This window comes from Serratia sp. 201, assembly GCF_037027545.1.
In the GTDB taxonomy this organism is placed as follows: domain Bacteria; phylum Pseudomonadota; class Gammaproteobacteria; order Enterobacterales; family Enterobacteriaceae; genus Serratia; species Serratia bockelmannii.
In genome coordinates this window covers 284961-342631 of sequence record NZ_JAXCHC010000003.1, presented here as the reverse complement: position 1 = coordinate 342631, position 57671 = coordinate 284961, and the positions used below count along the sequence as shown (strand labels likewise).

Annotated in this window: 47 protein-coding genes (2 of these 47 cut by a window edge); 32 read left to right on the top strand and 15 right to left on the bottom strand. The window is 59.4% G+C overall.

Annotation, left to right across the window (positions count from 1 at the left end; genetic code table 11):
• From WA302_RS17225 to WA302_RS17165, 13 genes are all read left to right on the top strand, one after another.
• On the top strand, positions 1-735 hold the 3' portion of the coding sequence (locus tag WA302_RS17225) for a hypothetical protein (protein WP_238476092.1). It extends 126 nt beyond the left edge of the window; 735 of the gene's 861 nt are visible here — the last part of the coding sequence; the start codon falls outside the window, past its left edge; the stop codon is at positions 733-735.
• Positions 736-1664: 929 nt separating this feature from the next.
• Positions 1665-2960: a lysine N(6)-hydroxylase/L-ornithine N(5)-oxygenase family protein gene (locus tag WA302_RS17220; protein WP_025304263.1), complete on the top strand. Its 1296-nt coding sequence runs from the start codon at positions 1665-1667 to the stop codon at positions 2958-2960.
• 50 nt (positions 2961-3010) lie between these two features.
• Entirely contained in the window at positions 3011-3895 is an 885-nt protein-coding gene (locus WA302_RS17215; RefSeq protein ID WP_043142145.1) for an ATP-grasp fold amidoligase family protein, read from the top strand.
• A 617-nt stretch (positions 3896-4512) separates the two neighbouring features.
• The gene (locus tag WA302_RS17210) at positions 4513-5427 is read left to right on the top strand and encodes an alpha/beta hydrolase (RefSeq protein WP_025304265.1); all 915 of its coding nucleotides are present in this window, start codon (positions 4513-4515) and stop codon (positions 5425-5427) included.
• Between the two features lie 427 nt (positions 5428-5854).
• Positions 5855-6265 carry a GNAT family N-acetyltransferase gene (locus tag WA302_RS17205; protein WP_019453029.1) on the top strand — a complete coding sequence of 137 codons (411 nt, stop codon included), beginning with the start codon at positions 5855-5857 and terminating at the stop codon, positions 6263-6265.
• A gap of 27 nt (positions 6266-6292) precedes the next feature.
• A complete protein-coding gene (locus WA302_RS17200; protein ID WP_025304266.1) occupies positions 6293-6982 on the top strand; it encodes a helix-turn-helix transcriptional regulator in 690 nt (229 codons plus the stop codon).
• 20 nt (positions 6983-7002) lie between these two features.
• Positions 7003-8304 (top strand): cytosine permease, encoded by a 1302-nt coding sequence (locus WA302_RS17195; RefSeq protein ID WP_060434746.1) that lies wholly within the window; start codon positions 7003-7005, stop codon positions 8302-8304.
• Positions 8305-8832: 528 nt separating this feature from the next.
• Entirely contained in the window at positions 8833-9447 is a 615-nt protein-coding gene (locus WA302_RS17190; protein WP_336064637.1) for a helix-turn-helix domain-containing protein, read from the top strand.
• Complete coding sequence (locus WA302_RS17185) at positions 9448-10344, top strand: queuosine precursor transporter (protein ID WP_004937338.1); 897 nt, start codon at positions 9448-9450, stop codon at positions 10342-10344. It begins immediately after the preceding gene.
• On the top strand, positions 10322-11161 hold the full coding sequence (gene queF / locus WA302_RS17180) for an NADPH-dependent 7-cyano-7-deazaguanine reductase QueF (protein ID WP_049204446.1): 840 nt from the start codon (positions 10322-10324) through the stop codon (positions 11159-11161). The genes WA302_RS17185 and queF overlap by 23 nt, the downstream gene beginning before the upstream one ends.
• A 122-nt stretch (positions 11162-11283) precedes the next feature.
• Complete coding sequence (locus WA302_RS17175; RefSeq protein ID WP_261456619.1) at positions 11284-13428, top strand: phosphocholine-specific phospholipase C; 2145 nt, start codon at positions 11284-11286, stop codon at positions 13426-13428.
• An 86-nt stretch (positions 13429-13514) separates the two neighbouring features.
• The gene (locus WA302_RS17170; protein WP_025304271.1) at positions 13515-14651 is read left to right on the top strand and encodes an ABC transporter substrate-binding protein; all 1137 of its coding nucleotides are present in this window, start codon (positions 13515-13517) and stop codon (positions 14649-14651) included.
• A gap of 160 nt (positions 14652-14811) precedes the next feature.
• Entirely contained in the window at positions 14812-16935 is a 2124-nt protein-coding gene (locus WA302_RS17165) for a TonB-dependent receptor family protein (protein ID WP_197765035.1), read from the top strand.
• A gap of 28 nt (positions 16936-16963) precedes the next feature.
• Here WA302_RS17165 and WA302_RS17160 read toward each other — a convergent pair whose 3' ends face one another.
• Positions 16964-17860 carry a LysR family transcriptional regulator gene (locus WA302_RS17160; RefSeq protein ID WP_025304273.1) on the bottom strand — a complete coding sequence of 299 codons (897 nt, stop codon included), beginning with the start codon at positions 17858-17860 and terminating at the stop codon, positions 16964-16966.
• A gap of 272 nt (positions 17861-18132) precedes the next feature.
• Here WA302_RS17160 and WA302_RS17155 point away from each other — a divergent pair, with 272 nt between their 5' ends.
• From WA302_RS17155 to WA302_RS17120, 8 genes are all read left to right on the top strand, one after another.
• Entirely contained in the window at positions 18133-19449 is a 1317-nt protein-coding gene (locus WA302_RS17155) for a M20 family metallo-hydrolase (protein WP_197836178.1), read from the top strand.
• Positions 19446-20897, top strand: a complete 1452-nt coding sequence (locus WA302_RS17150; RefSeq protein WP_336064636.1) for a M20 family metallopeptidase — start codon at positions 19446-19448, stop codon at positions 20895-20897. Before WA302_RS17155 ends, WA302_RS17150 begins: the two co-directional genes overlap by 4 nt.
• A 100-nt stretch (positions 20898-20997) precedes the next feature.
• Complete coding sequence (gene abgT / locus WA302_RS17145; RefSeq protein WP_025304276.1) at positions 20998-22524, top strand: p-aminobenzoyl-glutamate transporter; 1527 nt, start codon at positions 20998-21000, stop codon at positions 22522-22524.
• Positions 22525-22701: 177 nt separating this feature from the next.
• The gene (locus tag WA302_RS17140) at positions 22702-23628 is read left to right on the top strand and encodes an aminoimidazole riboside kinase (RefSeq protein WP_025304277.1); all 927 of its coding nucleotides are present in this window, start codon (positions 22702-22704) and stop codon (positions 23626-23628) included.
• A 197-nt stretch (positions 23629-23825) separates the two neighbouring features.
• Positions 23826-25235: a carbohydrate porin gene (locus tag WA302_RS17135; RefSeq protein ID WP_025304278.1), complete on the top strand. Its 1410-nt coding sequence runs from the start codon at positions 23826-23828 to the stop codon at positions 25233-25235.
• 63 nt (positions 25236-25298) lie between these two features.
• Positions 25299-26669 (top strand): sucrose-specific PTS transporter subunit IIBC, encoded by a 1371-nt coding sequence (locus WA302_RS17130; protein WP_043142125.1) that lies wholly within the window; start codon positions 25299-25301, stop codon positions 26667-26669.
• Positions 26669-28078: a glycoside hydrolase family 32 protein gene (locus WA302_RS17125; protein ID WP_197824329.1), complete on the top strand. Its 1410-nt coding sequence runs from the start codon at positions 26669-26671 to the stop codon at positions 28076-28078. Before WA302_RS17130 ends, WA302_RS17125 begins: the two co-directional genes overlap by 1 nt.
• A 21-nt stretch (positions 28079-28099) precedes the next feature.
• Positions 28100-29143: a substrate-binding domain-containing protein gene (locus WA302_RS17120; RefSeq protein WP_025304281.1), complete on the top strand. Its 1044-nt coding sequence runs from the start codon at positions 28100-28102 to the stop codon at positions 29141-29143.
• 55 nt (positions 29144-29198) lie between these two features.
• On the opposite strand, the gene exbD is transcribed toward WA302_RS17120, so the two are convergent.
• Positions 29199-29621, bottom strand: coding sequence for a TonB system transport protein ExbD (exbD, locus tag WA302_RS17115; RefSeq protein ID WP_004937307.1), 423 nt, complete (start codon positions 29619-29621; stop codon positions 29199-29201).
• 3 nt (positions 29622-29624) lie between these two features.
• Positions 29625-30602, bottom strand: coding sequence for a tol-pal system-associated acyl-CoA thioesterase (gene exbB / locus WA302_RS17110; protein WP_072269874.1), 978 nt, complete (start codon positions 30600-30602; stop codon positions 29625-29627).
• A gap of 431 nt (positions 30603-31033) precedes the next feature.
• Between exbB and metC the strand changes: the two genes are divergently transcribed.
• Positions 31034-32230: a cystathionine beta-lyase gene (metC, locus tag WA302_RS17105; protein WP_336064635.1), complete on the top strand. Its 1197-nt coding sequence runs from the start codon at positions 31034-31036 to the stop codon at positions 32228-32230.
• 145 nt (positions 32231-32375) lie between these two features.
• Positions 32376-33038, top strand: coding sequence for a DedA family protein (locus WA302_RS17100; protein ID WP_025304285.1), 663 nt, complete (start codon positions 32376-32378; stop codon positions 33036-33038).
• Positions 33039-33048: 10 nt separating this feature from the next.
• Here WA302_RS17100 and WA302_RS17095 read toward each other — a convergent pair whose 3' ends face one another.
• Positions 33049-33969 (bottom strand): LysR family transcriptional regulator, encoded by a 921-nt coding sequence (locus tag WA302_RS17095; protein WP_261438995.1) that lies wholly within the window; start codon positions 33967-33969, stop codon positions 33049-33051.
• Positions 33970-34076: 107 nt separating this feature from the next.
• On the opposite strand from WA302_RS17095, the gene WA302_RS17090 reads away from it, so the two are divergent.
• A complete protein-coding gene (locus tag WA302_RS17090) occupies positions 34077-35105 on the top strand; it encodes a zinc-dependent alcohol dehydrogenase family protein (RefSeq protein WP_060448055.1) in 1029 nt (342 codons plus the stop codon).
• Between the two features lie 7 nt (positions 35106-35112).
• Here WA302_RS17090 and WA302_RS17085 read toward each other — a convergent pair whose 3' ends face one another.
• Positions 35113-36000: an AraC family transcriptional regulator gene (locus WA302_RS17085; RefSeq protein ID WP_227255625.1), complete on the bottom strand. Its 888-nt coding sequence runs from the start codon at positions 35998-36000 to the stop codon at positions 35113-35115.
• A 226-nt stretch (positions 36001-36226) separates the two neighbouring features.
• Here WA302_RS17085 and yqhD point away from each other — a divergent pair, with 226 nt between their 5' ends.
• The 3 genes from yqhD (at position 36227) to WA302_RS17070 (ending at position 39251) form a co-directional block, all read left to right on the top strand.
• Complete coding sequence (yqhD, locus tag WA302_RS17080; protein WP_049208377.1) at positions 36227-37390, top strand: alcohol dehydrogenase; 1164 nt, start codon at positions 36227-36229, stop codon at positions 37388-37390.
• A 287-nt stretch (positions 37391-37677) separates the two neighbouring features.
• Complete coding sequence (gene dkgA / locus WA302_RS17075) at positions 37678-38502, top strand: 2,5-didehydrogluconate reductase DkgA (RefSeq protein WP_261456615.1); 825 nt, start codon at positions 37678-37680, stop codon at positions 38500-38502.
• A 143-nt stretch (positions 38503-38645) separates the two neighbouring features.
• Positions 38646-39251, top strand: coding sequence for a transglycosylase SLT domain-containing protein (locus WA302_RS17070; protein WP_025304291.1), 606 nt, complete (start codon positions 38646-38648; stop codon positions 39249-39251).
• Between the two features lie 63 nt (positions 39252-39314).
• Here the strand turns inward: WA302_RS17070 and WA302_RS17065 are convergent, their stop codons facing one another.
• Positions 39315-41483 carry a YgiQ family radical SAM protein gene (locus WA302_RS17065; protein ID WP_025304292.1) on the bottom strand — a complete coding sequence of 723 codons (2169 nt, stop codon included), beginning with the start codon at positions 41481-41483 and terminating at the stop codon, positions 39315-39317.
• A gap of 80 nt (positions 41484-41563) precedes the next feature.
• Positions 41564-42298, bottom strand: coding sequence for a GntR family transcriptional regulator (locus WA302_RS17060; protein WP_043142111.1), 735 nt, complete (start codon positions 42296-42298; stop codon positions 41564-41566).
• 657 nt (positions 42299-42955) lie between these two features.
• Here WA302_RS17060 and WA302_RS17055 point away from each other — a divergent pair.
• Together WA302_RS17055 and WA302_RS17050 are read left to right on the top strand one after the other, a co-directional pair.
• Complete coding sequence (locus WA302_RS17055; protein ID WP_049204426.1) at positions 42956-44353, top strand: purine-cytosine permease family protein; 1398 nt, start codon at positions 42956-42958, stop codon at positions 44351-44353.
• A complete protein-coding gene (locus WA302_RS17050) occupies positions 44350-45282 on the top strand; it encodes a PfkB family carbohydrate kinase (protein ID WP_151428210.1) in 933 nt (310 codons plus the stop codon). Before WA302_RS17055 ends, WA302_RS17050 begins: the two co-directional genes overlap by 4 nt.
• Positions 45283-45310: 28 nt before the next feature.
• On the opposite strand, the gene WA302_RS17045 is transcribed toward WA302_RS17050, so the two are convergent.
• On the bottom strand, positions 45311-46576 hold the full coding sequence (locus WA302_RS17045; RefSeq protein WP_151428209.1) for a nucleoside permease: 1266 nt from the start codon (positions 46574-46576) through the stop codon (positions 45311-45313).
• Positions 46577-46657: 81 nt separating this feature from the next.
• Complete coding sequence (gene xapA, locus WA302_RS17040) at positions 46658-47479, bottom strand: xanthosine phosphorylase (protein ID WP_142591165.1); 822 nt, start codon at positions 47477-47479, stop codon at positions 46658-46660.
• A gap of 136 nt (positions 47480-47615) precedes the next feature.
• Between xapA and WA302_RS17035 the strand changes: the two genes are divergently transcribed.
• On the top strand, positions 47616-48527 hold the full coding sequence (locus tag WA302_RS17035) for a LysR family transcriptional regulator (protein ID WP_043142098.1): 912 nt from the start codon (positions 47616-47618) through the stop codon (positions 48525-48527).
• 17 nt (positions 48528-48544) lie between these two features.
• Here the strand turns inward: WA302_RS17035 and ftsP are convergent, their stop codons facing one another.
• From ftsP to parC, 3 genes are all read right to left on the bottom strand, one after another.
• Positions 48545-49960 (bottom strand): cell division protein FtsP, encoded by a 1416-nt coding sequence (gene ftsP / locus WA302_RS17030; RefSeq protein WP_025304299.1) that lies wholly within the window; start codon positions 49958-49960, stop codon positions 48545-48547.
• Between the two features lie 132 nt (positions 49961-50092).
• Positions 50093-50827: a 1-acylglycerol-3-phosphate O-acyltransferase gene (locus WA302_RS17025; protein WP_025304300.1), complete on the bottom strand. Its 735-nt coding sequence runs from the start codon at positions 50825-50827 to the stop codon at positions 50093-50095.
• Positions 50828-51073: 246 nt separating this feature from the next.
• Positions 51074-53347 (bottom strand): DNA topoisomerase IV subunit A, encoded by a 2274-nt coding sequence (gene parC / locus WA302_RS17020; protein ID WP_025304301.1) that lies wholly within the window; start codon positions 53345-53347, stop codon positions 51074-51076.
• A gap of 325 nt (positions 53348-53672) precedes the next feature.
• Here parC and WA302_RS17015 point away from each other — a divergent pair, with 325 nt between their 5' ends.
• Complete coding sequence (locus tag WA302_RS17015; protein ID WP_049204421.1) at positions 53673-54254, top strand: NAD(P)H-dependent oxidoreductase; 582 nt, start codon at positions 53673-53675, stop codon at positions 54252-54254.
• Positions 54255-54287: 33 nt separating this feature from the next.
• A complete protein-coding gene (locus WA302_RS17010; RefSeq protein ID WP_025304303.1) occupies positions 54288-54596 on the top strand; it encodes a putative quinol monooxygenase in 309 nt (102 codons plus the stop codon).
• Positions 54597-54604: 8 nt separating this feature from the next.
• Here the strand turns inward: WA302_RS17010 and WA302_RS17005 are convergent, their stop codons facing one another.
• The 3 genes from WA302_RS17005 to yqiA all read right to left on the bottom strand — a co-directional run.
• On the bottom strand, positions 54605-55501 hold the full coding sequence (locus WA302_RS17005; protein ID WP_025304304.1) for a LysR substrate-binding domain-containing protein: 897 nt from the start codon (positions 55499-55501) through the stop codon (positions 54605-54607).
• A gap of 81 nt (positions 55502-55582) precedes the next feature.
• Complete coding sequence (parE, locus tag WA302_RS17000) at positions 55583-57478, bottom strand: DNA topoisomerase IV subunit B (protein WP_025304305.1); 1896 nt, start codon at positions 57476-57478, stop codon at positions 55583-55585.
• A gap of 46 nt (positions 57479-57524) precedes the next feature.
• Positions 57525-57671: the 3' end of an esterase YqiA gene (gene yqiA / locus WA302_RS16995; protein WP_025304306.1), read on the bottom strand. The gene runs 438 nt beyond the window's last position; the window shows 147 of its 585 coding nt (coding positions 439-585); its start codon lies beyond the right edge, outside the window — the gene reads right to left on this strand; it ends in the stop codon at positions 57525-57527.

The window sequence follows — 57671 nt, the reverse complement described above, 5'->3', positions numbered from 1 at the left end:
TCACCAGAAGAAGTCTTTCGATTAACAAAAACGGAGACCGGCCAGATCGCGTTTACGCTGGGTGAACTCAAAGATGAAAACAACCGCCGGTTGACAGCCAATACTATTGAGTCAGGACAACGACCAGGCGGAAGAATTAATCACCTGGATAACCGAATTAATGTCTCTTTTCCCGGAACCTCATGGCAAATGGGAGCCCGTGTTCAGCATTTTGAGAATATCGCATCGAGTACCGTAGGTGGGGCCGGTCTGGTTTTGATCGCGGGATTATGGACGGGAGCCGGTTCTGGCGTTGGCAGCATTTTAGGCCGAAATGCCGCCCAGCTCGCTGTAGTGACAGGCACTTATTTGGGTAAACGCTTCGTGACCAATAAAACCATGGTCGTGAATCAGATGGCGGCGCATATCAAAAACCTTGCCGATATGTTTAACTCTACCCACAATGCCTTTAATGATTTCAAGTTTGAAAGCACAGCCAAACGCGCACAATACAGCCCCGATCCTCAAGCAGAGTACCCTATTACATTTGAACAAAAAGTCACGGATAATAATGCAGTTCCTGCTAACTATGCCGAGACCATTCAGGCCATCGTGCGCCGTTTTGTAACGGGAACCTACGAGCGTGTAGATATCGTCGGCCAGGGCGATATGTTTATAAAAGTTTTTTTCAGCGATGGGGAACTGGACATTTCGAAAGCCCAGTATGACTATCTCAGCAATTTGAAGCTCCCGTGATTGATCAACCTGGCAGGTCTTCACGCTTGTGGCGCAACGGTAGCCATTCAGTCCAGGGGGCAAAAATGCCTCGAGCTGACCAAAAGATTTTTATTGTCGGTAAGAATGGTCAATGATGATGACAAGGCAGATTGCCGGATCGGATTCAACCGTTGCGCCAGCGTGGCCAGGTTTTTCACACTCGCCTCGAGCAAGCGTCCTCTCCGGCCAGCCTTTGCCCGGCATTAATTAAACGAACCCTAACACCGGTAGTTAACGCGAACCATCCGCGCCCATAGGGTGATGCAACTCGGGGTAAAATATTGCCATTCGGGGGGCAACAAGAAGAGATAAAGGTACAGAAGTGTGCGTATCACCTTAGTGAAAGAGTGTGATACCCTGCCGCAAAAAATAAAATAACACATTGAATTTAATGATAAAAACTAAATCACAACGCGCAGATTTCATAATTTCACTTCCGATTTCATCTTTGCAAAAAGCATCCTGCCTCTAATATCACGTTATTTCACCTTCCCCGTGCCTATTTTAAGGCTATTCTAAGCAACGAATACACCGATCCCGGCAATGCAATGGCATAGACACCAGAAAAGCAGATAAGAACTCATACGGTGGGCATCCTCCCTGGTGGCCGTTTTTATGGCTTGATGAATCAGGGAGAGATCGGATTTTTACTTAGGAATATTCATTAAATACACGCGCAAAACCTTCATAGGAATTTTCATGGAAAGAAATACACCCGTAGCCTTTACCTAATGCGCTACCGAATTCTAAACGGGCATTTAAAAGTGCGGTATTTTTGGCCTGCACACCGTTTAATTACATTTAATTCGTGAAGCTTACTTATAAGAAAAAGGCAGCCTGGTTGCTATAAGCCACCCTATCTGCGGCCGTATTTCTGGGTATTATTCTCATTATACTGGAGCTTATTAATGAATCAGCATTTGGATATCATCGGTATTGGCCTTGGCCCGTCGAATCTTAGCCTGGCAGCCTTAGGAAGTGAAATAGAGGGATTTACGGGACAATTCCTTGAACGCAAACCTCATTTCTCCTGGCACCCAGGGATGATCCTGGCGGACTGCAGTATGCAGACCAACTTTTTAAAAGATTTAGTGAGCGCGGTTGCCCCAACCAATCGCTACAGCTTTCTCAACTATCTGGTAAAAAACAGAAAATTTTATCGTTTCCTGACGACGGAGCAGCGCACCGCATCGCGCGAAGAGTTCGCCGATTACCTCACCTGGGCCGCCGCCGGGATGGGATCATTGGCATTCAATCAAGACGTTCAGCGGGTCGAATTTGACGATCGGCAGCGCCAGTTCGTGGTGACCACCTCGAATAAGGTCTTCCACGCCAGGCACGTAAGTATCGGTATTGGCAAGAAAATAAAGCTGCCTGATTGCGTGACGACGCAAAGCGATCGCTGTTTCCACGCCAGCGAAATGATGCTGCGCAACCCCGATCTGACCGGCAAACGCGTGGCGATCGTCGGTGGCGGCCAGAGCGGCGCAGACCTGTTCCTCAATATTTTTAAAGGGGAATGGGGGCAACCGGAGCAGCTCGACTGGATATCGCGCCGCAACAACTATAATGCGCTCGATGAAGCGGCCTTTGCCAACGAATACTTCACGCCCGATTACGTCGAGAGCTTTTACTCACTGGATAGCGCGGCCAAACGGCATATGCTGGCCGAACAGAAAATGACCTCAGACGGCATCACCAGTGAGTCGCTGCTAGCGATTTATCGCGCCATGTACCACCGCTTCGACGTCCTGCGCGAGAAATTATGGGTGCGCCTGCTGCCCAGCCGTTCGCTGACGGCCGTGAAACACACGCTGGATAACGCCTACCAACTCGAAACGCGTCATCATCTCGATCACGGCGAAGAAGCCTTCAAGGCGGACGTGGTGATCTTTGCCACCGGTTATCAATCGGCCACGCCAGAGTTCCTTGAACCTTTGGCCCACCGCTTACTAACCACTGCGGAGGGCGAATACCGCATCGCCCCAGACTTTACCTTTGAGTGGGAAGGCCCGGCGGAGAACTGCTTATTCGCCATGAACGCCAGTATGCACAATCACGGCATTGCCGATCCGCAGTTGAGCCTGATGGCGTGGCGGTCGGCTCGCATTCTTAATCGGGCGTTAGACCACAAGCCATTTGATCTGGGAACAACGCCGACAGCCATTCAATGGCGCAGTGAAAGCGCACCACCCGCGTTTTAAATACAAGAACGACTTAATCATTGTCACTACGCTTTGATGGAATTACGTATATGAAAAGACAAGTCATTAAATTTATTACGAAGCAGCTGGCCGTATTGGCCCCCGAATTCAAGGCCAGATTGCTCTACAAAAAAGCATTTGGCAAACCGTTAAACTTGCAGGCGCCGTCCACCTGGAATGAAAAGATCAATCACCTGAAATTGAATGGCTATAGTCACAATGCGTTGGTGAAGCAGTGTGCAGATAAATATGCGGTAAGACAGTACATCAAAGATCAAGGGTGCGAAGAGATCCTTAATGAATTGTACTTTGCCTGTGATTCAGTAAACGATATTCCGTGGGACGCATTGCCGGATAAGTTTGTGATCAAAGGGAATCACGGTTCCGGGTATAACCTGATTTGCCAGAATAAAAAATTGCTGAATATCAAGAGCGCAAAAAAATTGATCGACGGTTGGATGAAAGACGATTATTGGAAAACTTATGTAGAGCTCAACTACAAAGGGATACAAAAAAAGATCATTGGGGAGAAATATATCGAATCGGCCAATGGTCACGGACCTGAAGACTATAAAATCTATTGTTTCCGCGGTGTACCTTACTGCACGTTGCTGTGTGTCGGCAGAGAAACCGGGTCGCCGAAGTATTACTTCTTTGACAAAGATTTCAAGTTTCTGTGCTACAGCGATGACTGCCTGGCCTTGAGCCAGGAAGAAATAGACGCCTTCGTGAAGCCAGAAGGCTACGATGAGCTGTTTGAGTACGCCTCACGCTTGTCCGCGCCCTTCGAGTTTGTTCGCGTTGATTTCTACATCTCCAAAGGCCAAATCATTTTCGGCGAATTGACCTTTACCCCATCCGCCGGGCTGGATACGGATATTCTGCCGCCAACCGATGTTTTGCTTGGCGAGATGTTGACGTTGCAACAGCACTGATTTTCACCTGGTCCCACATCCCACAGTGAAGATCGGCTGCGCCTGAGGATAAATACCGGCCGGCCTTTTTGCAGCCCGCGGGCCGGTATTGCCCTGAGGGATATCGGGCCGATGACCTCGCCTGTTCATGCCACCGTTACAGCAAAATCTCTGCTGCCTATCCCTGGCAGCCCACACCCGACCCAAGTGCAATACGCCAGTCAGATCACATAACCATTTGAAAAAAAATGGTATTAAGTGATTAATAAGAATCACTTACATATTTATAATAAAATGTTCTATATGTATAGGAAGCTATAATATAAGATCCAGGAAAGTTTCCCTGGTGTTGTTGTGTGTCTTTGCCCTATTTTATAGGGCTTTTTTCGCTAAAAATCGTTGATAACCGTGTGTTTTTACCTACCTTCACCATTTCCCCCTCCATAAAAACCATAACTATTTCTAATTAATTGTAATCCCTCTTATTCCTGACTTACCAATAATAACAATGAGTTGCTATTAACCTGGCAAAGCAACGGCTGGCAGCGCTTCGCGACCGGAATGTCCGCCCTAAAGGTAGGTTTTTACCGGGCGCGAACGGATGCTACTATCGGCCTTTTTCGAGGATGTTGATCCGCATGTTATTGTCCAACCGGCATTTTATCTCCGCGCTTCTGGCGCTCGCCATCGGCCTTTGGCTGCCGGGCTCCGTGATGGCCAGGCCCGATTTAGAACGCAAGATCGGCACTACCGTAGCCGATAGCGATACTGCGGATTACCGCTTCAGCGATCTGCGATTCACCTCCGCCGATGGCCAACGGCATTATCGTGTTCGCATCGCCCAACCGCGTCAGGCGCCTGTGCCAGACGGCTATCCAACGGTTTATTTCCTCGACGGCAATGCGGTGCTGATGGAGTTGAACGCCGCCTTACTGGCCAAATTGGCAGCAACGAAGCGGCCACCGGTGCTGGTGATGATCGGCTATGACAACGATCTGCGCATCGATGCCGCCGGCCGCACCTACGACTATACGCTCCCTCTGCCGGCAGGCATGAAGAAACCGCCGCGGGCCGTCGGGGGCGCGGATGCGTTCCTGCAATTGATTGAGACCCAGATCAAACCGGCGATCGCCGCCAAACTGGCGGTCGATCCTCAGCGGCAAACGCTGTGGGGGCACTCCTACGGCGGGCTCTTCGTTCTGCATACGTTGTTCACCCATCCCACCGCCTTTCAGCGCTACATCGCCGTGGAACCCTCGCTGTGGTGGGGCGACGGCATGATCCTGCAAGAAGCACAGCAGATGACAGAACGGCGCGCGGCGCCGGCGGCCAGGTTGCAACTGTGGGTTGGCCTGGCAGAACGCGATCGGGCTGCCCCGCCCGGCGTGAAGAGCCCCGCTCTGCCGGCGGACGCAACGCGTTTATTGGCCGAACACCTGGCACAGCTCGACGGTCTCACCGTCGGCTATCGCGAATGGCCTGCCCTGGGACACGGCGCCATGCTGGGTGCGGCCATCGAGCCGGCGCTGGGCAGCGTCATTGCAGAGGACTAAATCAGCGGATCAGAAGCTATCGGCCATATTTTCATCTGCGGCGCATATCTTCTGATAAGAAGAGTGTTTACTATCTGAGACAGAGAATGGCGGGCGCGGGTGGGGGCGTCAAAAAACAAAGTGGCTCCCCCGTCGGCAAGTGAGCTTGCTCTATCCGGTGGAGCCATACAGTACTGCAGTTTTCCCGGTGGGGCCCTGGTGAGGCGCAAGTAGGAAAAGATGGTGTTAGCAGGGCATTTCAGCGTTTTAATACCGCCTGTTTCACTATTTTCTTCTCCCTGTGGCACCTACTATAAGCGGCCTCTCACCTGGCGGAAAAGGGTGAAAACCACCCTTGAAATACATTAATGAAAGTGATATTAGAAGCGGTTAGGGCGAAAGCGCCTAGTTCAGTTTTGAATAATTAAATCAGGGAATTATATTAAAAATGAATATTAATATCACCGACAAACCCAACCCGCAGGATGAAGAGTTCGTTATCGACAGCCTCTGGGCTCACAACCATAAAACCCAGCCCGTAGACATTCACCCACTGTTCCTGACCGTCACTGACGACAACCAGCAGATCGTCGGTGGCCTGGTCGCACGCACCTGGTGGGGCGGCCTGGAAGTGCAGTATCTGTGGGTCGGCGATCAATGTCGCAAAAGCGGTTACGGCCGCCAGCTGATGCAACTGGCCGAAGAAGAAGCCCGCAAGCGCGGTTGCCATATGGCCTATGTCGATACTTTCGATTTCCAGGCCCGAGGCTTCTACGAAAAACTGGGCTACCGGGTCTACGGCGAGCTGGGCGACTACGCGCATCGCCACACCCGCCATTACCTGGCTAAAAGCCTGTAACGCGGCCTGAGCGGCGCAGAGGTAGGTATGGATTCATCGCATAAAAATAATGAATCTTATTTTAAGGGCCTCATCACCATGATGGAGCACCTGAGCGAGCCCTGGGGCATCAAAGACCAGCTGTCCCGCCACCTCTATATGAACCGTGCCGCTTATCTCTATACCAATACGCCGCTGAATTTCGACGTCGCCGGCAAATATGACCACGAATTCCCCGCCGACTGGGCCGACTCCGCCGCCGACTTTATCGAGCATGACAAGATGACCGAAGCAGCGCGCGATCGGGTCACGGTCATAGAAACCCACTACTGGTACGGCAAAGACAGCCTGACGCCGTTTATCAGCGAAAAGCTACCGGTGTACAACGATGACAAACAGGTGATTGGCGTGATCTGGAACGCCAAGCCGATGAACAGCCTGTCACCGCTGAAATACATCAATCAGCAAAAACCCAGCGTGTTGACCACCGAAGTCAATAACGAGCTGTTCACCCGTGCCGAACTCGATGTCATTTTTCTTATGCTGCAACGATTTACGGTAAAAGAGATCGCAAAAATCTATAACGTCAGCAATAAGACCATCGAAAACCGCATTTATAACATTTACCAGAAGGCCAACGTGCATACTCAGCAACAATTTGAGGAATACTGCAAATACGCCAATCTGGATAACTACATTCCCGATCGCCTGATAACCAAAGGCATTCAGTTTATTTGAACCGCAAGGAAGATCTCACCGTGATAAAGATCGAAGATTATCCGCTCACCCGGGTGCCGCAGGATAAAAGAGTCTCGTTTTTAAGCGTGGCCATCGTGCATATGGGCATGTTGACCGCGCTGGACCAGTTCATGCTCGGCGCCGTACTCGGCAACTCCATGACGCTGATTGACGCTTTCACCGCCATTTTCGTCGGCAGCCTGATCTTCGGCGTGGTGACCTACGGCCTGGGGCTGGCGGGCATGCGTGAAGGCATTTCCGGCAGCCTGCTGGCGCGCTGGTGCGGCTTCGGCCGTCTGGGCTCGGTGCTGATCGGCGTGGTGGTGGCCGTCAGCCTGCTGGGATGGTTCGGCATTCAGAACGCCATTTTCGCCAAGTCGCTCGACTTCGCGCTCGGCAATAAGCTGGGCTTTGGCTTGGCCGCCGGGCTCTCGGGCACGCTGTTGACTATCCTGGTGGCATTCGGTTTCAAGGCGCTGCGCATCGCCGCACGTATCGCGGTGCCGATGTTCATCATGCTGGTGGCCTTTATTTCAGTGACCGCGCTTTCCGGGCATAACCTGCAGGAGATCATCCAGCTGGCGCCGCCGGGTGAACCGCTGACCATCAGCGCCGGCATCACCATCGTCGTCGGCGGCGCCATCGTGGCCAGCCTGATGACCCCCGATCTGACCCGTTACTCCAAAAACGGCAAGCACGTGCTCGGCGTCACGCTCTTCACCATCATCGCCGGCGAGTTCGTGGTAAACGGCCTGGCGATCCTGATCGCCAAAACCCTGGGCACCGCGGATGTAGTCACCATCATGTCACAAGCGGCCGGCGGCGCCGGTTTGCTGGTAGTGGTGTTCTCCACCCTGCGCGTCAACGATCTCAACCTGTATTCCTCTTCGCTGGGCATCGTCAACGCGGTGGAAGGCATCACCGGCAAAAAGCTGAAGTACACCTACACCACGTTGGTGATCGGGATTCTGGGCACTACGCTGTCGGTGCTGGGCATTCTCGACCGCTTCGTCGACTTCCTGACGGTGCTTGGCGTGGTCTTCCCGCCGATTATCGGCATCATGTTGGTGGACTATTACCTGCTGCGCAGCCACCGCAAGATCCTGGACGAGAGCCGCCGCATGGGCCAGTTGCCGAACGAAACGCCAACCATCGGCTGGGCGGCGATCGTCGCCAGCATCGCCGGCGGCGCCGTTGGCCTGGCGACCGAATGGGGCGTACCGACCATCAATTCCCTGGTAGCGGCCAGCCTGCTGTATTGGGTGCTTAAACTGGCCTTCAGTCGGGCGCAAAAACCGCTGGCCTCGCAGAAGTCTCTCTGATTTTCGCGCACGCGGTAATGCACTCCTCCGGTATCGGGGGAGTGTTTGACGCTCGAAAAGGGGATTCAATGCAAAAGATGGGGCCGATCGCGCAGACAAACGGCCGTGGTGTTTAGGGTCCCTGGTGTCGGTCAAGCTATCCATTTATGCTCAGAGTGTGGCAATGCCCCCTCTGAGCTTTTTATTATAAAAACTGTCGGCTTCCGTATTTTGATCGTAAAGAAAAACTTCAGCTTGCATGAACAGTAGCCCATGAAATCGGCTTTGGTCAACATAAAAGTAAACATAAAACCGGCTTTTGTGTTCACTTTTCTATAAGTAAAACCTAATCAATTGATTTGCACGGCTTTATCTTTCTCGCAGAGGAAGCAGGCTACCCCCGCTGACATCACTGCGCTAAACGGCTGACGGTAAACAATAATTACCGCTAATAATCAGTTCGTTACCCGCTCGTCTGCGCCTTTTTATCTGGACAACGCCAATGCGTAAGATATAGTGAAGCCTGCGTAATGTTTGTAAGGACAGCCAATGAAAACCACCAACGCACAGCGCAAAATCAACATCATTAAAAATATTGAATATCTGATGCGTACCCGCGGTGAAACCAAGGCTTCCTTTTCCAATCGCAGCGGCCTGACGCGCACTACCCTCTACAAAATTCTTGACGGAAGAGTGAACAACGTTCAGCAATCCACCGTGAATCGGATCTCCGACTTCTTCGGTGTCTCCTGTGAAGAGATCGAAGACTACGATCTGGAAAAACTGGAGCTGCTCAACGAAACGCTGTCCACCGAAAGCAACAAGAACCCTTCCGCCATTCCGGTGATCCCCCAGTCGCGCTATCTGGCCGTCTCGCAGCGCAAGATCGGGCAGCTGGTCACCGAGTTTCCTCTGACTTATTTCTTCGGCGATGAGTCGAACATGTTGGCAATGAAAATAGAGACCGAAATTAAAGGGTCATTTATTCCCGGCGAGGTCATCATCATCAAAAGGCCGCCGGTACTGATTTGCGATTCACCTTTGCTGTATCACTCGGGAAAACGCGGCTTCTTTGTGGTTGACGACAAAGACAGCGAAAGCATGGACAAACGCCCTCAGGACACCGTGCAATTCCTGGGTTACATCGTTGGAGAAAGGTTATAAATGGAACCGAATCAGAAGTTCAAGCTGTTGGGCTTCACCCGGCATGGCACCATCGCGGCCAATGTCATGGTATTGGCCACCGGCAAAACCATTACCATGGGGCTGAATGAGCTGGCCGACAGCGAAATATCAGAAGATCTGAGCCGGCACGAGCTGCAGGCGCTGTACCGCAAACTCTATGGCGATAACCAACAAAAAACCGCCTACGAGCTCAGCGATCGCCACGAACGCTCCTGGTACGCCTACCTGATTATTACCGTGGCGCTCAGCGTGATTTATATTTTCTCAACGCTGTGCGGCGTCAAGCCGATCCAAATCCCGGTGCTGAATCTCATCACGCCGCCGGCGATCTTCATCTACCCGCTCACGTTCATTCTGGTGGATATCCTCAACGAATTCTACGGGTTGCGGCTGGCACGGCGCACGATTATCATCTCGTTTATCGCCAACCTGACCTTCGTCCTGGGGGTCTGGGTAACAACGCTGGTGCCGAGTATTCCGCAGTGGGAGTACAGCGAGACCTACAACGGTATCGTGCACAGCATCATGGCGGTGCTGGTGGCCTCGTCGGCGGCCTATCTGATCTCCGAGAACGTCAACTCCTACCTGCTCTGCAAAATCAAAGAGTTGACCAACTCCCGCTACCTGTTTGTGCGCGTGATCACCAGTACCGTAGTGGCGTCGGCCATCGACAGCGTGGTGTTCTGTACGCTGGCGTTCTACAACGTGCTGAGCTGGGACATCATCAAAACCATGATCCTGTCGCAGTTCCTGATCAAGGTGGTTTACGCCCTGCTGGGCGTCGGGCCGATCTACGCCACCCGCAGTCTGTTTAACCGCTACATCAATACCGAACAAGCAAAGGGCAATGAATATGCATATCCAAAAGCAAGATAAGATCACCCATCTTGGCGCGAACTCCGATTATCCGGATCAATATGCACCCGCATTGCTCGAAGCCCTGCCGCGCGCGCGCGGCCGCGATCTGATCGGCGTGGACGAGCAGCAGCTGCCATTCAGCGGCTTCGATCTGTGGACCGCCTTCGAGTTGTCGTGGCTCAACGGCAAGGGCAAACCGGTGGTGGGCATCGGCGAATTTACCTTCCCACACTCTTCTTCCAACCTGATCGAATCCAAATCGTTCAAGCTGTATCTCAACAGCTTCAACCAAACGCGCTTCGACAGCGTGGAACAGGTGAGCGCCGCCATGCAGAAGGATCTGTCGCAGGCGGCCAATGGCCAGGTCACCGTCAAGCTCTATCCGGGTTTGGAAGGTTACCCCGCGCAGATCGATCGTCTGCCGGGCATCAACATCGACGATCTGGATATCGCGGTCGACGACTTCGCCTTCAAACCGGAATACCTGAGCGGCGCGGCCGATCAAGGGGAGCACGTAGCGGAGACGCTGTCTTCCAATCTGCTGAAATCCAACTGCCTGGTCACCAACCAGCCGGACTGGGGCAGCGTGGTGATCCACTATGAAGGCCGCAAAATCGATCGCGAAAGCCTGCTGCGCTACCTGATCTCCTTCCGCCAGCACAACGAATTCCACGAGCAGTGCGTCGAGCGCATTTTCAACGACATCAAGCAGAGCTGCCGCCCGGAAAAACTCAGCGTGTTCGCGCGTTACACCCGCCGCGGCGGCCTGGACATCAACCCCTTCCGCAGCGATTTCGAAACGGCGCCAGCGCTCGGCCGCCTGATCAGGCAGTAAGCGTTACTCCCCAATGCTCCCGCCAGGGAGCATTGTTTCCTCGCTTTCATCTCCCTGTTATTTTTCGCCATTATCGTCGTCAGCGGCTATCTTCAAAGCACACTGACGGAGATTAACGACGCATGCCTGACCTTTCTCGCAGAGACCTACTGCGGGCCGCCGCCATTGGATCGGCTTTCACGCTGTTGCCCGCCTCGATTCGCAAAGCGCTGGCCATTCCCGCCAATAACCGCACCAGCACCCTGCGCGACGTCGAACACGTGGTGATCCTGATGCAGGAGAATCGCTCTTTCGACCACTACTTCGGCACCCTGCCGGGTGTACGCGGCTTCAGCGATCGCTTTACCATCCCATTGCCCGGCGATCGCCTCGTCTGGCAGCAGCAGGGCGCCGAGCGGCTGGTGCTGCCCTACCATCTGGACAGCAAACGCGGCAACGCCCAGCGCGTCACCGGCACGCCGCACTCGTGGGTGGATGAGCAAGCCGCCTGGGATCACGGCCGCATGAGCGCCTGGCCCACCTACAAAACGCCGGCCTCGATGGGCTACTACCGCCAGCAGGAGCTGCCGTTCCAGTTCGCACTGGCCAACGCCTTTACCCTGTGCGACGCCTATCACTGCGCTATCCACGCCGGCACCAACACCAACCGGCTGTTCCACTGGACCGGCACCAACGGCCCGTCCGCCGCCGACGTGGCGGTGGTGGTCAACGAGTGGGACAGCCCCGGCCCGGCGGAGATCGGCTACCAGTGGACAACCTATCCGGAACGGCTGGAGGCGAGCGGCGTCAGCTGGAAGGTGTACCAATTCCTGCCGGACAACTTTACCGACAACCCGCTGGCGGGCTTCCGCCAATACCGCGCCGCCAGCATTCAGGTGGGCAACCCGGCGCGGCCGCCAAAAGGCTTCAACGCCTTCGTGCCTTATCGCGACGAGCTCAACGCGACCGCGCCGCTGTACAAGGGCAACGGCAACACCCTGCCGGCCGCCGACGGCAACGATCTGGACGCCATGCTGGCCGGATTCCGTGCCGACGTGCAGCAGGGCAAACTGCCGCAGGTCAGCTGGATCATCGCGCCGGCGGCCTATTCGGAACATCCCGATCCCTCCAGCCCGGTGCAGGGCGGCTGGTTCACGCAAGAGATCCTCAACGCGCTGACCGATAACCCGGAGGTGTGGAGCAAAACCGTTCTGCTGGTCAACTACGACGAAAACGACGGCTTTTTCGATCATATGCCTTCGCCTTCTGCACCGTCGCTGCGTGAAGACGGCAGCTTCGCCGGTAAATCGACCGTGCCGTTCGACACCGAGATCTTCCAGCACGTGGCGCCGCCCGGCTCGCAGGATCAACCGCCGCCGGACGGCCGCATCTACGGCCCCGGCCCGCGGGTGCCGATGCTGGTGCTATCGCCCTGGAGCCGCGGCGGCTGGGTCAATTCGCAGGTCTTCGATCACACCTCGGTGCTGCAATTCCTGGAAAAGCGCTTTCAGGTGCATGAACCCAACATCAGCGCCTGGCGCCGCGCGGTGTGTGGCGATCTCACCTCAGCGTTCAACTTTGTCGACCCTAACGGCGAAGCGCTGCCAAGCCTGCCCGCCACCAGCCGCCACGCCGCCGATGGCCTGCGCCAGCGCCAGGAACAGCTGCCGCAGGTGCCGCTGCCATCGCCCGCCCACCAGCGTTTGCCGCACCAACGCCGCCTGGCGCGCCCTTCCCGCGCACTGCCCTACCAGCTGCACGTCGAGGCCACCGTCGCGACCGAGCAGCGCCGCGTGACGTTGAACCTGTTCAATACCGGCGAGCAGGGAGCGGTATTTCACGTCTACGACCGGCGAGACCTGACGCAAATCCCGCGCCGCTATACCGTCGAGGCCGGCAAGGCGGTCAGCGACGACTGGCAGGCGGACAATGAGTACCATCTATGGCTGCTCGGCCCCAACGGCTTTCATCGCGAGCTGCGCGGCGTCCTGAGTCGGCCGCAGCCGGAAGTGCGTTTGCGCCCAACGGGCCGCAGCCTGCAGCTGCAGTTGAATAATCCGGGCACCGAAGCGATAGCGGTCACCCTCGAACTCTGCCCTTACACTCAGCAAGGCCCGTGGCCTATTACGCTGCCTGCGGGCGGCAGCCACCAGCAAACGTTTGACGCCCGCACCAGCGGCGGCTGGTATGATCTTACGCTGCGAGGCCCCGGCTGGCTGCGACGCCTGGCGGGGCGGCTGGAGGACGGTGAGCACAGCGTCAGCGACCCGCTGATGGGCCAGGGATGATCTATCGGCATCAAGGGAGTTAAAAAAGCGAAAGGATATCGCTTATCATTGCGTTCTCGTTCTTCGCCGATTACCCAAGGATCTTCATGCCCGCTGTTCTTATCGCTAAAGCCGGCCGCTGGTTGGCCGCCTGTGTGTTGCTGTTGGCCGGCACCGCTCAAGCCGCGCCGATCGTCGTCACCGATGTCGCCGGCCGCCAGGTCACCCTGCCGCAACCGGCCAAACGCGTTATCCTGGCCGATGCCCGTGCGCTGCTGGCGCTGAATATTCTGCATCCGCAGGAGCCGCTGAAAAACATCATCGCCTGGGACAACTCGCTGAAGGTCAAAGCGCCGGATCTGGTGGAGGCCTACGCGAAAAAATTCCCGCAGGTCATGCAGATCCCCACCTTCGACAACCCCTACACCAGTGATTTCAGCGTGGAAAGCGCGGTGGTGCGCCAACCGGATCTGATCATTTTCGACATCGGCCTGCTGAGCAAATTGAAAGACAGCGGCGTGCTGACCCAGCTGGAAAAAGTCGGCATCCCGGTGCTGATCATCGATTTTCGCCAGCAGCCGCTGACCAACACCGTCGCCAGCATGGCGCTGTTGGGAAAAGTGTTTGACGAGCAGCCCAACGCCGATGCTTTTATCCGCCTCTATCAGCAACGCCTCGAACTGGTGCGCCAGCGGGTCGCCACGCTGAAACCGGAGCAGCGCCCCAGCGTCTTCATCGAGCGCAGCGCCGGCATCAAAGGCGAACAGTGCTGCAACACCTTCGGCAAAGGCAGCTTCGGCCAGTTCATCGATACCGCCGGCGGCAACAATATCGGCAGCAAGCTGTTTTCAGACATGGGTGGAGAAGTGAACGTCGAGCAGGTGATCAGCAGCAACCCGGATTTCTATCTGCTGACCGGTGCCGACTGGAGCCGTGGCCATCGCGGCACGCTGGCGGTACCGCTGGGTTACACCACCGATATGGCCACCAGCCAAAAGAAACTGGCGCATCTGCTGGATCGTACCGGTATTAACGTGCTGAAAGCGGTGAAAGAAAAACGCGTGATGGCGATTTATCATCAATTTTACGACACACCGCTCAACTTTATCGCGGTTGAAGCGATCGCCAAATTCCTGCACCCGGCGCTGTTTAAAGATATTGATCCGCAAGCGGATATCGAAATGGTGCACCAGAAATTCACCGCGCTGGATTACAGCGGCGTCTTCTGGCTTACGCCACAATAACCTCCCGCAGGGCCCGCCAGTCGGGTCCTGTTTCCCGCATTCATTATTTAGTTACCCACTTAACTATCCCGTAACAATTCTATTTACTTGCCAATAATTATCATTAAGATTGTCTTTTCTAAAAAAACACATCCGGGTCTGAAACTCTTAAGGCATTATTATGTCACCTCTTTTTCGGCTTTCCCTGCTGACGGCTTCCATCGCCATCGCATTCCCTGTCCTTGCTACTGATAACTCATCTCAGAACGATACCGACACCGTGACCGTCGTCGGCAACTGGCTGGACAACCCTGATACCAGTTCAGTGCTGCTCAACCATCCGGGCGCGCGTTCCATCGTCACCCAGCAGCAGATGCATGAGCAAGGCGACCAAACCATCGCCGACAGCCTGCGCGGTGTGCCCGGCGTGCAGGTGCGCGACAGCAACGGCACCGGCGGCAGCGATATTTCGCTCAACGTCGGCGTGCGCGGCCTGACATCGCGTCTTTCTCCGCGCTCCACCATTCTGATGGATGGCGTCCCGCTGGCGGTTGCGCCTTACGGCCAGCCGCAGCTGTCGATGGCGCCGCTATCGATCGGTAACCTGCAATCGGTGGACGTGGTGCGCGGCGGCGGTGCGGTGCGCTACGGGCCGCAAAACGTCGGCGGCGTGATCAACTTCGTTACCCGCGACATTCCCAAAACGTTTGGCGGCACCGCCAGCGTACAAACCCAGGGCGCCAGCCACGGCGGCCTGAAGACCCTGACCAGCGCCTCCGTGGGCGGCACCGCAGACAACGGCCTCGGCGCCGAGCTGCTCTATTCCGGCCTGCACGGCCAGGGCTACCGCGACAACAACGACAACACCGACATCGACGATTTCATGCTGAAAACGCGTTATGCGTTCACCGATCGCGACGAACTGCTGGCCAATTTCCATTACTACGACGCCAAAGCCGGCATGCCGGGCGGGCTGAGCAGCGCGCAATACGCGCAGAACCCGTTCCAGTCCACGCGGCCGTGGGATCAGTTCGAAGGCCGCCGCAAGGATATGTCGTTCAAATACAAACATCAGGAAGACGACAAGCAGTTCGAAGTGTTGACCTACTTCACCGACAGCTACCGCGGCAGCAACATCGAATCGGAAGGCACCGGCAAAAACGCGGGCCAGCGGCGCATGGTCTCCTATCCGCGCCACTATTCAACCTGGGCGATCGAACCAAGCTATTCGCAGCTGTTTCGCTTCTGGAATATGGCGCACGAGATCACCCTCGGTTACCGCTACCTGAATGAAACCATGGACGAAAAAGCATCGCGTTCCGCCTGGTATAATCCGGCGAATATCGGCTCGACGCCGGATACCCCGGACTATTACCAGCATACCTCCGGCGGTACCGCAGCCAACGCGTTCTATATCGACGACACCATTAACGTCGGCAACTGGACGGTCACGCCGGGCCTGCGTTATGAAAGCATTCGCACCCACGTGGACGATTCGTTCAACAACATCAGCCGCGAGAAAAGCTACAGCGAGCCGCTGCCGTCATTGAACGTGATGTACCACCTGTCCGACGCCTGGAAACTGTTCGCCAACGCCAACACCTCGTTCGGCAGCATGCAGTATTTCCAACTGACCAAAGGCGGCAACGGCAACCAGCCGGCGCCGGGGCTGACGGCGGAAAAAGCGCGCACCTATGAGTTCGGCACCCGCTACGACGACACCGTGGTCAAGGCCGAGGCCACGCTGTTCTACATCGACTTCGATAACCAGCTGCAGTACATCAGCAACGACGTGGGCTGGACCAACATGGGCGCCACCAAGCACAAAGGCATCGAGCTGGCGCTCAGCTACGATCTCAGCGAGCTGAATCGGGCGCTCGACGGCGCCAGCGTCTACACCAACTATACCTACACCAAAGCCAGCACCGACAAGGGCGACTTCGCCGGTAAAGATCTGCCGTTCTACTCGCGCCAGGTCTATACCGTCGGCACGCGTTACGCCACCGGCAGCTGGGTATGGAATCTGGACGGTTATGCGCAGTCGAAACAGCATTCGCCGGGCACCGGGCCGGAGTACATCACGCAGGAAAGCGCCGATGGCCAGTTCGGCAACATCGCCGGTTACATGGTGTGGAATATGCGCGGGGAATATAACTTCGGGCCGCAGCTGTCGAACCTGACGCTGGGCGCCGGGGTAAAAAACCTGTTCGATCAGCGCTACTTTACCCGCTCCAACGACAATAACTTCGGCAAGTACGTCGGCGAACCACGCACCTTCTTCGTGCAGGGGTCGATCGCCTTCTGATACCCAGGCCCCCGATGGGGCCTCGGTATCACCGACAATAAAGACGAAACAGGCGCGCCAAGTGCGCGCCCATCGGCGTCAGGGTGGTGTCCTTGCGTTGGATAAGATAAAACGTCGCTTTCGGCAGACTCTCTTCCAGCTCAAGCGGCACCAAATGCTTGCCCAGAATCGGATCCGAAATCACGTCCACCGACAGAATGCTGACAAAATCGCTCTGCGCCACCAGGCTGGTACAGGCCATAAAGGTCTCACAGGTTACGCTGATCGACGGCGCCATGCCCAAGTCCCCGAACAGATCGTGCAATAGCCGGTAATAACTGCCTTTCGGCGTCGGCATGGTCCAGTCGCAGTGCTGTAGCTGTTTCAGCGAGGTTGCCCCCTCCATCGGATGCCCTTTGCGCACCACCACCCGATACTCTTTTTCCATCAGCCGTTCGTACTGCAACTCGTTGTCGAGGCTGCTGGGGTAATAGGTATTGACGGTAAAATCCAGCTCGCCCTGACGCAGTTCAGGGATCATCGACACCAGCTGCCCCTCGACGATGCGCACCTTCACGTTGGGATACTCACGATGAAACTGAGTGACCACCTGCGGCATCACAGTACGCGCAATGCTGCCACCAACGCCGATATTCACCGTGCCGCCCGCCAACCCCAGCCGCTGCTGGATATCTTCCTGCGCCACCCGCAGCTCCTCAAGGATCAGGCTGGCATGCTGGAAAAAGTTATCGCCACAGTCGGTCAATACCACACCCTGGCTACGGCGAATAAACAACTTGGCGCCCAGCACCTCTTCCAGCTCCTGAATGGCTTTGGTCAGTGCAGGCTGGGAAAGGCGTGAGGTACGGCTAGCGGCGCGGATGCTGCCCTGGCGGCTAACGTCCACAAATGCACGTAATTGGTGCAATTTTATCGAGGCTGGCATAGGCGAAAGGCGATAACCGTTATTTATCAATAGCAAGATATTGGCATCTTATTTAGCCAGATTCCATTGTGTACATTCGGAAAAAACATAATAAATAACCAAATTCTTATTTCGCTTAATTAAGCGCATTTTCTGCGCCAATAAGCGCCATTCACGGCAGTTAGTAACCAAATACACCTTTTTATTTGCAAGAGCATCACCGTCTGATTTCAGTTCAGAGCATAACTGCTGCCTGGAGCGATCCAGCGCGCGATAACTTATGAGATATCACTATGACTAATTCGCTTTCGATGTTGGTGGCCGATCTGTACCCGCAATTGCAGGCCTGGCGCCGCGACTTCCACCGCTATGCCGAATCCGGCTGGTTTGAGTTCCGCACCGCCACCCTGGTGGCGGAAGAACTCGATCGGCTGGGTTACCGCCTGCAGCTAGGCCGCGAGGTCATCAAGGCCGAGGCGCGCATGGGACTACCCTCGTCCGATGAGCTGGAGGCGCAGGAACTGCGCGCCCGCAATCAGGGCGCGTTGGAAAAATGGTTGCCGCATTTTTCCGGCGGCTTCGCCGGCATCGTCGCAACGCTCGATACCGGCCGCCCCGGCCCGACTATCGCCTACCGCGTGGATATGGACGCCCTCGATCTCAACGAATTGCTGGAACCCGAACACCTGCCGTTCCGTGAAGGCTTCGCCTCTTGCAACAGCGGCATGATGCATGCATGCGGTCATGACGGCCATACCACCATCGGCCTGGGGCTGGCGCACGTGTTCAAAAGCCTGGAGTCCCTGCTTAGCGGCACCGTCAAATTGATCTTCCAGCCGGCGGAGGAAGGCACACGCGGCGCAAAATCGATGGTGGAGGCCGGCGTGGTGGACGACGTCGATTTCTTCACCGCGGTGCATATCGGCACCGGCGTGCCGGCCGGTGAGCTGGTATGTGGCAGCGACAGCTTTATGGCCACCAGCAAGCTGGACGTTACCTTCCGCGGCGTCGCCTCCCACGCCGGCGCCAAGCCGGAAGACGGTCGCAACGCACTGCTGGCGGCGGCGCAGGCTGCGCTAGGGCTTTACGCCATCCCGCGCCACAGCGAAGGCAGCTCGCGCATCAATGTCGGCGTGCTGCAGGCCGGCACCGGCCGCAACGTGATCGCCGATCGGGCGTTTATGAAGGTGGAGACGCGCGGCGCCACCAATGAGATCAACACGTTCGTCTATCAGCAGGCCCTGAACGCCATCGAAGGCGCCGCCAAAATGCACGGCGTCGCCTGCGACATCGTGCTGATGGGCGCGGCGCAGAGCAGCAAACCGACCCAACCGTGGGTGGATTATATCCGCCGCCAGGCGCAGCAGATAACCGAGCTGACCTCGGTGGTCGATCGCCGCGAACAGGCGGCGGGTTCAGAAGACGCCACCTACATGATGGAACGGGTGAAATCCCGCGGCGGCCAGGCCTCATACGTCATTTTCGGCACCGAGCTGAGCGCCGGGCACCATAACGAGAAATTCGACTTCAACGAACAGGTGATGGCGGTGGCGGTGAAAACGCTGGCGTCGCTGGCGCTGAACCTGCCGACATTCGGGAGCGGAGCATGAGCAACTCAGAACTGCAGGCATTTATCGACGACTACATTGACCAACGTCAACCCCGCTTCAGCACGCTGAGCGACGCGATTTGGGATCACCCGGAAACGCGCTTCAACGAGACCTATTCCGCCACGTTGCTGGCCGATGCGCTGGAACAGGAAGGCTTCTCGGTCGAACGCGGCGTGGGCGACATCGAGACGGCGTTTATCGCCAGCTACGGCAGCGGCCACCCGGTTATCGCGCTGCTGGGCGAGTACGACGCGCTGGCCGGGCTGAGCCAGCAGGCGGGCTGCGCCACGCCGCAGCCGCTGGTGGAAAACGGCAACGGCCATGGCTGCGGCCACAATCTGCTGGGCACCGCGGCGCTGGCGGGCGCCTTCGCCGCCAAGGCGTGGATGCAGCAGAACCGGCTGACCGGCACCCTGCGCTTCTACGGCTGCCCGGGCGAAGAAGGCGGCTCCGGCAAAACCTTTATGGTGCGCGAAGGCCTGTTCGACGACGTCGACGCCGCCCTCACCTGGCACCCGGAAGGCTTCAGCGGCATGTTCAACACCAGCACGCTGGCCAACATTCAGGCGGCGTTTCACTTCAAGGGCGTCGCCGCCCATGCCGCCAACTCGCCACACCTGGGGCGCAGCGCGCTGGACGCGGTGACGCTGATGAATACCGGCGCCAACTTCCTGCGCGAACATATCGTGCAAGAAGCGCGACTGCACTACGCGGTCACCCACACCGGCGGCAACTCCCCCAACGTGGTACAGGCCGACGCCGAGGTGTTGTACCTGATCCGCGCACCGCAGCTCGACCAGGCGCAGGACATTTACCAACGGGTGATTAACATCGCCAAGGGCGCAGCGCTGATGACTGACACCCAGATGGACGTGCGCTTCGACAAGGCCTGCTCCAACTATGTGCCGAACCGCAGTCTGGAACGCGCGATGTATCAAAACCTGTGTGATTTCGGTCTGCCCGAGTACAGCGACGCCGAACGCCGCTTCGCCGAGGAAATCCGCCAGACGCTGAGCCGCGACGATCTGCGCAACGCCAAACTCAACATAGCCCGCACCGGCGGCGCAGCCGGGCGCGAGTGGGTACAACTGCTGGGAGATAAGGTGCTGATGGACGAGGTCGCTCCTTATGTGGAGTCCGACGACCTGCTGTACGGTTCTACCGACGTTGGCGACGTGAGCTGGGTGGCGCCAACCGCCCAATGCTTTAGCCCCTGTTTCGCACTCGGCACTCCTCTGCACACCTGGCAACTGGTGGCGCAGGGCCGCACCGCTATCGCCCATAAGGGCATGTGCCTGGCCGGCAAGGTGATGGCGGCGACCGCCATCGATCTGCTGAGCGACAGCGCCCTGCTGGCGAGCTGCCGCAGCGAGTTTGAGCACCAACGCGCCGAACAGCCGTATCGATGCCCTATCCCACAAGGGGTAAAACCCTCCCCATTGAAATAGCATGAACAGACAGGGCCCGGTTCACCGGGCCACTAAGCATAATTATAAATAAATCAAATAATAACAATCACACAACAGAGCAAACACAGAGGGTAAAATCATGAGTGAGGCCACAACGCCAATCAATAAAAGCCCCGGACGCGTTTTTTACTGGGTGGAACGCATAGGCAATAAGATCCCTAATCCGTTTTTACTGTTCGTCTATTTGATCCTGGTGCTTATGCTGGCCACCGCGCTATTTTCCTGGCTCGACGTGGCGGTGAAAAATCCGGCCACCGGCGAACTCATCAAGGTGAATAATCTGATGAGCGTGGCGGGCATGCAGTGGATATTTCCCAACATCATCCATAACTTCAGCAGCTTTGCGCCGCTGGGGGCTATTTTGGCGCTGGTGATAGGCGCCGGCCTGGCGGAAAAGGTCGGCCTGCTGCAGGCGCTGATGTACAAAATGGCCTCGCGCGTCAGCGCCCGCTACGCCAGTTATATGGTGCTGTTTATCGCCTTCTTCAGTCATATATCGTCGGACGCCGCGCTGGTGGTGATGCCGCCCCTTGGCGCACTGATGTTCGTGGCGGTGGGCCGCCACCCAATAGCCGGACTGCTGGCGGCGATCGCCGGCGTCGCCTCCGGCTTTACCGCCAACCTGTTGATCGTCACCACCGACGTATTGCTTTCCGGTATCAGTACCGAAGCCACCAAAGCGGTGGATGGCGCGGTTCACGTCAGCGTGATCGACAACTGGTACTTTATGGCCACCTCAGTGGTCGTGCTGACCATCGCAGGCGCGCTGCTCACCGACAAATTTATCGAGCCCCGTCTGCCGAAGTGGCAAGGCAGCGCCGAAGACAAAATCGCAGCGCTGACCCCGCTGCAAAACCGGGGGCTGATGATGAGCGGTATCGCCGCGCTGGTGTTTATCGCCATCATCGCCGCTCTGGTGGTGCCGGAGGCCGCGCCGCTGCGTGACCCAAACACCGGTTCGGTGATCCCTTCCCCGTTCATCAAGGGTATCGTGCCGATCATCATCCTGTTTTTCTTCACCGTCGCCATTACCTATGGCGTAGTCACCAAACAGATCCGTCGGCCGGACGATATTCCCCATCACTTGCTCGATCCGATGAAAAGCATGGCGGGTTTTATCGTGATGGTATTTCCGCTGTCGCAGTTCGTGGCGTTCTTTAACTGGAGCAACATGGGCAAGTTTATGGCCGTCGGCCTGACCGATATGCTGGAAGCCGCCGGCATGAGTGGCGCACCGGCATTTCTCGGCCTGATGTTCCTCTCCGCCTTCCTGTGCATGTTCATCGCCAGCGGCTCGGCGATCTGGTCAATTTTAGCGCCGATCTTCGTGCCGATGTTTATGCTGCTCGGTTTCCACCCGGCGTTCGCCCAGATGATCTTTCGCATCGCCGACTCTGCGGTGCTGCCGCTGGCGCCGATGTCGCCGTTCCTGCCGCTGTTCCTCGGCTTCCTGCAGCGCTACCGCAAAGACGCGCAGCTCGGCACCTATTACGTGCTGATCCTGCCCTATCCTTTGGTGTTCTTCAGCGTGTGGATTTTGCTGCTGCTGGTCTGGTATGCGCTAGGCTTGCCAATCGGTCCCGGCGTCTATCCGAAGCTGGGCTAAACGCTCTGCTATCTCGCCCCGCGCTGGTTCGCGGGGCAGATTCCCTCCCCCCAAGCCCAGTAGAAAGATTGATCTTCCTCACTGCCCAAGCGGCTCTGAGGATTATTTCATTGCCTTGCTAAATCGGTTCTTCTATTTTAGCTAACCATCTGACAACGACAAAAATAGGGATTAAGCATGATGAATCGCGTATGGGTACTGGGCGACGCCGTGATCGACCTGGTGCCGGAAAATGCCAACGGTTATCTCAAATGCCCCGGCGGCGCGCCGGCGAATGTGGCGGTGGGTATCGCCCGGCTCGGTGGCGACAGCGCTTTTATCGGGCGTGTGGGGCAAGACGGCTTCGGCGCCTTTCTGCAGCAGGTACTGAGCGATGAAGGGGTGGATATCGGTCATATGAGACCGGATCCCGACCACCACACTTCCACGGTGGTGGTGGATCTCGATCTGCAGGGTGAGCGCTCATTCACGTTTATGGTGCAGCCCAGCGCCGATCTGTTTTTGCAGCCCGACGATCTGCCGGCTTTCCAACGGGGCGAATGGCTGCACCTCTGCTCCATCGCGCTTTCACAAGAACCCAGCCGCAGCGCGGCCTTTGCGGCGATGGAACGCATTCGGGCGGCCGGTGGCCGGGTCAGTTTCGATCCCAACATCCGCGAAGAGGTCTGGCGCCAGCCGGAAGCGCTGCGCCCCTGCCTGCAAAAGGCGCTGTTGCTGGCGGACGTGGTGAAACTGTCGCGCGAAGAGCTGGCTTTCATCAGCCACCTTGACGATGTAGAGAACGGCATCCGCTGGATGATGCAAACCTACCCGACACGCCTGCTGCTGGTGACGCTGGGCGGCGACGGCGTCTGCGTACACGATGGGCATCGCCTGCGCCATTTCCGCGCGCCGTCGATCGTGCCGGTCGATACCACCGGCGCCGGCGACGCGTTTGTCGCCGGTCTGTTAGCGGCGCTGGCACGCCTTCACGAATTGCCGCAGGAAACGCAGTGGCCGGCGGTTATCGCCCAGGCTCAGGCCTGCGGCGCACTGGCCACCACCGCCAAAGGCGCCATGACCGCCCTGCCCCGCGCCGAAGAGCTCACCGCTTTTCTGCGCTGATCCCCTGCATCCACGGCGATCCCCTGGGCGCCGTGGTCTTTTACTCCCCACGATTTGCGCACTCGATCACAATAGCTGAATCGGGTTAGCAAACTTGATTGCCAGCCCGCTTCTTGATCGTTATCTTTCGCCTTGAAAAACCGGTTTAGCAATTTAGCAAAAAATAATAACAACCCTTACCCGGATGATAGACGATGATGAAAAAACTCAGCTATTTGGCGATAACAACAGGGCTTTTCCTCTCTGCTTCCAATGCAGCGGCCTCGGGCAGCGGCAGCATCGAGGCGCGCCTCAACGCGCTGGAACAGCGCCTGGCGCAGGCGGAACGGCGCGCCGCACAGGCTGAAACCCGCGCGACGGCGGCGGAACGCCGGGCGCAACAGCTGGAGCAGCGCACCGCCAACACGGAACGGCAAACCGCGCAGATTGCGCAGCATACCGCCGCGCCGCAAACGCCAATTGCCCCGATCAGCGCACTGAAACTGAATGGATTCAATGATCTGAAACTGTACGGCGACGTGGAGTTCAATCTGGACGGCGCCAGCCGCAGCGGCCAGCTGACGTCGCTGAAAGGCAGCGACCACAAAGACTGGAAGCCTGGCAACAAAGAACGCTGGGATATCAACGGCCGCATTCTGGTCGGGCTGGACGGCTACCGCCGCAATCCGGACGGCAACTTCTCCGGCTTCAGCGTGCAACCGCTGGCAGACATGAGCGGCAAAATGAACCTGGATGACGCCGCCTTCTTCTTCGGCAATGAAAAGAACTGGCAAACCAAAATCGGCCGCTTCGAAGCCTACGACATGTTCCCGCTGAATCAGGACACTTTCATTCAATACTCCGGCAATACCGCCAACGATCTGTACGCCGACGGCTTCGGCTATATCTACATGATGAAAGAAGGCCGCGGCCGCAGCAGCAGCGGCGGCAACCTGATGTTGAGCAAATACGCCGGTGATGTCTATTTCGAGCTGAACACGCTGGTGGAGGACGGCACTTCGCTGTTCCAGGACAGCCGCTATCACGGCAACGCCCTGGACAATAAGAAAAACGTCGCCTATTTGCGCCCGGTGATCGCCTGGAAAAAAGACGCCTTCAGCATCGCGGCGGCAATGGAAAGCAACGTGGTAAATAACGCCTACGGGTATCAGGACAGCCAGGGCCGCTTCGTCGATCAGTCCAAGCGCAACGGTTACGGCATGACGATGAGCTGGAACAACAGCGCCGCCAACCCGGATAACGGCGTGGTGGCCAACCTGAGCACCGCCTATCTGGATGCCTCAGGCGAGCAAGACTTCACCGCCGGCGTGAACGTGCTGTGGCGGCGCTTCGAACTGGGTTATATCTATGCCCATAACAATATCAAAGAGTTCAATACCGCCGGGATCGCCGCCGATATCCACAACCCGCTCAGCGAACCGGGCAACTACGACATCCATACCGTTCACGCGTCGTATCAGATACCTAACATTATGAATATGAAGAATTTCAATCTGTATTTAGGCGCCTATGTGTCGCTGCTGGAAGCCAACGCCGACAACAAGATCGCCAACGGCGACAACGATCAACGTTACGGCATGCGCGCCAGATTCAAGTATTTCTTCTGACATCGATTCACGACGCTGCGTCGCAAACTGCGCGGCGGCATTTTTATTTAGCAAGGGGACAACATGGACATTACCGCAACCGCCAACGCGCTGTTGCCGCTGCTCGGCGGTAAAGAGAACATCGCCAGCGCCGCCCACTGCGCCACGCGCCTGCGTCTGGTGCTGGTGGACGACAGCAAGGTGGACAAAGAGGCCATCGGCAAACTGGACGGCGTCAAAGGCTGCTTCAGCAACGCCGGTCAAATCCAGGTAATCTTCGGCACCGGGCTGGTCAACAAGGTGCATGCGGAATTCATCAAGGCAGCGGGCGTCAGCGAATCCAGCAAGGCCGAAGCCGCCGATATCGCGGCGAAAAAGCTCAACCCGCTGCAGCGCATCGCCCGCCTGCTGTCGAACATCTTCGTGCCAATCATCCCGGCGATCGTCGCTTCCGGCCTGTTGATGGGGCTGCTCGGCATGGTGAAAACCTACGGCTGGGCCGATGCCAACAGCGCGCTGTTCATCATGCTGGATATGTTCAGCTCGGCGGCGTTCATTATCCTGCCGATTCTGATCGGCTTCACCGCCGCACGCGAATTCGGCGGCAATCCCTACCTGGGCGCCACGCTCGGCGGCATTTTGACCCATCCGGCGCTGACCAACGCCTGGGGCGTCGCGGGAGGGTTCCACACCATGAACTTCTTCGGGCTGGACATCGCCATGATCGGCTATCAGGGCACCGTGTTCCCGGTGCTGCTGACGGTGTGGTTCATGAGCCTGTTGGAGAAACGGCTGCGCAAGGTGATCCCCAACGCGCTCGATCTGATCCTGACGCCGTTCCTGACGGTGGTGATCTCCGGGTTTGTCGCCCTGCTGTTTATCGGCCCCGCCGGCCGCGCGCTGGGTGACGGCATCTCCTTCGTGCTCAGCACGCTGATTGCCCATGCGGGGTGGTTCGCCGGGCTGCTGTTCGGCGGCCTCTATTCCGCTATCGTCATCACCGGTATTCACCACAGTTTCCACGCGGTAGAGGCCGGGCTGCTCGGCAACCCCACTATCGGCGTCAACTTCCTGCTGCCGATCTGGTCGATGGCCAACATCGCTCAGGGCGGCGCCTGCCTGGCGGTGTATTTCAAAACCCGCGACGCCAAAATCAAAGCCATCGCGGTGCCTTCCGCCTTTTCCGCCATGCTCGGCATCACCGAGGCGGCGCTGTTTGGTATCAACCTGCGCTTCGTGAAACCCTTCCTGGCAGCGCTGGCGGGCGGCGCGCTCGGCGGCGCCTGGGTGGTGGCCAACCACGTCGGCATGAACGCGGTCGGGCTGACGGCGATCCCTGGCATGGCGATTGTGCAGGCCAGTTCGCTGGTCAGCTATATCATCGGCCTGGCGATCGCGTTTGGCACCGCCTTCATACTCTCCCTCCTGTTGAAATATAAAACGGACGCGCAATGATGGAAGAACTCAGCTTAATCAAACAGGCGATGCAGGCGGTCATGAACGGCCAGCCACGCGCGCTGCGCGATCCGCACCGCCCGGCCTGGCATCTGGCGCCCAGCGTTGGCCTGCTGAACGATCCCAACGGCTTCATCCAGCACAACGGCGTTTATCACCTGTTCTATCAGTGGAATCCGCTGGGCTGCGATCATCGCAACAAGTGCTGGGGACACTGGCAGTCGAGCGACTTGCTGCGTTGGGCGCATCAGCCGCTCGCCCTGGCACCAGGTGCCTGTTACGACAGCCACGGCTGTTATTCCGGCTCGGCGGTGGTGGCGGAAGATAAAATCACGCTGATCTACACCGGCAATGTGAAATTCCCCGACGGCTCACGCACTGCCTATCAATGTCTAGCTCAGGAAAGCGATCGGGGCGAATACCGCAAGCTCGGGCCGGTGCTGCCGCTGCCGGACGGCTACAGCGGGCACGTACGCGATCCCAAAGTGTGGCGTCATCAGGATACCTGGTACATGGTGCTCGGCGCGCGTGACTTGCAGGATCGCGGCAAGGTGCTGCTGCTTCGTTCCAGCGATCTGCGCGGCTGGCAACCGCTGGGCGAGATCGCCGGTTCCGGCCTGCACGACCTGGGTGAATTCGGCTACATGTGGGAGTGCCCAGACCTGTTCTCGCTGGAGGACGCCGACGTGTTGATATGCTGCCCGCAGGGGCTGGCGCCGCAGCCGGAACGCTATCTCAACCGTTATCAGGCCGGCTATCTGCTCGGCAAGCTGGATTACCTGCAGCCGGCCTTCAGCCACGGCGAATTTCGCGAGCTGGACGCCGGCTTCGAGTTCTATGCACCGCAGACGACGCTGGCGGAAGATGGCCGCCGCCTGCTGTTCGGCTGGATGGGCGTGCCCGAGCAAGATGAAGAAGCCCATCCGACGCGCCGTTACGGCTGGATCCACACCATGACCTGCCCACGCGAGCTGTCGCTGCGGCATGGCCGCCTCCACCAGCGCCCGGCGCGCGAGCTGCAACAGCTGCGCGGCGAGCGAGCATGCTGGCAAGGCTGTGCCGATGATGCCCCCGCCTATGCGCTGGGGGCTGCGGAGCTGCAGTTGACGCCGCAGGGCGCGTTCAGCGCCGCGTTTGGCGAGGCAATGACGCTGAACTGGGACGGCGAAAGGCTGCAGCTGACGCGCGCTTCCCTGGCCGACGGCCAGCCGGAGCACCGTTACTGGCGCGGCCCGGTCACGCATCTGCAGTTGCTGTTCGATCGTTCCAGCGTGGAGATCTTCATCAACCGCGGCGAGGCGGTGATGAGCGCGCGCTACTTCCCGGCCAGCGAGCCGCAACTGCGGCTGTCCGGAAGCGCGCCGCTGGCGTTGGAATACTGGCCGCTGACGCCATGCATGCTAGAATGACGCATCCTCCGATGACTTCAGATGGCGTCAGTGAAAAAAAATAAACGCATTACCATCAGTGACATCGCCACGCTGGCCGGGGTGTCGAAATCGACCGCCAGCCTGGTGCTGAACGGCCGCAGCAAGGAATATCGGGTGTCCGACGACACCCGCGACCGCGTTCTGGCGCTGGCGCACGAACACCATTATCAGCCCAGCATCCACGCCCGCTCTTTGCGCTCCAACCGCAGCCACACGCTGGGGCTGGTGGTGCCGGAGATGACCAACTACGGCTTTGCGGTGATTTCGCGCGAGCTGGAAACGCTGTGCCGCGAAGCCGGTCTGCAGCTGCTGATCGCCTGCACCGATGAAAACCCGGCGCAGGAGATGATGGCGGTGAACAGTCTGGTACAGCGGCAGGTGGACGGCTTGATCGTCGCCTCCAGCCAGTTGAACGATGCCGAATACCAGAAGATCAACGCCGGGCTACCGGTGGTGCAGATGGACCGCCTGATCGCCGGTTCCGAACTGCCGCTGGTGATCACCGACTCGGTTAATGCGACCGCCGACCTGGTGGAAAAGGTCGCGCGCCAACATCCGGATGAGATCTATTTTCTCGGCGGGCAGCCGCGCATTTCGCCGACCCGCGATCGCCTCGCCGGCTTCCAGCTTGGCCTGGAGCGCGCCGGCATCACGTGCAAACCGGAATGGATCATCAACGGCAGCTACCACCCCAGTTCGGGTTACGAGATGTTCGCTCAGCTGTGCGCACAGCTGGGGCGTCCGCCCAAAGCGCTGTTCACCGCCGCCTGTGGCCTGCTGGAAGGGGTGTTGCGTTATCTGACGCAGCATCAGCTGATGGAGAGCGATATCCACCTGTGCAGCTTCGACGATCACTACCTGTTCGATTGCATGACGCTGAAGATAGATACGGTCGCGCAAGACTGCCGGGCGCTGGCGCAGCATAGCTTCGACCAGGTGACCGCGCTCATCGACGAGCGGCCGCTGGAACAGCATGCGCTTTATCTGCCGGGCCGTATCCACTGGCGTCATGCCGGTTCCCGGGCGTTGTTGGCCGGGGAGTGATATTTCTGAATCAATAAAAAAGGGCGCCTGAGCGCCCTTTATCGTTGTGCTACCGCTACTTGGCGGCGCCTTCCATGCCCACCAGCCCCACTTTCAGGTAGCCGGCTTTACGCAGGGTGTCCATCACGCTCATCAGCGTTTCATAGTCCACGCTCTTGTCTGCCTGGAAGAAGATGGTGGTTTCTTTGTTCGCCTGAGTGCGTTGATCCAGCACCGAAGTCAACTGATCGGCATTCACCGGCTGATCGCCGACGTAGAGCTGCTTGTCGGCCTTCACCGACAGGAACACCGGTTTTTCCGGCCGCGGCTGCGGTTTGGCGGAGGAGGCCGGCAGATCGACGCGAATATCTACCGTTGCCAGCGGCGCGGCCACCATAAAGATGATCAACAGCACCAACATGACGTCGATAAACGGCGTCACGTTGATTTCATGCAGTTCGCCGCTGTCGTCCAGATCTTCATTTAAGCGCATCGCCATGACTCACCCCGCCCGCAGTTGGTGTGCGTGCTGTGAGCGCTTGGCTTCCGCCGTTGCGGCCAGATCCAGATCGCGGCCCTGCAGCAGCAAGACCTGCGCCGCCACGTCGCCTACCTGGGCGCGATGGCCGCTGATGACGCGGGCGAAGATGTTGTAGATAACGACCGCAGGGATCGCCGCCACCAGGCCCATCGCAGTCGCCAGCAGCGCCTCTGCGATGCCCGGCGCCACGACCGCCAGGTTGGTGGTCTGCGAATGGGCGATGCCGATAAAGCTGTTCATGATGCCCCAGACGGTACCGAACAGGCCGACGAACGGCGAGATGGCACCAATGGTGGCGAGGAAGCCGTTGCCGCGGCCCATGTTACGGCTGTAGGCCGCCACGCGGCGCTCGAGACGGAAACCGGTGCGTTCTTTGATGCCGTTGTTGTCGTTGGATTCCGCAGACAGCTCCAGCTCATTTTGCGCATCGTTCAGCAGTACCGCACTGACGCTCTCCGGGGAGAAGTTTTGCGCCAGCTCGGAAGCTTCATCCAGCGAGCGCGCTTCGGCCAGTGCCAACTGCTCGCGACGCAGACGGCGCTTGGCGCGCAGCAGTTCACTGCCTTTAGCGAACAAAATGGTCCAGGTCACGATAGACGCCAGCACCAGGCCGATCATCACCGCTTTCACCACCGCGTCGGCGTGCTGGTACATGCCCCAAATGGACAGGTCCATGCCGCGGGTTTCCGGTGGCTGGATCGTCGGTGCCGGGTTCACCGGCGTGATGCTTTCCGGCGCAGCGGCTGCAGGTGCAGGCGCGGTGGTCGGCGCAACGCTTTCGGTAACGGCCGGATTGGCCGCCGGCGCTGCCTGCGCGCTGCCGGCCAGCCCCACAACCAGCACCATAGAAGCCATCAGGCTGCGGCCAAAGGCCTTGCCCCACTGCGCCCGGCCCTGACCGAACGATCCTTGATTTAAATTCTTGCCAGCCGTTTTCACGCTGTGCCTCCACCCATTACCGATCAAAATTAAGGAATAATTCAGCGTGCGATCATATCAAACCAACCGGGGATTGATAGTAGTTCTCATTATTATTTACCAAATAAACGCGAAAATTTTAGCCAGCCCCGCGGCAAAGCGCCAATCCGCGCCCGTTCACCGCCAAACGCTCCTTTTATGGGGTTATTTCGTTACTTTTCTCCCACAACGGTGCAACAAGACCACCCTGCCGAACGACGTCTCGACCGATGAATGGGCTTCTCTCTCGCCGCTCGGCAGAAGGATGAGGCGAGAAATGCGCCGCTGACAGCCAATTATAGCCGTTTCTATATCCAGAAGTTAAAACGTCTGGATGGCTATATCAACTCATGCTAACGTAAGGGCTATCGTAAACGGGCACGTGCAGAGCAACCAGAGGTGAGCCAGGTACCATGACGTCAAAACACATCGAAACCACGCTGATCGGCGCCGGCCGCGGCAAACGCTACACCCAGGGCTCCGTCAATCCCGTCACGCAACGCGCCTCTTCTTTGGTCTTCGACTCCGTCGCCGCCAAAAAGCACGCCACCGCGCAACGCGCCCACGGCGAGCTGTTTTACGGCCGACGCGGCACGCTGACCCACTTCGCCCTGCAAGATGCGATGGTCGAGCTGGAGGGCGGCGCCGGCTGCGTGCTGTACCCCTGCGGCGCGGCGGCGGTGGCCAATGCGATCCTGTCGTTCGTCGGCGCCGGCGATCACCTGCTGGTCACCGGTTCGGCGTACGAACCGACCCAGGATTTCTGCACCCACATCCTCGGTCGCATGAACGTCAGCACCACCTATTTCGATCCGTTGATCGGCGCCGATATCGCCACGTTGATCCAACCCAATACCCGCGTGGTGTTCCTGGAATCCCCCGGCTCCATCACTCTGGAAGTGCAGGATATCCCGGCCATGGTGCAGGCCATTCGTGCCGTGGCGCCGGAGGTGGTGATCATGATCGACAACACCTGGGCGGCAGGCGTGCTGTTCAAGGCGCTGGATTTCGACATCGATATCTCCATTCAGGCCGGCACCAAATACCTGATCGGCCATTCCGATTACATGCTCGGCACCGCCGTCGCCAACGCGCGCTGTTGGGAGCAACTGCGCGAGTACTCCTATCTGATGGGGCAGATGGTGGATGCCGACACCGCCTACATGGCGAGCCGCGGCCTGCGTACCCTGAGCGTGCGCCTGAAGCAGCACGAGCGCAGCAGCATTGAGGTCGCCAACTGGCTGGCCGAACGGCCGGAGGTGGCGACGGTCAATCACCCAGCCCTGCCCAGCTGCAAGGGCCACGAGTTCTACCGCCGCGACTTCAGCGGCTGCAACGGGCTGTTCTCTTTCGTGCTGAAAGAGCGACTGGATGATGCCCAGCTGGCCGCTTACCTGGACAACTTCAGCCACTTCAGCATGGCCTACTCCTGGGGCGGCTTCGAGTCGCTGATCCTGGCCAACCAGCCGGAAGAGCTGGAAGCCATCCGGCCGGAGGGCGGCGTCGATTTCTCCGGCACGCTGGTGCGCATACACATCGGCCTGGAGAACGTCGAAGACCTGATCGCCGATCTGGCGGCCGGTTTCGATCGCCTCAACGGCGTGCGCTAAGGCGGATTCCGGTAATTTTCTTCGTCTCGTTTAATGTCGGCTTAAGCTATTAGCGGTACACTAACCGGATAACTGTCAGATACGGTAACCGCCGCATCCTGGAGAACGTGACCCCGGGCGCAACCGGCATGCAACAGGACATAAAATGGATGTATTACGAGAGATTATTCATGCGCTTTGGCAACAGGACTTTATCGCCCTCGCCGATCCTAGCGTGATTTGGGTGGTTTATGCCGTGCTTTTCACCACCCTGTTTTTGGAAAACGGACTGCTGCCCGCCTCCTTCCTCCCCGGCGACAGCCTGCTGCTGCTGTCGGGTGCGCTGATCGCCAAAGGCGTGATGGGCTTTGCCCCCACCCTGTTGATTCTGACCGCCGCCGCCGGCCTCGGCTGTTGGCTGAGCTATATCCAGGGCCGCTGGCTGGGCCACACCGGCCTGGTGAAAGGCTGGCTGCTGCAATTGCCGGCGCAATATCACCAGCGCGCTCATAACCTGTTCAATCGCCACGGGCTGACGGCGCTGCTGATCGGCCGTTTCCTCGGCTTCGTGCGCACGCTGCTGCCGACCATGGCCGGAATTTCCGGGCTCAACAGTTCGCGCTTCCAGGTGTTCAACTGGCTGAGTGCGGCGATCTGGGTCTGCGCGCTGGTCGGCCTCGGCTACGCGTTCAGCCAAATCCCTCTGGTGAAACGCTACGAAAGCCAGGTGATGACCGGCCTGATGCTGCTGCCGCTGTTGCTGCTGTTCGTCGGCCTGCTGGGCGCCATGCTGGTGATCTGGCGTAAAAAGCGCGCCTCCTCCTCCTGATCCAGGCGCACTACAGCGCCTTCTCGACCAACGCCAGACTGGCGGGCAACTTGCTCACCAGCGTATCCACCGCCAGCCGCACCTTCAGCGGCAGGTGGGGCGTGTGTGGCCATACCGCATGCGCATCAAAGGCGGTGCCCGGCCGATCGCGCAGTAAGCGCACCAGCGCCCCGCTCAACAGCTGCTCACGCACCAGCCAGCACGGCAGCCAGGCGATGCCGAAACCCGCCGTCGCTGCATCCGCAATCGCCTGCAAATCGTCCATCTGCAACCGGTTATTCGGCATCACGTCCTGCGGTTTGTCGTTCTCGTCCAGCACCCGCCAGCTGCGCCGCGCTCCGGCGCGCATATAGGTCACCGCCTCATGCTGGGCCAATTGCTCGATGCTGTGCGGTTCGCCGCATCGCTGCAGATACGCCGGCGAGGCGCACAGCGTCATGCGGTGATCGCCGATACGACGCGCCACCAGCCCGCTGCTGTTGGCCAGCGTGCCGTTACGGATCGCCATATCGAAACCGTCCTCAATCAGATCCACCACCCGATCGCTGAACGACAGCTCCAGCTCCAGGCCAGGGTGCTCACGCGTCAGATCGGTCAGCAACGGCGCAATACATATGCGGCCAAACAGCACCGGCATCGACACCCGCAGCCGGCCGCTGACCTGCCGCTTGCCCGACTCCAGCAACGTTTCCGCGCTGCGGATCTCCTCCAATGCCCGCAGGCAGCGCTCATAGAACAACGCACCGTCGTCGGTCAGGCTCTGGCTGCGGGTGGTGCGATGAAACAGCCGCACGCCCAGCCGCTGTTCCAGCCGGGCGATGGTTTTCCCTACCGCCGAACGCGACAGGTGCAACCGACTGGCCGCCAACGCAAAACTGCCCGCCTCCACGGCGGTGACGAATACCGAAATGCCGCTCAATCGATCGCTCATGATTTGTCGCTCTGAAAGAAACAATCTGCGGAAATCTTATCGCCACTGGCGAACCTCTATCAACGATATTATCGACAGGTCGTTAATCGCTGACTTTGGAGAACATCATGACCGACACGATGCAACGCTGGACGATGGACGCCCTGGGGCGTGAACACCTGCAGCTGACCACCGACGCGATCCCGCAGCCGGGGCCACACGAAATCAGAGTGAAAGTGAAGGCGGTAGCGCTCAACTACCGCGACAAAATGATGATTGAAAGCGGCATGGGGCTGACGCTGCCGCAGTCGTTCACCCCCGCCTCTGACATGGCCGGCGAGGTCGACGCTATCGGCCCCGGCGTCAGCCGGTTCCAACCCGGCGCCCGGGTCATCTCTACCTTCAGCCCCGGCTGGCTCGACGGCCGGCAAAAACCGTACGGCGATGCGCGCCAGGTGCCTTACCACACCCTTGGCGGCTTCTATCAGGGCGTACTGGCGGAATACGTGATTTTGCATGAAGACTGGCTGGTGGCGGCGCCGACGTCGCTGGACGACGCGCAGGCCAGCACCCTGCCGTGCGCCGGGCTGACCGCCTGGTTCGCGCTGGTAGAGCAAGGCAAACTGCATGCCGGCGAGACGGTGCTGGTACAAGGCACCGGTGGCGTGGCGCTGTTCGCGCTGCAGATCGCCAAAGCGCACGGCGCCGAGGTGTACGTGACCTCCGGCAGCGATGAAAAGCTGGCGCGCGCCCGGGCACTGGGCGCCAGTCACGGCATCAACCGGCTGAACGGCGATTGGGTGGAGGCGGTTTATGCGCTGACGCAGGATCGCGGCATCGACCATGTGATCGACACCGTCGGCGGCCCGAATCTCGGCAACTCAGTACGCGCCGTGGCGGTGGGCGGCCGCATCTCGGTGATCGGCGTGCTGGCGGGCGCCGAGATTTCCGCGCCCGCCGGCCTGCTGCTGCTGAAATCGGCGCAGATCCAGGGCATCGGCGTCGGCCATCGCCGCGCGCTGGAAGATCTGGTGCGCGCCGTGGACGCCGTCAACCTGCAGCCGGTGATCGATCAGGTATACCGCTTCGACCAGCTGCCGCAGGCGTTGGATCATCTCGATCGCGGGCCGTTCGGCAAGATCGTTCTGACCCCGTAAACGCGGCTCAGCCCTCCAGCAGCAGCGGATTGGCGTCGCGCAGCCGGGCGACTTCATCGCTCGGCGTCATGCCGAACAGCCGTTTGAATTCACGACTGAACTGCGACGCGCTCTCGTAACCGACGCGGATCGCCGCCGTGCTGGCCTTCAGACCGTCATGCACCATCAACAGGCGCGCCTTATGCAGCCGGTACGATTTCACGTACTGCAGCGGAGAGGTGTTGGTCACCGCCTTGAAGTTATGGTGAAACGCCGACACGCTCATGTTGACCTCGCTGGCCAACTGCTCGACGTTGAGATTGTCGGCATACTGATTTTCTATGCGCCGCAGCGCCTTGGCGATCTGGCTGAAGTGGGTATGCCGATTAACCAGCTCCTGCAGCGACGCACCGCAGGTGCCGCGCAGCACATAGTAGAGGATCTCGCGCACGATCTGCGGCCCCAGCACCCGGGCGTCGAGCGGCTTGGCCATCACGTCCAGCAGGCGTTCAGTGGCACACAGCAGCGCTTCCGTCAGCTCGGCCAGATTTACCCCGTTGCTCTCCGCCCGCGGCTGCATCAGGTAGTCGTCGTCGCCGATGTCGATCAGCAAATCCTGCAGCATTTGGGTATCGATATTGACCGCCAACCCCACCAGCGGCAACTCCGGGCTGGCGAAGGTTTCGCACTCGAACGGCAGCGGCACCGTCATCAGCAGGTAGTTGCGCGGATCGTATTGGAACACCTTGTTGCCGCAATAGCCGACCTTGTGCCCCTGAAAGATGATGACGATCCCCGGTTCGTACATTACCGGTTGACGCGGGCAGTGGCGATCGACATACAGGATCTTCACCCGCGGCACCGGTGACGGCGTGTAGCCGTTGCCGGTGGCGATAGCCATCGCCTGGCGTGCCATGCGGCTGCGCAGCGCATCGATTTCAGTCACGGAAACACCCTCTTACAGTCAGAACGATTCGGCATAAATCATAATTTAAAGCTCTCCATTTCTACAGGCAGTTGTAGAAATAGGCAAGAACCAAACAGGAATGTGCATTGTGCGTTGCCGCCAGGTTCCTGACAATACGGGCCAGACACCTTTGCGCCGCGTTGGCGCCCGCCTGACAGAAAGAGAGAAATCAACCATGCAAAACTTCATTCTGCATACCCCAACCAAAATCCTGTTCGGCAAGGACCAAATTGCCGACGTAGCCGGCCAGATCCCAGCGGACGCACGCATCCTGATCACCTACGGTGGCGGCAGCGTGAAGAAAAACGGCGTGCTGGATCAGGTGTACAGCGCGCTGGCCGGCCGTGACGTGCGTGAGTTCTCCGGCATCGAGCCGAACCCGACCTACGAAACGCTGATGAAAGCGGTCGAGGTGGTGAAGGCGGAAAACATCGATTTCCTGCTGGCGGTCGGCGGCGGTTCGGTGGTTGACGGCACCAAATTCATCGCCGCCGCGGCCCGTTATACCGCCAACGGCGACGCCTGGCATATCCTGCAGACCGTCGGCAGCCACATCGCCGACGCGGTGCCGATGGGCTGCGTGCTGACGCTGCCGGCCACCGGTTCCGAGTCCAACAGCGGCGCGGTGATCACCCGTAAAAGCAGCGGCGACAAGCAGCACTTCTTCTCGCCGCTGGTGCAGCCGCGCTTCGCCGTGCTGGATCCGGTCGTGACCTACTCGCTGCCGCCGCGCCAGGTAGCCAACGGCGTGGTCGACGCCTTCGTACACACCCTGGAGCAGTATCTGACCTACCCGGTCGACGCCAAGGTGCAGGATCGCTTCGCCGAAGGCCTGCTGCTGACCCTGCTGGAAGACGGCCCGCGCGCGCTGGCCGAGCCGGAAAACTATGCGGTGCGCGCCAACGTGATGTGGAGCGCTACCATGGCGCTGAACGGCCTGATCGGCGCCGGGGTGCCGCAGGACTGGGCGACCCACATGCTGGGCCATGAACTGACCGCCATGCACGATCTCGACCACGCACAAACGCTGGCCATCGTGCTGCCGGCGCTGCTGCACGAGAAGAAAGCGCAGAAGCGCGAAAAACTGCTGCAGTACGCTGACCGCATCTGGGACCTGCGCGAAGGCAGCGAAGACAGCCGCATCGACGGCGCCATCGCCGCCACCCGCGCCTTCTTCGAACAGATGGGCGTACCGACCCGCATGGCGGATTATCAGCTCGACGGCAGCAGCATTCCGGCGCTGCTCGACAAGCTGCATCAGCACGGCATGACCGCCCTGGGCGAGCATCAAGACATCACCCTGGACGTCAGCCGCCGCATTTATGAAGCGGCGCGTTAATCGCAAAACGGCGATTTTTTGCTAGGCTTTAGTCTCCGTCAGCCATTTTTCGCCGCATCCGGCGCCCGGCCGATCGCCGGGCGTCGTCGGGCGCCTCAGCGCGCCGCCGATCGTTTCGCACCCTTCGTCTTACCGCTCATTCGCAGGGAGAGCGGGGAGAGAATCGCCCTCCCGCCACCGCTGAAATTAGGCTGGCAAACCCGGCAACCGCCCACTTTGCCAACTAGAATTTATCTATAGCCGTTTCGGTGCCGCAGGCGCCGCAATCCGTACACAAGGAGATGCGCATGACAACGCAACAACCCATCATCAAACTCCACGATGGTAATCTGATGCCGCAGTTGGGTCTCGGCGTTTGGCAGGCGAGTATTGAAGAGACCACCCGCGCGGTCAGCAAAGCGCTGGAGATCGGTTACCGCTCCATCGACACCGCCGCGATCTACAAGAACGAGGAAGGCGTCGGCGCCGCGCTGCAGTCCAGCGCGCTGCCGCGCAGCGACCTGTTCATCACCACCAAGCTGTGGAACGACGATCAGGGCGAGCCGCTGGCGGCGCTGGAAACCAGTCTGGAAAAGCTCAAGCTGGACTATGTGGATCTGTATCTGATCCACTGGCCGCGCCCACAGCAGGATCAATACGTTTCCGCCTGGCGCGAGCTGATCAAACTGCGCGAACAAGGCCTGGTGAAAAGCATCGGCGTATGCAACTTCCATACGCCGCACCTGCAGCGTCTGTTGGATGAAACCAACGTGGCGCCGGTCGTCAACCAGATCGAGCTGCACCCGCTGCTGCAACAGCGCCAACTGCGCGCCTGGAACGCTACGCACCATATCGCCACCGAATCCTGGAGCCCGCTGGCGCAGGGCGGTGAAGGGGTATTCGACCAGCCGCTGATCAAGGCCCTGGCCGAGAAATACGAGAAAACCCCGGCGCAAATCGTGGTGCGCTGGCACCTGGACAGCGGTCTTATCGTGATCCCGAAATCCGTCACGCCGTCGCGCATTCGCGAAAACTTCGAGGTATTTGATTTCAAACTCGATAAGGACGAACTGGGCGAGATCGCCAAGCTGGACGTCGGCAACCGCCTGGGGCCGGATCCGGATACCCTGTAAACCCACGCTCAAGCCCTCTCCCGCCGGAGGGGGCTTTTCCTTCCCACACATTGCTCCTTTGCGCCGCCTGACGTTATGATGACGACGCCGGAGGCTCCGGCCACCGGTTAACGCCGTTAAAAAACAGACAAGCACGGAGCACCATGAAATTCTCTTTCTCACACGGGTCACGGCTGGGCATGCTTTGCATCATGCTGGTGCTGGCGGGTTGCGCCGGCAAGAAACAGCGCGTCAGCTACGATCGCCACGCCTTCGATAGCGCCATCAAAGACGCCGCCAGCGAATACGGCGTGGACGCCAAGCTGATCACCGCCATGATCCAGGTGGAGTCCGGCTTCAACCCTTCCGCAGTGAGCAGATCCAATGCGATCGGCCTGATGCAGCTGAAAGCCGATACCGCCGGCTGCGATGCCTACCGCTACAAAGGCAAACGCGGCTGCCCGGACGACGATGACCTGCGGGATCCCGACACCAATATCGATCTCGGCGCCGCCTATCTGGCCACCTTGCAAAAACAACAGCTTAAAGGGATCGCCAATCCCGTCACGCTGCGCTACGCCACCATCATCGCCTACGTCAACGGCACCGGCGCGCTGCTGCGCACCTTCTCCAGCAACCGCCAGCAGGCGATCGCGATGATCAACAACCTGTCGCCAGAAGCCTTTAACTGGCACGTGCGCAAATACCATCCCGCACCGCAGGCGCCGCGCCATTTGATGAAAGTGGAAGCCGCTTACGAACGGTTGTAATTAGCTAAAGTAAAAAGGAGAACCCGGGGGTTCTCCTTTTTGTTTGCGCACGCGGCGTGGTCGTTACGGCTTGGCCTTGCGAATCGGTTTGCGCGGCGGCCGGTTGGACGGCGTGCGCTGCCGATTAATATCGGTATGTTTGGTCAGCGCCGGCCGGGTATGGCGCTGCAGCCGTTTCGCCTCGCGCTGCTCGTCGATGCTCGGCGCCGGCACCAGACACTCGCGGCGGCTGCCGATCAGGTGCTTCAGCCCCATCTCTTCCAGCGCGGTGCGGATCAGCGCCCAGTTGGCCGGATCGTGGTAACGCAGCAGCGCCTTATGCAGGCGACGCTGGCGCTCGCCGCGCGGCACCACCACGTCTTCGCTCTTGTACCCCACCTTGCTCAGCGGGTTTTTGCCGCTGTAATACATGGTGGTGGAGTTGGCCATCGGCGAAGGATAGAAGTTCTGCACCTGGTCGAGGCGGAAACGGTTCTTCTTCAGCCACAGCGCCAGGTTCACCATGTCTTCATCGCGGGTGCCCGGGTGCGACGAGATGAAGTACGGGATCAGGTACTGCTCTTTGCCCGCCTGCTTCGAATAGTGATCAAACAGCTGTTTGAAGCGATCGTAGCTGCCCATACCCGGTTTCATCATTTTCGACAGCGGGCCTTCTTCGGTGTGCTCCGGCGCGATCTTCAGGTAGCCGCCGACGTGGTGGGTCGCCAGTTCCTTGATATAGCGCGGATCTTCCACCGCCAGATCGTAACGTACCCCGGAGGCGATCAGGATCTTCTTGATGCCCTCCAGCGAACGCGCGCGGCGGTAAAGCTTGATGGTCGGCTCGTGGTTGGTGTCCATGTAGGTGCAGATCTCCGGATACACGCACGAGGCGCGGCGGCAGGTCTGCTCGGCGCGCGGGTTAGTGCAGCGCAGCATGTACATGTTAGCGGTCGGGCCGCCCAGATCGGAGATCACGCCGGTAAAGCCCGGCACCTTGTCGCGGATCTCTTCGATTTCGCGAACGATCGAATCTTCCGAACGGCTCTGGATGATGCGCCCTTCATGCTCGGTGATCGAACAGAACGAACAGCCGCCGTAGCAACCGCGCATGATGTTCACCGAGAAACGGATCATGTCATAGGCCGGAATGCGATCCTGGCCGTAAGACGGGTGCGGCACACGCTGATAAGGCAGGGCAAAGACGCTGTCCATCTCCGGCGTGGTCAGCGGGATCGCCGGCGGGTTGATCCACACGTAGCGGTCACCGTGTTTCTGCATCAGCGCGCGGGCGCAGCCTGGGTTGGTTTCATGGTGCAAAATGCGCGAGGTGTGCGCATACAGCACCTTGTCGCCCTTCACTTTCTCAAAGGACGGCAGCAGCACATAGGTCTTCTCCCACGGCTTCGGCTTGGCGGCGCGCACCGTGACAGGCTTGGCTTCCGGCTCTTTCGGTTTGGCGCCGTCGGCGCACGGCAGATCCTCGCCGTACGGGTTCGGGATAGGTTCGATGCGGCCCGGCTTGTCGAGGCGGGTGGAATCCACGCCGCTCCAGCCCGGCAGCGCTTCTTTACGCATCACCGCGGTATTGCGAATATCGTGGATATCGCCGATCTTCTCGCCGGCGGCCAGACGGTGCGCCACTTCCACCAGCGGGCGTTCGCCGTTGCCGTAGATCAGCATGTCGGCTTTGGAGTCCACCAGTACCGAGCGGCGCACGGTATCCGACCAATAATCGTAGTGGGCGATGCGGCGCAGACTGGCTTCGATGCCGCCCAACACGATCGGCACGTCTTTATAGGCTTCTTTGCAGCGCTGGCTGTAGACCAGGGTCGCGCGATCCGGGCGTTTGCCGCCGACGTTGCCGGCGGTGTAAGCATCGTCGTGGCGCAGTTTGCGATCGGCGGTATAACGGTTGATCATCGAGTCCATGTTGCCGGCGGTGATGCCGAAGAACAGGTTCGGTTTCCCCAACCGCATGAAATCTTCTTTGTTGCTCCAGTCCGGCTGCGCGATGATGCCGACGCGGAAGCCCTGCGCTTCCAGCATGCGGCCGATGATCGCCATGCCGAAGCTCGGGTGGTCAACATAGGCGTCGCCGCTGATGATGATCACGTCGCAGCTGTCCCAGCCCAGTTGATCCATCTCGGCTCGCGACATCGGTAAAAATGGCGCGGTGCCATAACATTCAGCCCAATAAGGCTTATAGGAAAACAGTTCACGATCGGGTTGGATCAGGCTGGTGGTGCTCATTCTGCCGCTCTTTTTACAGGTTAATTAATCGCCGGGCGGCGATTATACGCACTAGTGACAAAAAGAGCATGGTTATTTCGCTAACCATTCACCTCGAATTCATAAACATCGCTGCGGCACAAGATATCACTGTACTCCAATGCCTCGCCCCGGGCGTTGCGGCTGGTCTGGATGATGTGCAACAACGGCGCGCCGCACGGTACGTTGAGCAGTTCGGCGACCTCGTCGCTGCAGGATACCGCCTTCAACAGAAAGTGTTTATCTTCAGGCACGATGCCGCGCGATTGCCATAGCGCATACAACGAATGTTCCAGCTGCCCCGGTTCTGGCAGGAAGCGCGGCGGTATATAGGTAGTTTCCAGCGAGACCGGGCTGCCGTTCAGCAAGCGCAACCGCCGCAGTTTAATCACCTCGTCTCCCTCCGCCAGCCCCAGCGCCGCCGCGGCCTTGGCCGGTGCGCCGACCCGGGTGCGCAGCAGCCATCGATTGCTGACGCGGCTGCCGTGGCGCAGCGCCTGAGCGGTGAAACCGCTGTCCTTATCGAGGGAATAACCAATGTGCATCGCCACGCGGGTACCAACGCCCTGCTGCCGAGAAATCAGCCCCTTCTCCTCCAGCAGCTTCATCGCCTTGCTGACGGTGACGCGCGACAGCGCCAGGCCTTCCGCCATCTGCCGTTCCGGCGGCAAAAACGCCTCCGCCGCCAACACCTGCTGCCTGATTGCAGTTTCTATCGCCGTCGCCAGCTGAATATAACGCGGCGCTACCGCCCCCTGCGCCAGATGGCCACGCAGCCAGGCCATAAAATCCGTCATTCGCCCGCCCTCCTGCTTATGCCATTTGTCTGAATTTCATTTTTATCCTATCGCCTGTCCAGCGATAAGCCCCTCACCTTAACTAAAATATCGCTAATGTTTTCAGAGTGGCATCACAATTTTTGCCTAATGGACTTTCATTGGATCTAGATCGCGCGTAATCTGTGCTTATTGATGTTGATACATCAATAGCACCAACACCAGGGACCCACTTTAAAAACAATAAAAAACCCGCTGCCAGCCCTAAAGGATACCCTTGATGGCCGGCAGCGGGCATATACTGCCAGCACAAACGGCCGATAATAAGCAACGGAGCTAATGGATAGCTTGCTCACGGCTCATAGCCGCGTCACAGGATCCTATCGCGTGAGCGAACCGGACTGATGTCGGCAAATAGAAACGTACCCGCTTCGCCAACCCCCGCTGCAGACCCACTCTTTGGCTACACTCATTGGCGCCGTGCGGCCGACGTGCCTCACCCGATAAGGCGGATACCGCCCTCATTTTGACAGACCTGGCGGTCTCAGCCGCTACACACTGCGCGGAATCGGCGTCGTCCCCCGACAACGGGATAGCCGGCCTCAACCGCGCCAACGGAATCGATTTTCAGTCAACTGCGGCGGCCCTCGCGGCCCTGCGCAACAGGGATCATTTGCTATGACCGATATCAATCGCAATGAAGCATGGAAGGTAGAAAGCACCGGTATCGACCGGGTGCCGGACGCGGAGCAGACCGGCAAGCCCATCGAGCTGTTTTGGATCTGGTCGGCGGCCAATATCGGCATCCTCGGCGTAGTGTACGGCGCCATCATCGTCGGCTTCGGCTTATCTTTTCTGCAATCGGTGCTCGCCGCGCTGGTCGGCGTCGCCAGCTTCGTGCTGGTCGGCCTCACCAGCTTCGCCGGCAAGCGCGGGCGCACCTCTACGCTGACGCTGTCGCGGGTGATTTTCGGGCTGAAGGGCAACGTGGCGCCCACCCTGTTCAGTTGGATCAACCTGATGGGCTGGGAAGCGGTCAACGTGATCACCGGCACCCTGACGCTGGCGGCGCTGTTCGAGGCCTTCGGGTTGGGGGCCAGCCACCTGCTGACCGCGCTCAGCCTATTGTTGTTCGGCGGGCTCACTGTCGTCGTCAGCCTGCTGGGGCAAAATACCGTGGTCTGGATGCAAAGCTGGTTCAGCCGCATCTTCGGCACCATGACGCTGATCGTGGTGCTCTATATCCTGTTCAACACCGAATGGAGCCAGGTGCTGGCGCTGCCTTCCGGCAGCTGGTTGACCGGCTTCCTGCCGGCGGTATCGGTGATCGCCGCCGGCACCGGCATCAGTTGGGCGATCGCCGGCGCCGATTACAGCCGCTATCAAAGCCCGAGCTCGTCGAGCAAAGGCATTTTCGCCGCGGTGATGGGCGGTGCCTGTTTGCCGCTAATGCTGCTGATGCTGGCCGGTATTCTGCTTTCCGTGCAGCTGCCCGATCTGGCCAGCGCCGCCAACCCCATCGCGCTGATTGGCTCGGTGCTGCCCGCCTGGATGGCGATCCCTTATCTGCTAGCCGCCACCGCCGGCATCGTCACCATCGCGGTGCTCAGCCTGTATTCCGCCAGCCTTAATCTGCTGACCATCGGCGTGCAGGTCAAACAGTGGTTGGCGGTATCGATCGACGCGGTCGTGGTGCTGGGCATCGCCCTGTATGTGCTGTTCATCTCCGGCGACTTTATGGGGCCGTTCATCTCCTTCCTGGTGTTCTGCGGGGTGTTCCTGGCGGCCTGGGAGGCGATTTTCCTGCTCGATTACCTGTGCCTGCGCCGTCGCCACGGGTATGATGGCAACGCTTTGTACGGCCTGCATGGCCAGAACCGCGGCGTGCGCAAAGCCCCGCTGTTTTGCTGGTTCCTCGGCGCCCTGTGCGGCCTGCTGGTCACTAAAACTGGTTTTATCGACGGCCCGCTGGCCAAAGGCTTGTTTGCCGATTCCAGCCTGGGGCTGTTTGTGTCGTTTGCGGTGAGTCTGATCGCTTACGGTCTGTACCTGACCCAACGCAGAGAACATCAATGAGTGAGTGGGAAGCTGTAACACCTGTCCTGGTGATTGGGGGCGCGGTCGGCGATCTGGTGATGACGCTGCCCCGCCTGCCGACCAGCGGCGAAGATATCGAAGCCCAGCCGCAGGCGCGGCAAATCGGCGGTTGCGCGTTCAACGTGGCGCGCGCGCTGACGCGCCTTGAAGTGCCGGTGATTAACGGCATGCCGGTTGGCAACGGCGAATGGGGCGCGGCTGTCGAAGCCGCCATGGGCGAACTGGGGCTGGAGGTGCTGTTGCGCCACGGCCAGATGGACAACGGCTGGTGCCTGGCGCTGGTGGAGCCGAACGGCGAACGCACCTTCATCACGGTTTCCGGTTGCGAAAGCCAATGGAATAAAGCGCAGCTGGCCACGCTGCCGCTGACGGAACACACCCTGATCTACGCCAGCGGCTATGAGCTGGCGGGCGAAAACGGCGAAGCGCTGCGCGAGTGGCTGACGCGCATGCCGTTCGACCAACCGCGTCTGATCGATCCCGGCCCGCGCATCGCCCAACTCAGCGAAGATTTCTTCGCCATGCTCAGCGACAGCCACACCCTGCTGACGCTCAACCGCGACGAAGTGGCCGCGCTGTGCGGCGCGGGTGACGCCGTGGATGCCGCGCAGCGCTATGCCGCCGCCCGTAACCTGACGCTGATCTGCCGCCTAGATCGCGACGGCGCCTGGATCTGCGACGGCCGCACGCCGCCGCTGCACGTTCTCGCCTATACGGTGGACGTGGTCGATACCATCGGCGCGGGCGATGCCCACTGCGCCGGTTTGCTGGCGGGGCTGTCCGCCGGCTGGCCGCTGCCGCGGGCGGTCGATCTGGCCAACCGGGTCGCCGCCTGCGTGGTGGCCAGCCTCGGCGCCGCCAATCCGCCGGACCGGCACCAACTGCAACAGCGCTTCTCGCAGGCCTGACGTTTCAAGGCGCCGTCACTCGGCGCCCTCAGCCTTGCTGCGCCGCCGCCGCCGCCGCCGCACTCTCCTGCGGCGAGTGGCGGTAGTTGAAGCTCAACGCGAACACAATCCCCAGCACCAGCGTATACAACGCAAACACCAGCCAGATGCTCTGCCAGTCTTTCACGCCGTCATGGCTGAAGAAATCCACCACTTCGCCGCTGGCGAGCGCACCCACATAGGCGCCCAGACCATTGACCATGGTCATGAACAGCCCCTGCGCACTGGCGCGGATGCGGTGGTCGGCCTCCTTCTCGACGAAGATGGCGCCGGAGATATTAAAGAAGTCGAAGGCGCAGCCGTAGACGATCATCGACAACAGCAGCAGCACGAAACCAAAGCCGACCGGCGTGCCGTAAGCCAGAAACAGGAAACGCAGCGTCCAGGCCGCCATGCTGATCAACATCACCTGCTTGATGCCGTAACGGCGCAGGAAGAAGGGAATGGTAAGGATAAAGAACACTTCGGAGATCTGCGACAGCGACAGCAGCACCGCCGGATACCGGACGCTGAGGCTGTCCTGATACAGCGGATTGAGCGACAGATCGTGCAGAAACGGGTTACCGAAAGTATTGGTTATCTGCAGCGCCGCGCCAAGCAACATGGCGAACAGGAAAAACAGCGCCATGCGCCGCTGGCGGAACAACACCAGCGCATCTAGCCCCAGCACGCTCACCCAGCTCTTCGACTCGGCCGCGCGGTTGGTCGGGCAGCGCGGCAGCGTCAGCGAATAGGCGGACAGCAGCAGCGACGCCGCAGAAGCCAGATACAGCTGCAGATTGCTGAGCTCGATTTGGCTGAAACCGACCAGCCACATTGCCAGAATGAATCCCACCGTGCCGTACACCCGCACCGGCGGAAAGTCCTTCACCGTGTCAAAGCCGTGCTTCTCCAGGCAAAAATAGGAAATGGCGTTGGAGAGCGCGATGGTCGGCATATAAACCATGGCGTTGAACAGCATCACCCAGAACATCAGCATCGGTTGCTCGACCTGCGCCGCGCAGTACAGCGCCAGCGCCCCGAACAGGTGGCAAAGCGCATACAGGTAGTTGGCCTTCATCCATCGATCGGCGATGATGCCCGCTAGCCCCGGCATGATCAGCGCGGCGATACCCTTGGCGCTGTAAACCATTCCCACCTGCATACCGCTGAAATGCAGCGTGTTGATCATGTAGGAGCCCAGCGTCACCAGCCAGGCGCCCCAAATAAAGAACTGCAGGAAAATCATGACTTTTAATCGTGTTTTTATCGCCATCGCCATCACCTTGTTATTATGCTTTCAACGATGATTGGTGCAGCAGGCCCCCTGCAGCCCGCCGCCGGTTTGCTTGCGGTCTTACAGCGTTTTGAACAGCTCGCGGATAAGGCGCATGAAATCGTCCGCCGCCAGCGCCGCGCAGCTGAGCGTTTGTTCATGGGAGAGCGGCGTGTCCGACAACCCTTCGGCGTAGTTGGTCATCGCGGACACCACCAACACCTTGAGACCGCAGTGGCGCGCCGTCAGGACTTCCGGCACGATCGACATGCCCACCACGTCGCAGCCCAGGGTCTGCATCATGCGGATCTCCGCCGGCGTTTCGAAATTCGGCCCGGTGTAGGCGGCGAATACCCCTTCCGCCAGCGGGATGCCCGCGCTTTCGGCCACCGCCGCCAGTTGGGCGCGCAGATCGCGATCGTAGGCGTTCGCCAGGCTGAAGAAGCGCGGCCCGAAGCGCTCGTCGTTGGCGCCGACCAGCGGCGATTCCGGCATGAAGTTGATGTGATCGGTAATGGCCACCAGGCTGCCCGGCGCCACCGAGCGGCGCAGCGAACCGGCGGCGTTGGTCGCCAGCAGGAATTCGCAGCCCAGCAGTTTGAAGGTGCGCACTGCGGTGGTCATCACCTGCATGCCGCGTCCTTCATAGAAATGACCACGCCCTTTCATGCACAGGACCGGCACGCCCTCCAGCTTGCCGGCAACCAGTTGCCCAGCGTGGCCGGCGACGCCGCTCACCGGGAAACCCGGCAGCTCCGCGTAGTCGAGGGTGACGGTTTCGGTCATCACCTCCGCCAAAGCGCCGAGCCCGGAGCCGAGAATCAAGGCCGCTTTCGGCTGGAAGCCCGGCAAACGGGTGCGGACGACATCGGCGCAGGTAAAAGCATCTTCTTGATTAAACATCGTATTCTCTCTTTCAGCGGGGGATAATAATCCCCATAGTAGAGAGCGAGGCGCGGCCGAGACCAATACATTCTTGGCGGCCGATTTATTCCATTTACCTATAAGTTGAGCTGCGTCACAGGAGGCCTTACCCCGGATGAACCCGCCCCAAGCCCTGCCCGATCCCGGCCGGATTAACTTCCGCCTGCTGCACTATTTCCGCGTGGTGGCGGAAGAGATGAACTTCACCCAAGCGGCGCGACGGCTGAATATGTCACAGCCGCCGCTCAGCAAGCACATCAAGGATCTGGAAAGCCAGCTCGGGGTGGTGCTGTTCAAACGCACCACCCGCTCCATGACGCTGACGCCGGCCGGCCGCACGCTGCTGCGCAACGTCGAGCGACTGCTGGATCAGGCCGACAGCGCGCTGCATCAGGTGCAACAGATGGGGCGTGGCGAAGGCGGCCATATGGTGGTCGGTATGGTCGGCACCTCGGCCTGGGGCGGCCTGATCGCGGCGCTGCGGCGATTCAGCGAGCGGAGCGCCGGCGTCACCTGGTCGTTGAACGAGCTGACGCCCAGCCAGCAAATCATCGCGCTGCAAAAGCGGCATATCGACATCGGGGTCTGGCGAGAGGCACAGCAACAGACGCTGCCGGGGTTGACCTGCCAACGGTTGGCAAGCGAAAGCATCGCCGTCGTGCTGCCGCTTGATCATCCGCTGGCGCAGCAGGAAAACATTCCGCTGGCGGCGCTGCAGAACGATAGCTTCATCGTGCTGCCGCCGCATGAGGCCAGCCTGGGGCTGTATCTGCACAATCTGTGCCTGCAGCAGGGATTTTTGCCGGACGTCGCTTATCAGGTTAACGAGCCGCAAACCCTGCTGGCGCTGGTGGCGGAAGGCTGCGGCATTACGCTGCTGCCGGACAGCTACGGCCGCATTCCGTGGCCCGGCGTACGCTTTTGCTCGCTGCAACAGGCGCCGCCGGCGGATCTGTACGCGGTTTACCGCGCAGACAGCGTCACGCCGGTGGTGCAGGCCTTCCTGGAGATGCTGCGGGCGCCCTAAGCGGCCCGCAGAGCGGGTTACATTGTCGGCTGTACCATCAGCTGGCCGGCGGTGCCGCGATCGGCCATCTCCAGCGTCTGGCTGTAATACAGGAACGGGAAGTGTTCGGAGGTAGGTTGGTTGAAATACACCAACAGCTCGACGTCGCCATCGACCCAGACGGTGTCCTTCCAGCCGCGATCTTCCGCCATCGGCTGCGCGCCGTTGACGCGTTTGATCAGGAACTGCACGCCCTGAATATGGAACGACTGCGGCGTATCCGCGTGAATGTTCCAACGTTCCCAGGTGCCTTGCTGTGCCTGTACGTCGATGCGGTTCATGTCCCAAATCGCGCCGTTGATGCCGGCGCCGCCGTCGCCCAGTCGGAAATCGCGGGTGCGACTGGCGCTGCCGTCCAACAGCTGATCCGCCAGCAGGCGCATCGGCAGGTTGTCGGTCACCAGCGGCAGCAGGCCGGTCGGGCGCAGCGTCAGCACCTGGGTGGACACCAGAATGCTCGACGGCTCGAACAGGCCGCGCAGGCGATCCATGATGCCCGCCGCTTCACCGGCGGTGATGGTCACCTCCTCGCCCTTCGACATGTCGATCAGCACTTCCCGGCGTTCGCCCGGCGCCAGCGAAAGCTGTTGCACCGCGACCGGCGCAGGCAAGAAGCCCTGATCGCTGGCGATCACGTTGAACGGCCGCCCGTCGCTGAGCTGCAGGGTATAACGCCGCGCGTTGGAGGCATTTAGAAGGCGCAAACGCACCCAGCCGCGCGATACGTCGACATACGGGTTTTGCACGCCATTAACCAACAGCGTATCGCCGACGAAGCCGCCCTGCGACGGCGCGTCGTATTGTGGCGTGCCGAAGTTATCGAAGCGTTTGTCTTGAATGATCAACGGGAAATCGTCGACGCCATAGTGGTTGGGCAGCGGCAGCGCTTTGCTGACGGCATCCTCCACCAGCCACAGCCCGGCCAACCCGTTGTAAACGTGCGGCGCCATACGGTTTGGGGTGTTGGCGTGGTACCAGCAGGTAGCCGCCGCCTGACGGATGGGCAGCACCGGCGACCAGTCAACGTTGGGTGACATCATGCGCGGCGCGCCGCCCATCAGGGTGCCCGGCACCTGCAGACCGCTGATGGTCATCGCCACCGGCTCCTGCAGACGGTTGCTGTAAATCAGTTTGACGTCGTCACCGCTGTAAACCCGCACCGTCGGCCCCAGGTACATGCCGTTGATGCCCCACACCGCCGCTTTGCGGTTATCCATAAACGCCCAGTGGGCGCGCTGCAAGGTCAGGAACAGCGGCTGACCGCGGCGAGACTCCAGCAGCGGGGGAATGGGTAACGGGGTCTGCGTTCCGCTCGCTTCAGCCCTCAGCGGCACGGCGCCCGCGCACAGCGCCAGGCCCGATGCCTGTAAAAACTGACGTCGACTGAGTGACATATCTTCTCCATGAAAAGCAATAACTAAACCGTGTGCAAAACCCAAACGCCCGCCAATCAAGATTAGCAGGCGTTCAGGCGTTAACGGCGCTGAACGCCAATTAAAACCTTATTCTTTGAAGCCGGTAGACTCTTATTTTTTGGCGGCGTTGCGCTGGGCGACTTCAGCGTCCAATTCGGCGATTTTCGCCTCCATCAGCTCGCGGCAATGGGCCGCCAGCTCGCGCACGTTTTCTTTGCCGTATTTGCTGGTATCCACCGGCGCCAACATCTCGACGATCACATGCCCGTTATTCCAGCGATTAAGATTTATATTACCGCTGGTGGTGGATACACAGATCGGTACAATCGGCACGCCGGCGGCGATGGCCGCGTGGAACGCGCCGGTTTTAAACGGCATCAGCCCACGGCCACGGCTGCGGGTTCCTTCCGGGAACATCCAGATAGAAATGTCTTTCTTTTTGAACTGCTCCGCCACCTGGGCGATGGTGCCGTGCGCCTTGGCGCGATTATCACGATCTATCAGCAGATTACCGGTCAGCCAATACAGCGGGCCGAAAAACGGGATCCATACCAGACTTTTTTTACCGACGGTCACGGTGCGCGGCTGCACAATATTAGAAGCCGTCACCATGTCGTAGTTATTTTGGTGGTTGGCGATATAGATGCACTTGCCGTTGTTGGCCGCATCGGCCGGCACGCGGGTTTCAACCTTGATGCCGAACAGCGTCGACAGGCGGCCGAAAAGATGGCCGAAGGTCGCCACATGGCGGGGGTTGCGCGGGCTGAACAAGCAATAAATAGAACCGAAAATACACACCAGAATACAGAAGAGAGTGGCGAGAACGGCACGCAAAATCAATAACATAACAACCTCATTAGCACACTGCCAACGCAGTTTACTTCGCTGCGCAGATTCCTTTACTCATTATTTGCCGGCCGGGCGATAAGCACGCCCATGTCGCCCGCATTTCTCGCTATTTTCCTGCCAGGCGGCAGTACGCACAATAATTTTATGCGCAGAAATGTTAACTATTTGGAAAATAAACGCCAGCAAAAATAAATAAGGCGGCCACAGCATGCTGCGACCGCCCGTTAACGCTAGCGCCAACGCTTACTCTTCGCTGTCGCCACCCGACGCCCGCACCGGCGCATCCACTTCGACGCGATCGATGCGCTGCAGGCCACGCGGCAGCTGGGTCCCCTTGCGGCCGCGCTCCGCGCGGAACTTCTGCAGATCTTCCGGGCGCAGCGTCAGCTTGCGTTTGCCAACGTGCAACGTGACGGACGCCTGCGGCGGCAGCACGAACAGCCAGGCCAGCTTGTCTTCACCGGCTGCGGCCTGCGCCGCCGGAATGGAGACGATCTTGTTGCCCTTGCCCTTCGACAGCTGCGGCAGATCGGCGACCGGGAACATCAGCATGCGCCCGGCGGCGGTGATCGACAGCAGCATATCGTCTGCGCCGTGAATTTCCATCGGCGGCAGCGCTCTGGCGTTGTCCGGCAGCGTGATCATCACCTTGCCGGCGCGGTTGCGCGCCACCAGATCGTTGAAGGTACAGACGAAGCCGTAACCGGCGTCGGACGCCATCAGCAGCTTCTGATCGTCGGCCGCCATCAGCACCTGCTCAATGGTGGCGCCCGGCGGCGGTGTCAGCTTGCCGGTCAACGGCTCGCCCTGCCCGCGTGCCGACGGCAGCGTCATCGGATCGAGCGCATAGCTGCGCCCGGTAGAATCGATGAACACCACCGGCTGGTTGCTCTTGCCGCGTGCCGCACCACGGAAACTGTCGCCGGCCTTGTAGCTCAACCCGGCAGGATCGATATCGTGGCCCTTGGCGCTGCGCACCCAGCCCATTTCCGACAGCACAATGGTCACCGGCTCGGACGGCACGAAGTCATGCTCGCTCATCGCCTTGGCTTCCGCACGCTCGGTCAGCGGTGAACGGCGATCGTCGCCATAGGTTTGCGCATCGGCCTGGATCTCTTTCTTGATCAGCGTATTCAGCTTGCGCTCGGACGCCAGCAGCGCCTGCAGCTGATCGCGCTCTTTCGCCAACTCATCCTGCTCACCGCGGATCTTGACCTCTTCCAGTTTGGCCAGGTGACGCAGTTTCAGCTCGAGGATCGCTTCCGCCTGGGTATCGGAGATGCCGAAACGCTGCATCAGCACCGGCTTCGGCTCATCCTCGCTGCGGATGATGTGGATCACCTCGTCGATGTTGAGGAACGCCACCAGCAAACCTTCGAGGATATGCAGACGTTTGAGCACTTTCTCGAGGCGGTAGTTCAGGCGGCGGCGCACCGTATCGCGACGGTAGGCCAGCCATTCGGTGAGGATCTCCACCAGCCCTTTCACCTGCGGGCGGTTGTCCAGACCGATCATGTTCATGTTGATGCGGTAGCTGCGTTCCAGATCGGTGGTAGCGAACAGGTGATTCATCACCTGCTCCAGATCGATGCGGTTGGAACGCGGCACGATCACCAGACGCGTCGGGTTTTCGTGGTCGGATTCATCGCGCAGATCCTCGACCATCGGCAGCTTCTTGGCGCGCATCTGGCTGGCGATCTGCTCCAGCACCTTGGCGCCGGAAACCTGATGCGGCAAGGCGGTGATCACCGCGCTGCCATCCTCTTTCTTCCACACGGCTCGCATGCGCACCGAGCCGCGGCCACTCTGGTAAATTTTGCGAATCTCATCGCGCGGAGTGATGATCTCGGCTTCGGTCGGGAAGTCCGGCCCCTGCACGAACTCGAGCAGATCATCGAGCGAGGCGCCCGGTTTGTCGAGCAGCGCCACCGCCGCGGCGGCGACTTCACGTACGTTGTGCGGCGGAATGTCGGTCGCCATGCCGACCGCGATGCCGGTGGTGCCGTTCAGCAGGATGTTTGGCAGACGCGCCGGCAGCATCTTCGGCTCTTGCAGCGTGCCGTCAAAGTTCGGGATCCAGTCGACCGTGCCCTGGCCCAGTTCGGCCAGCAAGACTTCGGCGTATTTGGACAGGCGCGATTCGGTATAGCGCATCGCCGCGAACGACTTGGGATCGTCCGGCGCGCCCCAGTTCCCCTGGCCGTCCACCAGCGGATAGCGATACGAGAACGGCTGCGCCATCAGCACCATGGCTTCATAACACGCGCTGTCGCCGTGCGGGTGGTATTTACCCAGCACGTCGCCCACGGTACGGGCGGATTTCTTGAATTTGGCGCTGTTGTTCAGCCCCAGCTCAGACATGGCGTAGATGATACGGCGTTGTACCGGCTTCAAACCGTCGCCAATGTACGGCAACGCCCGATCCATGATGACGTACATGGAATAGTTCAGATAGGCGTTTTCAGTGAATGTGTGCAGCGGTAAACGCTCTACACCGTCATGAGTCAGATCACTCATTACTCAATTATCCTCAGACCGTGGCTTGGCAATCCCTTGGACGACAAAAGGCATCGCTTGTCGATTCTGCCCGCGATAGTAACCCATCTGCGGGGTAGCTGTCACAGTTGGCGCAAGGATCGCCGGCGACGGCCAATTCCGCGATGCGGTTTATGCAAAATTTCGCTACCTGGCGGCTTCTTTATTGACTGGCAGTCAACACTGTTGTGCGCCGGATCGCATTTTTACTTGCCTGACTAACGATTACACTCGTCACCAGCGAAATGGTTTCCGCCTTTTCGGCGGGAAGCATGCCATATCTTAACTCTGACGGGAGCCGCGAAAGATGAGCAATATCCTGATTATCAACGCTAAAAAACAATTCGGCCATTCCAACGGCGAACTCAACCAAACCCTGAGCGACGTGGCGGAAAGCTTCCTGCGCGATCTGCAGCACGATGTGCAGGTCACCGTGGTCGACGACGGCTATGACATCGAAGCCGAAGTACAGAAATACCTGTGGGCTGACGCGGTCATCTATCAGATGCCGGGCTGGTGGATGGGCGAACCCTGGATCCTGAAAAAATACATCGATGAAGTGTTCACCGCCGGCCACGGCAGCCTGTATGCCAACGACGGCCGCTCTCGTTCCGACGAAAGCAAAAAATATGGCTCCGGCGGGCTGATCCAGGGCAAAAAATACCTGCTGAGCCTGACCTGGAACGCCCCGCTGGAGGCCTTCACCGATCCCGATCAGTTCTTCCACGGCGTCGGCGTCGACGGCGTTTACCTGCACTTCCACAAGGCCAACCAGTTCCTGGGGATGGAAGCGCTGCCGACCTTCATCTGCAACAATGTGATCAAAGAGCCGAATATCGCGGACGACATCACGCGTTATCGCGAGCATCTGGCGAAAATTTTTGCTTAACTGACGCAGAACATTCTCATCAACGAGGTAAGCATGATCACCGTAATCGCAGAAATCAAAGTGAAACCCGGCCACCGCGCCACCGTACTGCAAGCCATTGAAAAACTAGTGCCGCTGGTGCTGGCGGAAGACGGCTGCGGCGAATACACGCCGATGGTCGACAGCAATACCCAGGCGCCGTGGCAGAAGCGGTCGCCGGATTCGGTGTTCATGCTGGAGAAATGGGAAAGCATGGCGCATCTGGAAAAACATCTGGCCATTGAACACATGCTCAAACACCGCGACACCCTCAAAGACAGCGTGCTGGACACCGAGATCTACATCCTGGAAAACGCCCTGTAAGCCCCGCCTTATAACGTCTGCGCGTCGATGTGCGCGCTGACGTAGTCAAGAAAACAGGTGATGCGCGCCGCCAATTGCGTATTGCGGTAATACACTGCATTAATCGGCTGGCGCACGTCCAGCGTCTCCTGCTCCAGCAACGTCACCAACTTGCCCGCTTCCCGATCGCGTCGGGTCATAAAGTCTGCCAGCTGTACGATCCCCTCGCCCCGCAGCGCCAATTGCCGCAGCGTTTCACCGCTGGACGCCGAGATCGTTGGCGTGATGGTGAAATGCGGCGCCTGGCGATAGCGCAACGGCCACTGGTTCAGTGATTCCGGCTGGGTAAAACCGAGCAAACAATGCCGATGCAACGCCTCCACACTCTGCGGCGTGCCGTGCTGCTGCAGATAAGCCGGGCTGGCGAGGATGCGCAGCCGGCTGGCGCCCAGCGCGCGCGCATGAATGGTCGAATCGCGCAACGCACCGATGCGAATAGCGATATCCGTGCGTTTTTCCAGCAGATCGATAACCAGGTTGTCGGTGTTCAGCTCGAGCGAAATTTGCGGATAACGTTCCCTGAACCCCGCTACCAGCGGCACGATGACGTGCTCCATAAAAGGCGCAGCCGCATTTATCCGCAACCGCCCGGCCGGCATCTGCCGACGCACCGCCATTTGTTCTTCGGCATTTTCCACCGAGTTGATGATCGTACGCGCATGGCTCAGGAAGCTTTCCCCCTCTTCGGTCAGCTCCAGGCGACGCGTAGTGCGGCGCATCAGGGTGGTATCGAGTTTGTTCTCCAGGCGGCTGAGCGCGCGGCTGATGCCGGATGTCGTCTGGCCGAGCCGATCGGCAGCGGAGGTGATGGAACCGCTGTCGACCACCGAGGTGAACGCCAGCAATTCTTCGAGCGTGATCTTCATGCATTTCGGCCCAGGTTATCGGGCGCCGCATGAACGCCCTGCGGGAAAGCAGGCCCGGCGTTCACCGGGCCAGGGTCAGGCTCAGACCGCCAATTCGGCCATGTCGCCCTTGTCTTGCAGCCAGTTACGGCGATCTTCCGAACGCTTCTTGGCCAACAGCATGTCCATCACCGCCAGCGTCTGATCGACATCATCTTCCGCTACCGTCAGTTGCACCAGCCGGCGGGTATTCGGATCGAGGGTGGTTTCGCGCAGCTGCAGCGGGTTCATCTCACCCAGCCCTTTAAAGCGCTGGACGTTCGGCTTGCCCTTCTTGCGCTTCAGCTGTTCCAGCACGCCGGCCTTCTCTTCTTCATCCAGCGCGTAGAACACTTCTTTACCGAGATCGATGCGGTACAGCGGCGGCATGGCGACATAAACGTGGCCGCCTTTCACCAGCGAACGGAAGTGGCGTACGAACAGCGCGCACAGCAGCGTGGCGATGTGCAGGCCGTCGGAGTCCGCATCCGCCAGGATGCAGATTTTGCCGTAGCGCAGCTGGCTGAGATCTTCGCTGTCCGGATCGATGCCGATCGCCACGGAAATGTCGTGCACTTCCTGCGAGGCCAGCACTTCGTCCGAGGACACTTCCCAGGTATTCAGGATCTTGCCCTTCAGCGGCATGATCGCCTGATATTCGCGATCGCGCGCCTGCTTGGCCGATCCGCCCGCCGAGTCCCCTTCCACCAGGAACAGTTCGGTCATGGCCAGATCCTGCGAGGTGCAGTCCGCCAGCTTGCCCGGCAGCGCCGGCCCGCTGGTCAGCTTCTTGCGCACCACTTTCTTGGCCGCGCGCAGGCGGCGCTGGGCGCTGGAAATCGCCAGCTCGGCCAGCTGTTCCGCCGCCTGAACGTTCTGGTTCAGCCACAGGCTGAAGGCGTCTTTCACCACGCCGGAAACGAAGGCCGCACACTGACGCGAAGAGAGACGTTCTTTGGTCTGCCCGGCGAACTGCGGATCCTGCATCTTCACCGACAACACGTAGGCGCAGCGATCCCAGATATCCTCCGCCGACAGCTTCACGCCGCGCGGCAGGATGTTGCGGAATTCGCAGAACTCGCGCATCGCGTCCAGCAGCCCCTGACGCAGGCCGTTGACGTGGGTGCCGCCCTGCATGGTCGGGATCAGGTTGACGTAGCTTTCGGTCAGCAGCTCGCCGCCTTCCGGCAGCCACAGCAGCGCCCAGTCCACCGCTTCGGTATCACCGGCGAAATTGCCGACGAACGGCGCTTCCGGCAGGGTGATCAGGCCGTTAACCGCTTCCATCAGGTAGTCGGTCAGGCCGTCCTGGTAGCACCAGCGCTGCTCGGTGTTGTTCACCTTGTCGATGAAATAGATCTCAACGCCGGGGCACAGCACCGCTTTGGCTTTCAGCAGGTGAGTGAGGCGCGATACCGAGAAACGCGGGCTGTCGAAGAACTGTTCGTCCGGCCAGAAGTGCACGCTGGTGCCGGTGTTGCGTTTGCCGCAGGTGCCAGTCACCGTCAGGTCTTGCACTTTGTCACCGTTTTCGAACGCGATGCCGTAGACGTTGCCGTCGCGGCGCACGTTGACTTCCACCCGCTTCGACAGGGCGTTGACCACCGAGATCCCAACGCCGTGCAGGCCGCCGGAGAACTGGTAGTTTTTATTCGAGAATTTACCGCCGGCGTGCAGCCGGCACAGGATCAACTCAACCGCCGGCACGCCCTCTTCCGGGTGGATGTCCACCGGCATGCCGCGGCCGTCGTCGATCACTTCCAGCGACTGATCGGCGTGCAGGATCACGTCGATACGCTTGGCGTGACCGGCCAACGCTTCGTCGACGCTGTTATCGATCACCTCTTGGCCGAGGTGGTTTGGGCGCGTCGTGTCGGTATACATGCCGGGACGACGGCGCACTGGTTCTAGACCGCTGAGTACTTCAATGGCATCAGCGTTATAGCTGGATTGAGTCATCGTTGATTATTTTTTCGTGGTTAAAGGGAGGTGCCGGAACGGTCCGTCAGACCGCGTTTAGCCCTAAAAAATCCACAATCTGGGGGAAGTAGTGCTCGAAACCGACGAAGGCGTGGTTTCCACCCGACTCCACCGTTTGCCGACACGCGGTGTAATACGCCACTGCCTGGCCGTAATCGAGAATTTCATCGCC

Coding starts and splice junctions, on each gene's coding strand:
- WA302_RS17220 (WP_025304263.1), top strand. CDS start 1,665: ATGAATCAGCATTTGGATATCATCGGTATTGGCCTTGGCCCGTCGAAT.
- WA302_RS17215 (WP_043142145.1), top strand. CDS start 3,011: ATGAAAAGACAAGTCATTAAATTTATTACGAAGCAGCTGGCCGTATTG.
- WA302_RS17210 (WP_025304265.1), top strand. CDS start 4,513: ATGTTATTGTCCAACCGGCATTTTATCTCCGCGCTTCTGGCGCTCGCC.
- WA302_RS17205 (WP_019453029.1), top strand. CDS start 5,855: ATGAATATTAATATCACCGACAAACCCAACCCGCAGGATGAAGAGTTC.
- WA302_RS17200 (WP_025304266.1), top strand. CDS start 6,293: ATGGATTCATCGCATAAAAATAATGAATCTTATTTTAAGGGCCTCATC.
- WA302_RS17190 (WP_336064637.1), top strand. CDS start 8,833: ATGAAAACCACCAACGCACAGCGCAAAATCAACATCATTAAAAATATT.
- WA302_RS17185 (WP_004937338.1), top strand. CDS start 9,448: ATGGAACCGAATCAGAAGTTCAAGCTGTTGGGCTTCACCCGGCATGGC.
- queF (WP_049204446.1), top strand. CDS start 10,322: ATGCATATCCAAAAGCAAGATAAGATCACCCATCTTGGCGCGAACTCC.
- WA302_RS17175 (WP_261456619.1), top strand. CDS start 11,284: ATGCCTGACCTTTCTCGCAGAGACCTACTGCGGGCCGCCGCCATTGGA.
- WA302_RS17170 (WP_025304271.1), top strand. CDS start 13,515: ATGCCCGCTGTTCTTATCGCTAAAGCCGGCCGCTGGTTGGCCGCCTGT.
- WA302_RS17165 (WP_197765035.1), top strand. CDS start 14,812: ATGTCACCTCTTTTTCGGCTTTCCCTGCTGACGGCTTCCATCGCCATC.
- WA302_RS17160 (WP_025304273.1), bottom strand. CDS start 17,860: ATGCCAGCCTCGATAAAATTGCACCAATTACGTGCATTTGTGGACGTT.
- WA302_RS17155 (WP_197836178.1), top strand. CDS start 18,133: ATGACTAATTCGCTTTCGATGTTGGTGGCCGATCTGTACCCGCAATTG.
- WA302_RS17150 (WP_336064636.1), top strand. CDS start 19,446: ATGAGCAACTCAGAACTGCAGGCATTTATCGACGACTACATTGACCAA.
- abgT (WP_025304276.1), top strand. CDS start 20,998: ATGAGTGAGGCCACAACGCCAATCAATAAAAGCCCCGGACGCGTTTTT.
- WA302_RS17140 (WP_025304277.1), top strand. CDS start 22,702: ATGATGAATCGCGTATGGGTACTGGGCGACGCCGTGATCGACCTGGTG.
- WA302_RS17135 (WP_025304278.1), top strand. CDS start 23,826: ATGAAAAAACTCAGCTATTTGGCGATAACAACAGGGCTTTTCCTCTCT.
- WA302_RS17130 (WP_043142125.1), top strand. CDS start 25,299: ATGGACATTACCGCAACCGCCAACGCGCTGTTGCCGCTGCTCGGCGGT.
- WA302_RS17125 (WP_197824329.1), top strand. CDS start 26,669: ATGGAAGAACTCAGCTTAATCAAACAGGCGATGCAGGCGGTCATGAAC.
- WA302_RS17120 (WP_025304281.1), top strand. CDS start 28,100: ATGGCGTCAGTGAAAAAAAATAAACGCATTACCATCAGTGACATCGCC.
- exbD (WP_004937307.1), bottom strand. CDS start 29,621: ATGGCGATGCGCTTAAATGAAGATCTGGACGACAGCGGCGAACTGCAT.
- metC (WP_336064635.1), top strand. CDS start 31,034: ATGACGTCAAAACACATCGAAACCACGCTGATCGGCGCCGGCCGCGGC.
- WA302_RS17100 (WP_025304285.1), top strand. CDS start 32,376: ATGGATGTATTACGAGAGATTATTCATGCGCTTTGGCAACAGGACTTT.
- WA302_RS17095 (WP_261438995.1), bottom strand. CDS start 33,969: ATGAGCGATCGATTGAGCGGCATTTCGGTATTCGTCACCGCCGTGGAG.
- WA302_RS17090 (WP_060448055.1), top strand. CDS start 34,077: ATGACCGACACGATGCAACGCTGGACGATGGACGCCCTGGGGCGTGAA.
- WA302_RS17085 (WP_227255625.1), bottom strand. CDS start 36,000: ATGGCACGCCAGGCGATGGCTATCGCCACCGGCAACGGCTACACGCCG.
- yqhD (WP_049208377.1), top strand. CDS start 36,227: ATGCAAAACTTCATTCTGCATACCCCAACCAAAATCCTGTTCGGCAAG.
- dkgA (WP_261456615.1), top strand. CDS start 37,678: ATGACAACGCAACAACCCATCATCAAACTCCACGATGGTAATCTGATG.
- WA302_RS17070 (WP_025304291.1), top strand. CDS start 38,646: ATGAAATTCTCTTTCTCACACGGGTCACGGCTGGGCATGCTTTGCATC.
- WA302_RS17065 (WP_025304292.1), bottom strand. CDS start 41,483: ATGAGCACCACCAGCCTGATCCAACCCGATCGTGAACTGTTTTCCTAT.
- WA302_RS17060 (WP_043142111.1), bottom strand. CDS start 42,298: ATGACGGATTTTATGGCCTGGCTGCGTGGCCATCTGGCGCAGGGGGCG.
- WA302_RS17055 (WP_049204426.1), top strand. CDS start 42,956: ATGACCGATATCAATCGCAATGAAGCATGGAAGGTAGAAAGCACCGGT.
- WA302_RS17050 (WP_151428210.1), top strand. CDS start 44,350: ATGAGTGAGTGGGAAGCTGTAACACCTGTCCTGGTGATTGGGGGCGCG.
- WA302_RS17045 (WP_151428209.1), bottom strand. CDS start 46,576: ATGGCGATAAAAACACGATTAAAAGTCATGATTTTCCTGCAGTTCTTT.
- xapA (WP_142591165.1), bottom strand. CDS start 47,479: ATGTTTAATCAAGAAGATGCTTTTACCTGCGCCGATGTCGTCCGCACC.
- WA302_RS17035 (WP_043142098.1), top strand. CDS start 47,616: ATGAACCCGCCCCAAGCCCTGCCCGATCCCGGCCGGATTAACTTCCGC.
- ftsP (WP_025304299.1), bottom strand. CDS start 49,960: ATGTCACTCAGTCGACGTCAGTTTTTACAGGCATCGGGCCTGGCGCTG.
- WA302_RS17025 (WP_025304300.1), bottom strand. CDS start 50,827: ATGTTATTGATTTTGCGTGCCGTTCTCGCCACTCTCTTCTGTATTCTG.
- parC (WP_025304301.1), bottom strand. CDS start 53,347: ATGAGTGATCTGACTCATGACGGTGTAGAGCGTTTACCGCTGCACACA.
- WA302_RS17015 (WP_049204421.1), top strand. CDS start 53,673: ATGAGCAATATCCTGATTATCAACGCTAAAAAACAATTCGGCCATTCC.
- WA302_RS17010 (WP_025304303.1), top strand. CDS start 54,288: ATGATCACCGTAATCGCAGAAATCAAAGTGAAACCCGGCCACCGCGCC.
- WA302_RS17005 (WP_025304304.1), bottom strand. CDS start 55,501: ATGAAGATCACGCTCGAAGAATTGCTGGCGTTCACCTCGGTGGTCGAC.
- parE (WP_025304305.1), bottom strand. CDS start 57,478: ATGACTCAATCCAGCTATAACGCTGATGCCATTGAAGTACTCAGCGGT.